This is a genomic window from Bradyrhizobium sp. WSM1743 (assembly GCF_000473065.1).
Classification (GTDB): Bacteria; Pseudomonadota; Alphaproteobacteria; order Rhizobiales; family Xanthobacteraceae; genus Bradyrhizobium.
Map to the genome: position 1 here is coordinate 1 of NZ_AXAZ01000065.1, position 49,245 is coordinate 49,245.

At 64.4% G+C, this 49,245-nt stretch carries 48 protein-coding genes, 1 tRNA gene and 2 pseudogenes; 32 read left to right on the top strand and 19 right to left on the bottom strand.

Annotated elements, in window-relative coordinates:
• A partial coding sequence (locus YU9_RS51200) for a helix-turn-helix domain-containing protein (RefSeq protein WP_036018503.1) occupies positions 1-160 on the bottom strand: 160 nt, incomplete at its 3' end.
• A 513-nt stretch (positions 161-673) separates the two neighbouring features.
• On the opposite strand from YU9_RS51200, the gene YU9_RS49255 reads away from it, so the two are divergent.
• Positions 674-820: a hypothetical protein gene (locus YU9_RS49255; protein ID WP_027576077.1), complete on the top strand. Its 147-nt coding sequence runs from the start codon at positions 674-676 to the stop codon at positions 818-820.
• A gap of 39 nt (positions 821-859) precedes the next feature.
• On the opposite strand, the gene YU9_RS49260 is transcribed toward YU9_RS49255, so the two are convergent.
• The 5 genes and pseudogenes from YU9_RS49260 to YU9_RS0129850 all read right to left on the bottom strand — a co-directional run bounded on the left by YU9_RS49260 (position 860) and on the right by YU9_RS0129850 (position 4,429).
• A complete protein-coding gene (locus YU9_RS49260) occupies positions 860-997 on the bottom strand; it encodes a hypothetical protein (protein ID WP_198028317.1) in 138 nt (45 codons plus the stop codon).
• A gap of 306 nt (positions 998-1,303) precedes the next feature.
• Positions 1,304-1,726 carry a hypothetical protein gene (locus YU9_RS0129835; protein ID WP_027576078.1) on the bottom strand — a complete coding sequence of 141 codons (423 nt, stop codon included), beginning with the start codon at positions 1,724-1,726 and terminating at the stop codon, positions 1,304-1,306.
• A gap of 328 nt (positions 1,727-2,054) precedes the next feature.
• Complete coding sequence (locus YU9_RS0129840; RefSeq protein WP_027576079.1) at positions 2,055-2,960, bottom strand: hypothetical protein; 906 nt, start codon at positions 2,958-2,960, stop codon at positions 2,055-2,057.
• A 271-nt stretch (positions 2,961-3,231) separates the two neighbouring features.
• Positions 3,232-3,671: pseudogene (locus YU9_RS42905) on the bottom strand (nuclear transport factor 2 family protein).
• Positions 3,672-3,982: 311 nt separating this feature from the next.
• Positions 3,983-4,429, bottom strand: a complete 447-nt coding sequence (locus YU9_RS0129850) for a nuclear transport factor 2 family protein (RefSeq protein ID WP_027576080.1) — start codon at positions 4,427-4,429, stop codon at positions 3,983-3,985.
• A 278-nt stretch (positions 4,430-4,707) separates the two neighbouring features.
• Here YU9_RS0129850 and YU9_RS42915 point away from each other — a divergent pair.
• From YU9_RS42915 to YU9_RS0129865, 3 genes and pseudogenes are all read left to right on the top strand, one after another.
• Positions 4,708-4,932 (top strand): annotated as a pseudogene (locus tag YU9_RS42915) (hypothetical protein); the annotation flags it as partial.
• A 97-nt stretch (positions 4,933-5,029) separates the two neighbouring features.
• A complete protein-coding gene (locus tag YU9_RS0129860) occupies positions 5,030-5,209 on the top strand; it encodes a hypothetical protein (protein WP_027576082.1) in 180 nt (59 codons plus the stop codon).
• Between the two features lie 109 nt (positions 5,210-5,318).
• Complete coding sequence (locus YU9_RS0129865) at positions 5,319-5,702, top strand: hypothetical protein (protein ID WP_027576083.1); 384 nt, start codon at positions 5,319-5,321, stop codon at positions 5,700-5,702.
• 92 nt (positions 5,703-5,794) lie between these two features.
• On the opposite strand, the gene uvrB is transcribed toward YU9_RS0129865, so the two are convergent.
• On the bottom strand, positions 5,795-8,692 hold the full coding sequence (uvrB, locus tag YU9_RS42920; RefSeq protein ID WP_051380572.1) for an excinuclease ABC subunit UvrB: 2,898 nt from the start codon (positions 8,690-8,692) through the stop codon (positions 5,795-5,797).
• Between the two features lie 323 nt (positions 8,693-9,015).
• Between uvrB and YU9_RS0129875 the strand changes: the two genes are divergently transcribed.
• Complete coding sequence (locus YU9_RS0129875; RefSeq protein WP_156952206.1) at positions 9,016-10,305, top strand: hypothetical protein; 1,290 nt, start codon at positions 9,016-9,018, stop codon at positions 10,303-10,305.
• 97 nt (positions 10,306-10,402) lie between these two features.
• A complete protein-coding gene (locus YU9_RS44790; RefSeq protein WP_051380573.1) occupies positions 10,403-11,608 on the top strand; it encodes an FRG domain-containing protein in 1,206 nt (401 codons plus the stop codon).
• 40 nt (positions 11,609-11,648) lie between these two features.
• Here the strand turns inward: YU9_RS44790 and YU9_RS0129885 are convergent, their stop codons facing one another.
• The 3 genes from YU9_RS0129885 to YU9_RS0129895 all read right to left on the bottom strand — a co-directional run bounded on the left by YU9_RS0129885 (position 11,649) and on the right by YU9_RS0129895 (position 13,180).
• Positions 11,649-11,873: a hypothetical protein gene (locus YU9_RS0129885; protein WP_027576085.1), complete on the bottom strand. Its 225-nt coding sequence runs from the start codon at positions 11,871-11,873 to the stop codon at positions 11,649-11,651.
• A 55-nt stretch (positions 11,874-11,928) separates the two neighbouring features.
• A complete protein-coding gene (locus YU9_RS0129890) occupies positions 11,929-12,150 on the bottom strand; it encodes a hypothetical protein (RefSeq protein ID WP_027576086.1) in 222 nt (73 codons plus the stop codon).
• A gap of 115 nt (positions 12,151-12,265) precedes the next feature.
• Positions 12,266-13,180 (bottom strand): LysR substrate-binding domain-containing protein, encoded by a 915-nt coding sequence (locus YU9_RS0129895; RefSeq protein WP_027576087.1) that lies wholly within the window; start codon positions 13,178-13,180, stop codon positions 12,266-12,268.
• A 310-nt stretch (positions 13,181-13,490) separates the two neighbouring features.
• On the opposite strand from YU9_RS0129895, the gene YU9_RS0129900 reads away from it, so the two are divergent.
• From YU9_RS0129900 to YU9_RS0129910, 3 genes are all read left to right on the top strand, one after another.
• Positions 13,491-14,270, top strand: a complete 780-nt coding sequence (locus YU9_RS0129900) for a sulfite exporter TauE/SafE family protein (RefSeq protein WP_027576088.1) — start codon at positions 13,491-13,493, stop codon at positions 14,268-14,270.
• A complete protein-coding gene (locus YU9_RS0129905) occupies positions 14,267-14,497 on the top strand; it encodes a hypothetical protein (RefSeq protein ID WP_027576089.1) in 231 nt (76 codons plus the stop codon). The genes YU9_RS0129900 and YU9_RS0129905 overlap by 4 nt, the downstream gene beginning before the upstream one ends.
• A 131-nt stretch (positions 14,498-14,628) precedes the next feature.
• On the top strand, positions 14,629-15,327 hold the full coding sequence (locus YU9_RS0129910) for a glutathione S-transferase family protein (RefSeq protein WP_027576090.1): 699 nt from the start codon (positions 14,629-14,631) through the stop codon (positions 15,325-15,327).
• Between the two features lie 57 nt (positions 15,328-15,384).
• On the opposite strand, the gene YU9_RS50295 is transcribed toward YU9_RS0129910, so the two are convergent.
• On the bottom strand, positions 15,385-15,603 hold the full coding sequence (locus YU9_RS50295; protein ID WP_027576091.1) for a cysteine-rich CWC family protein: 219 nt from the start codon (positions 15,601-15,603) through the stop codon (positions 15,385-15,387).
• 114 nt (positions 15,604-15,717) lie between these two features.
• Between YU9_RS50295 and YU9_RS0129920 the strand changes: the two genes are divergently transcribed.
• From YU9_RS0129920 to YU9_RS0129930, 3 genes are all read left to right on the top strand, one after another.
• The gene (locus tag YU9_RS0129920; protein ID WP_027576092.1) at positions 15,718-17,268 is read left to right on the top strand and encodes a DUF1800 domain-containing protein; all 1,551 of its coding nucleotides are present in this window, start codon (positions 15,718-15,720) and stop codon (positions 17,266-17,268) included.
• Positions 17,269-17,270: 2 nt separating this feature from the next.
• The gene (locus tag YU9_RS0129925) at positions 17,271-18,488 is read left to right on the top strand and encodes a DUF1501 domain-containing protein (protein ID WP_036018511.1); all 1,218 of its coding nucleotides are present in this window, start codon (positions 17,271-17,273) and stop codon (positions 18,486-18,488) included.
• Positions 18,489-18,651: 163 nt separating this feature from the next.
• A complete protein-coding gene (locus tag YU9_RS0129930) occupies positions 18,652-18,975 on the top strand; it encodes an antibiotic biosynthesis monooxygenase (RefSeq protein WP_027576094.1) in 324 nt (107 codons plus the stop codon).
• Between the two features lie 167 nt (positions 18,976-19,142).
• Here the strand turns inward: YU9_RS0129930 and YU9_RS0129935 are convergent, their stop codons facing one another.
• The 5 genes from YU9_RS0129935 to YU9_RS0129955 all read right to left on the bottom strand — a co-directional run bounded on the left by YU9_RS0129935 (position 19,143) and on the right by YU9_RS0129955 (position 22,082).
• Entirely contained in the window at positions 19,143-19,598 is a 456-nt protein-coding gene (locus YU9_RS0129935; protein WP_027576095.1) for a GNAT family N-acetyltransferase, read from the bottom strand.
• A gap of 328 nt (positions 19,599-19,926) precedes the next feature.
• Positions 19,927-20,739: a PAS-domain containing protein gene (locus YU9_RS0129940; RefSeq protein WP_027576096.1), complete on the bottom strand. Its 813-nt coding sequence runs from the start codon at positions 20,737-20,739 to the stop codon at positions 19,927-19,929.
• A gap of 128 nt (positions 20,740-20,867) precedes the next feature.
• Positions 20,868-21,014: a hypothetical protein gene (locus YU9_RS48260; protein WP_198028321.1), complete on the bottom strand. Its 147-nt coding sequence runs from the start codon at positions 21,012-21,014 to the stop codon at positions 20,868-20,870.
• Between the two features lie 86 nt (positions 21,015-21,100).
• Positions 21,101-21,277 carry a hypothetical protein gene (locus tag YU9_RS49265; RefSeq protein ID WP_198028318.1) on the bottom strand — a complete coding sequence of 59 codons (177 nt, stop codon included), beginning with the start codon at positions 21,275-21,277 and terminating at the stop codon, positions 21,101-21,103.
• 154 nt (positions 21,278-21,431) lie between these two features.
• A complete protein-coding gene (locus YU9_RS0129955) occupies positions 21,432-22,082 on the bottom strand; it encodes a glutathione S-transferase family protein (protein ID WP_027576097.1) in 651 nt (216 codons plus the stop codon).
• A 593-nt stretch (positions 22,083-22,675) separates the two neighbouring features.
• Here YU9_RS0129955 and YU9_RS0129960 point away from each other — a divergent pair.
• The 7 genes from YU9_RS0129960 to YU9_RS0129990 all read left to right on the top strand — a co-directional run bounded on the left by YU9_RS0129960 (position 22,676) and on the right by YU9_RS0129990 (position 31,023).
• Entirely contained in the window at positions 22,676-23,878 is a 1,203-nt protein-coding gene (locus tag YU9_RS0129960; RefSeq protein ID WP_027576098.1) for a pyridoxal phosphate-dependent aminotransferase, read from the top strand.
• Positions 23,879-24,254: 376 nt separating this feature from the next.
• Positions 24,255-24,734 carry a DUF992 domain-containing protein gene (locus YU9_RS0129965; protein WP_027576099.1) on the top strand — a complete coding sequence of 160 codons (480 nt, stop codon included), beginning with the start codon at positions 24,255-24,257 and terminating at the stop codon, positions 24,732-24,734.
• A gap of 155 nt (positions 24,735-24,889) precedes the next feature.
• On the top strand, positions 24,890-26,938 hold the full coding sequence (locus YU9_RS0129970) for an elongation factor G (RefSeq protein WP_027576100.1): 2,049 nt from the start codon (positions 24,890-24,892) through the stop codon (positions 26,936-26,938).
• A 367-nt stretch (positions 26,939-27,305) separates the two neighbouring features.
• A complete protein-coding gene (locus tag YU9_RS0129975) occupies positions 27,306-27,578 on the top strand; it encodes a helix-turn-helix domain-containing protein (protein WP_027576101.1) in 273 nt (90 codons plus the stop codon).
• Between the two features lie 112 nt (positions 27,579-27,690).
• A complete protein-coding gene (locus YU9_RS0129980) occupies positions 27,691-29,433 on the top strand; it encodes a SulP family inorganic anion transporter (RefSeq protein ID WP_027576102.1) in 1,743 nt (580 codons plus the stop codon).
• A 66-nt stretch (positions 29,434-29,499) separates the two neighbouring features.
• On the top strand, positions 29,500-30,339 hold the full coding sequence (locus tag YU9_RS0129985) for a shikimate dehydrogenase (RefSeq protein ID WP_027576103.1): 840 nt from the start codon (positions 29,500-29,502) through the stop codon (positions 30,337-30,339).
• Between the two features lie 57 nt (positions 30,340-30,396).
• Positions 30,397-31,023, top strand: coding sequence for a hypothetical protein (locus YU9_RS0129990; protein ID WP_027576104.1), 627 nt, complete (start codon positions 30,397-30,399; stop codon positions 31,021-31,023).
• A 105-nt stretch (positions 31,024-31,128) separates the two neighbouring features.
• On the opposite strand, the gene YU9_RS0129995 is transcribed toward YU9_RS0129990, so the two are convergent.
• The gene (locus YU9_RS0129995; RefSeq protein WP_027576105.1) at positions 31,129-32,265 is read right to left on the bottom strand and encodes an alpha-hydroxy acid oxidase; all 1,137 of its coding nucleotides are present in this window, start codon (positions 32,263-32,265) and stop codon (positions 31,129-31,131) included.
• A gap of 115 nt (positions 32,266-32,380) precedes the next feature.
• Here YU9_RS0129995 and YU9_RS49270 point away from each other — a divergent pair, with 115 nt between their 5' ends.
• The 10 genes from YU9_RS49270 (at position 32,381) to YU9_RS0130045 (ending at position 42,462) form a co-directional block, all read left to right on the top strand.
• Positions 32,381-32,545 carry a hypothetical protein gene (locus tag YU9_RS49270; RefSeq protein WP_198028319.1) on the top strand — a complete coding sequence of 55 codons (165 nt, stop codon included), beginning with the start codon at positions 32,381-32,383 and terminating at the stop codon, positions 32,543-32,545.
• Positions 32,546-32,767: 222 nt separating this feature from the next.
• Positions 32,768-34,111: a phosphoglucosamine mutase gene (glmM, locus tag YU9_RS0130005; protein WP_027576106.1), complete on the top strand. Its 1,344-nt coding sequence runs from the start codon at positions 32,768-32,770 to the stop codon at positions 34,109-34,111.
• Positions 34,112-34,598: 487 nt separating this feature from the next.
• Positions 34,599-35,432, top strand: a complete 834-nt coding sequence (locus YU9_RS0130010) for an outer membrane protein (RefSeq protein ID WP_027576107.1) — start codon at positions 34,599-34,601, stop codon at positions 35,430-35,432.
• A gap of 168 nt (positions 35,433-35,600) precedes the next feature.
• Positions 35,601-36,488, top strand: a complete 888-nt coding sequence (locus YU9_RS0130015) for an outer membrane protein (protein ID WP_027576108.1) — start codon at positions 35,601-35,603, stop codon at positions 36,486-36,488.
• Positions 36,489-36,557: 69 nt separating this feature from the next.
• Positions 36,558-37,148: a glutathione S-transferase family protein gene (locus tag YU9_RS0130020; protein WP_027576109.1), complete on the top strand. Its 591-nt coding sequence runs from the start codon at positions 36,558-36,560 to the stop codon at positions 37,146-37,148.
• Between the two features lie 17 nt (positions 37,149-37,165).
• Entirely contained in the window at positions 37,166-37,630 is a 465-nt protein-coding gene (locus YU9_RS0130025; protein WP_027576110.1) for a GNAT family N-acetyltransferase, read from the top strand.
• 173 nt (positions 37,631-37,803) lie between these two features.
• Positions 37,804-37,995, top strand: coding sequence for a hypothetical protein (locus tag YU9_RS0130030; RefSeq protein ID WP_245266581.1), 192 nt, complete (start codon positions 37,804-37,806; stop codon positions 37,993-37,995).
• A 79-nt stretch (positions 37,996-38,074) separates the two neighbouring features.
• Positions 38,075-39,247, top strand: coding sequence for a phosphoserine transaminase (locus YU9_RS0130035; RefSeq protein ID WP_027576112.1), 1,173 nt, complete (start codon positions 38,075-38,077; stop codon positions 39,245-39,247).
• A 207-nt stretch (positions 39,248-39,454) separates the two neighbouring features.
• Positions 39,455-41,044 carry a phosphoglycerate dehydrogenase gene (gene serA / locus YU9_RS0130040; protein WP_027576113.1) on the top strand — a complete coding sequence of 530 codons (1,590 nt, stop codon included), beginning with the start codon at positions 39,455-39,457 and terminating at the stop codon, positions 41,042-41,044.
• Between the two features lie 245 nt (positions 41,045-41,289).
• Positions 41,290-42,462, top strand: coding sequence for a thiolase family protein (locus tag YU9_RS0130045; protein WP_027576114.1), 1,173 nt, complete (start codon positions 41,290-41,292; stop codon positions 42,460-42,462).
• 288 nt (positions 42,463-42,750) lie between these two features.
• Here the strand turns inward: YU9_RS0130045 and YU9_RS0130050 are convergent, their stop codons facing one another.
• The gene (locus YU9_RS0130050) at positions 42,751-45,972 is read right to left on the bottom strand and encodes a PAS domain-containing sensor histidine kinase (RefSeq protein WP_027576115.1); all 3,222 of its coding nucleotides are present in this window, start codon (positions 45,970-45,972) and stop codon (positions 42,751-42,753) included.
• Between the two features lie 659 nt (positions 45,973-46,631).
• Between YU9_RS0130050 and YU9_RS0130055 the strand changes: the two genes are divergently transcribed.
• The gene (locus YU9_RS0130055; RefSeq protein ID WP_027576116.1) at positions 46,632-47,066 is read left to right on the top strand and encodes a phasin; all 435 of its coding nucleotides are present in this window, start codon (positions 46,632-46,634) and stop codon (positions 47,064-47,066) included.
• Positions 47,067-47,436: 370 nt separating this feature from the next.
• Positions 47,437-47,513, top strand: a tRNA-His gene (locus YU9_RS0130060).
• A 233-nt stretch (positions 47,514-47,746) separates the two neighbouring features.
• Here YU9_RS0130060 and YU9_RS0130065 read toward each other — a convergent pair.
• Complete coding sequence (locus YU9_RS0130065) at positions 47,747-48,622, bottom strand: lipopolysaccharide assembly protein LapB (RefSeq protein WP_027576117.1); 876 nt, start codon at positions 48,620-48,622, stop codon at positions 47,747-47,749.
• 398 nt (positions 48,623-49,020) lie between these two features.
• Here YU9_RS0130065 and YU9_RS46380 point away from each other — a divergent pair.
• Positions 49,021-49,245: helix-turn-helix domain-containing protein (locus tag YU9_RS46380; RefSeq protein ID WP_027572943.1), on the top strand; the 225-nt coding region annotated here is incomplete at its 3' end.

The following is a 49,245-nucleotide window of genomic DNA, read 5'->3' on the forward strand; positions in this document are numbered from 1 at the left end:
CGCCAGGCCCCTCCAACCGGTAGCGATCCAGCCACTTGTAACCGGTCTTGCGACTGATCTCGTAGCGCTCGCAAAGCTCCGTCATCGTCCACAAGCCGGTTCGCTGTTCCGATATGAAGCGTACCCGTTGGTCCATTGCACAGCTCTCTCGCCAAGGCATCGGCTGATCCTCCCAGCCGATAGAGAACTGTCACCCGTCCATCCGGTCTACTGTGTTACCCAATCTATCCGGTTTGGACACATTCTTCCCTTCTCCCCTTGCGGGAGAAGGTGGCATAGGCGGCCTTCGGCCGCCGTTCTCAAGAACGCCGAAGCGAAGCTTCGGCTACGGCGCCGGATGAGGGGTTCTCTCCGCGAACGCGCCTGCCGAGACACACCCCTCACCCAAGCGAGCTTTCGTCCACCTGCGTCGCTGCCCTCTCCCACAAGGGGCGAGGGCGCAGCAATGCGCATCGCGCGCGTTGCTGGATCGTCACGGAGAGGGGAACACTGCCAGATCCAAAAACCGACCAAGTGTTGCCCGCGCGCTATGGACGCGATTTTGGTCGGCTGCCATAAGCCTGCGCAACATGGTTACCGCGAAGCAGTTTGGCGGAACCGGTGAGATGCTAACTAATTATGAACCTGTCGCTGTCTATTTGAAACGAATTGGCAGAGACAGGGGACGAGGACCATGGCTGATCGCGGCGCACTCAAATTCGTTGGATTCATCTTCGCGACCGCGACGCTGGCCGTGATGCTGGTCGCCGGCATGGTGGTGAAGGGCTATGCCGATGGCGCCTACACGCTGGAAGCCTCGACCGTGGAAGCCGCCTGGTAAGGCTTCGTTGATTTTACGGGGCCGGCCTCCGGCCCTGTGTCAGCGGCTATAGACGAACGCCAGCACCGCGATCGCAACCGCCAGCAATCCGACAAAGCGCAGCATGATCGTGCCGAGCTGACTAGGCGCGGGCCGCAGCGATATAGGGTCCGTGTTGTCGGGCCGAATGCTTTCCATGACATGTCCCCTGAGCCCGGCCGTACCTGCACGGGCGCTTGGCATTGGTCGCCGGGGAGGGGCTGGGGGTTCAATTCGGGCGCTGGTCGCGCCACATTCTCCGCTGTCATGCCCCGGCTTGACCGGGGCATCCAGTACGCCGCGGCCTGTCGGTTCTTGCCTCTCCGTCTCGGAGGACTGGATCGCCCGGTCAAGCCGGGCGATGACACCTTCGTTGAGGAGAGTGTGCATCCCTCACACTCCAGAAATCAAAACCGCCGCGCTCCCTTCCGGGAACGCGGCGGCTGGTGATGCGGTGCTTTGCGATCAGCTGTTGCGCAGGCCGTCGGCGGCGCGCTTCCACTGCGCGACGTTGTCGGCGATCATGCGGGTCGACTTCATCGCGGCCTGGCTGAGCTGGGCGTAGCCGGAGATCTCGCGCTGGACGCGCTGGCCTTCGGCGTGCAGCAGGTCGCGCAGGCTCTCGAGCTCGGAGATCAAATTCTCGATCTCGGCGAGCGAGGTGCCGGCGACGCGCTGGATCAGCGAATTGACGTTGTTGACGGTCGCTTCCGCGCTCGGGTCGAGCGGCGGCGCGTCGGTGGTGCTCGACGCCGGACGGCGCAGATAGGCGATATCGTTGCGGACGAAATCGCGGATCCCAGCCTCGACCTCGGTCACGGCGGCAAGGTTGGTGTCGACCGTTTCGGTCTCAGTGGCTTCGATCTTTTCCGGGCGAATGGCGTTCATCGTTGTTCCCCTGTTCGCGTTGAGCGCAGCGCGAGTGTCCCCCGCACGACGACGTCTGTGAGGCAGCCCGCATCAGGGCGTCCGAATTTGACCGTAAATGGGCCGAGATGCGGCAAGGCCGGACCATTCGGGGGTTTTGCCGTGGCGTATGGTTAGGAGAGTGTGAACGGCGGCTAGGACGGCAAACCCATCCCCTCATGGTGGGGAGCGCGCCCCTTCGCGCGCGTCTCGAACCATGAGAGGCCCGGCTCTCGCAGCGGGCCTCGATCCTTCGAGACGCGCTCCTTCGGAGCGCCCGCAGGATGAGGGGAAGGAGTGAAGGCTCGGTCTACCAGCTCTTCTTGAAACCGGCCGTCACGCTCTTGTTGATCGCGCCTTGTGAGGTCTCGCCGACCGAGCCGGAGACGGTGACGTTGTCGAACAGCTTCTGCTCGGCCCCGAACTTGCGCAGCCATTTGTCGTCGGTGGTCGACAGCGTCTGGCCGGCGGTGATGCTGGTGCCGGTGTCGGTGAGGGTGACCTTGGCGGTCTGCTCGGTCTCGTAATTGCGCGTGACGTGGCCGCCGATGCCAGGGACTGCGGTGCTGCCCTGCTGGTTGACGCTGTAGCCGTTTTGCAGCGTCAGCGAGGTGTCGCCCGACAGCGGCACCGATTTGATTAGTGACGCCCCGATCTTGCTGTGCTCGGCGCCGGGATCGACCCGGGCTTCCACCGCGGTCTTGTCCCAGATCGAGCCCGCGCCGGGCGCGGTCGCCGCCGCCCAGGCGCTGCCGGAGGATTGCGGCAGGCTGCCGCCATTGGCGGCCTTCTGCGCCAGCAGCTCGGACATCGTCCGGGGCTCGCTCGCCACCGTCATGTCGGCGCCGACTCGGGTATCCCAGAACGAGAACACGGACTGCTTCACGGTCACCGCCGAGGAGCCGTTTGCATTGGGGTTCGACGACCAGTCCAGGCCCTCCTTGGCGGCGGCCTGGGCACGCTTCTTGGCGGCCATGGGGTCAATGCCGGTGCCGGCATCGACCGCGAGCTGGCTCCAGTCGAGCTTGTCGACATCGATGCCCTTGAGCACGTCGGGGTCGTTGACGTCGGGCGCCTCAGCGGCCTCGGTCTCCGTCTCTTCCGCAGCCGCTGTCGGCGGAATGATTTGCGCCGAGACCGTCAGCACCGAGCCCAAAATGAATACGGCCGCCAGCAATGGCAGCCTGGTCCAGCCAAACCCTGTCGAGAATTCCATCGTCCTGCCCGCGAGCCCCCGGCGCATGCTTTCCGGCAATATAATATATTGGCCGTCCGCAAAGACCATGCGCTATTCCGGCGCTGAAAATGCCGATTTATCGGTGCGGAATTGTGGCGGTTCGCCAGGGGACGCGAACCAACGGGCCGCGCGACAGGCGCGCGCCCGATGACGAGCTCGTGATGCGACGGCATCCGGCGGGGCTGGAGGCCAGGACGTCGCGATCGCCTTGTCATCGGTCCTGACAAGCGGGGGCCCGTTGGCGTCCCCCTCAGCCGACGCTGGTCATCTTCGGCAGATGAATGGCGCGGCCGAGTGCCTGCTCAACCAGGTCGAAGGTGTCGATCAGCACGCGCATGCTGACGAGCTTGCCCGCCCTGAACTGGGCGAATTGCGCCACGCGCAAGCTGATCGGCTTGTTGGAATCCAGGGCCGTCAGCGAATAGCGCAGCATCGAGGCGGCGGAATCGACGCCGAGCATGATGCTCTCGCGGTCGAAGCGGCGGACGTGGAAATTGTCGGCGAGCTGGCGGATGACGTCGAGCACGGCATCCTTGCCCTGGCGCGCGCCGAGGACGGGAACATGTCGATCGGGCCGTAGAGCGCCCACTCGACGTCCTCGTCGATCAGGGCTTCGATATCCCTAAAATGCCGGTCGTTGATCGCGCGGTGCAACGCACGCGAGAAACGCCAGAGGCTGTGCTCTGTCATTTGGGGCAGTCCTGAAGCTGGCTTGCGAAAGAAACGGAAAACAACCCCATGCACAGTCAGGTGCGGGGCTCAACTCGTTTGTATGCGAATAAAATACGGGATTTCGGCCAAAACGCAATTCACGTTTTCGCAATGCACCATTGAACGGGTTTTGTGAGATTTACAATAGAACCCCGTAATCTCCCGGGTCTCGGTGCGCTCTTCACCTCTCCCCGCTTGCGGAGGCGAGGTCGAATTCGATCGCAGATCGAATTCGGGTGAGGGGGTACAGGTCTCACCGCGATCTCAGGGGATGCGGGCGGGACAAAGGATCAATCCGCCCGCGCCCCCGTGATCAGCGGCCCGATCTCCCGCTCCAGCACCTGCTGCACAAGGTCGTAGGAATCGATGATCTCGCGGATCTCCGCCACCAGCCCGCCGCGGAAGCTGTAGAACACCGCCATGTCGAACTGCACGACACGATCGTTGCTGCGCTTCCTGAAGTAAGCGTGCATATAGGTCGCGACCGCCTCGCCCTCGGCGACGATATGCGGCGCCTTGTAGCGAACTTCCGAATAGCGCGACCAGATCGTCTGCCACAGCTCGCGCAACTCGGCCTTGCCGTGGCGCGGCACCATGTGCGGCAGCAGGTCGATCGGCGCGTGGGTGAGGAAGTCGACGTCGTCGGTGCAGCAGGACAGCGCCGTCTCGATATCGCCGCGCGCGAAAGCGTCGAGCAGGTGCAGCACGCGTTGCCTGTTCAGCGATTCAACCGTCATGCTGCTCCCACCCTCGTTGGCAGTGGATTGCAAACGCTACCGCGGGCCTCGCGGGTCCATCAATCCGCAAAAACACAGGGTGCTTGCCGGTTATGACGCGCAGCGCCCAGGCGCGTTCAAGGGCAGCAATGGCCGGTTGCGCACTTGTCTGCGTGCGGGCTTTTGCACCTTGCGATGACGCCGCACGCCTATCTGCGAGGCGCGTCTCGCCAGGGTGCTGGAACCCGGCCCCATCCGCGCTCGTTGAGGGGCCGACATCGCATCCGGAGACATCGATCATGAAATCTCTCGTCGCCATCGCCACTGTGCTGCTCATGTGCAGCGCGACCTCCGCCGTCAACGCCAAGGGCTGCATCAAGGGTGCCATCGTCGGTGGCGTCGCCGGCCACTATGCCGGTCATCACGGCGCGCTAGGCGCCGCCGGGTGCCTCTACGGCCGACACCACGCCAAGGAGCAGGAGAAGCAACGGCAGCAGAGCCAGATCAACGGGCAGGGAAGCTGTAGGGGCACGAAAAACTTCAACCCATGTGCTTCTGTCCGCCATGCCCGGATGGTAAGTTCCAGCCGCAAACGTTGGGGTTGAGTCGGGCGAGGGAAAAATGGCGGTCGGGAAGTTCTTGTGGGGCATCGTCCTCGCAATTCTGTTCCTGTATTTCCTCATTCGTTTCAGAAAAAGCGCAGTCCGCTCGCCGGGCGTCAAGTACAACCGGCTCGGCGTTGTGCTGTCGTTCTCAACGGTCGGCCTGGTCATTTACCTCGTATTCTTCCGTCAGCTCTGACGCCGTCGCCGGTCCGCCTACCGCAGTTTCTCGGCAGGCGTGACCCATCTCACATCAGCTCACGGGCACCGTCACTAACGTCATCCCCATGTCATCAGGGAGATCTGCCATGGCTACCATCGCCGCCAGAAAGTCCCGCCTGCACAACGCGCTCGAAGGCCTCGCGCTGACCGCGATCCTGCAGAGCTTCCCGACCTTCGCCACTGCGGCCTTCCTGCTCAAGCTCGTCGGCAACCACGACCTCGTCGGCGACCCCGGCGTCGCCATCTTCGTCGCCATCGCCTCGCTCGCCCACGCCATGCTCGCGGTGACGCTGGGGCCGAGCTTCCCTGGCTTGTTCAAGACCGTCTATGAGCCAAAGTTCTTCGAGGCCCATCTGTCGCTGTCCGACAAGATCACGGCATGGCGCACCCAGCCGGTCGCCTCGCTCCAGCTCGTCACCATCGTGCTTCTGCTGTCGGTAATGGCCGTGGTGACGGCGAGCGTGGGGTGAAAGGAAAATCTCTTCCTCGTCATTCCGGGGCGCCGCAAAGCGGCGAGCCCGGAATCCATAACCACGAAGGGCAGGATGAAGCGTTGCAGTCCCTACCTCTTCTTCCACCCCCCGCGCCTTCCCGGCGCGCCGCCCGTCGACTTCGGTGCAGGCCCGAACTCCGGCCCCGACTGCCGTGAGTCCGTCGGCTGGATGATCCGGCTGGTGCTGCCGAACGGCTTTGACGGCAGCGCGCGGCTCTCGCGATACGGCAGCGATTCCGGGCCGTGCATCTCGTCGAGATGCGGCTTGTGCACGCGGGAGCCCTTGCCGCCGCCGGCCTTGAGCGCCGTTGCGGCGCTCTTGTTCTTCATCGCGCTGACGGGGAGGTTGGCGGCGTCGCCGTACTTCTTCGTGCCGGCATAGGCGCCGGCCCTGCTCTGCACCGCGCGCTGCTTGGCGGTGGGGTCGTCCACCACGGCGAGCTCGGTGGCGCGCAGGCGCTTGACCTCGTCGCGCAGGCGCGCGGCTTCCTCGAAGTTCAGATCGGCGGCGGCCTCGCGCATCCTTGTTTCGAGATCGGCGAGCACGGCTTCAAAGTTGTGGCCGATCGAGATGACGTCGTCGGTCATGTCGTGGCCGCCGACCTCGACCAGCACGTGGTCGCGCTCGTAGACCGAGTTGAGGATGTCGCCGATCTGCTTCTTGACGCTCTCCGGCGTGATGCCGTTGGCGGTGTTGTACTCGACCTGCTTCTCGCGGCGGCGGTTGGTCTCGGCGATGGCGCGCTCCATCGATCCCGTCATCTGGTCGGCATAGAGGATTACCTTGCCGTCGACGTTGCGCGCGGCGCGGCCGATGGTCTGGATCAGCGAAGTCTCGCTGCGCAGAAAGCCTTCCTTGTCGGCATCCAAAATTGCGACCAGCGCGCATTCGGGGATGTCGAGGCCTTCGCGCAGGAGGTTGATGCCGACCAGCGCGTCGAACGCGCCCAAGCGCAAGTCGCGGATGATCTCGATGCGCTCGATGGTGTCGATATCGCTGTGCATGTAGCGGACGCGAATGCCCTGCTCATGCAGATATTCGGTGAGGTCCTCAGCCATGCGCTTGGTCAGCACCGTGATCAGTGAGCGATAGCCGGCTTGCGCGGTGGCGCGGACCTCGCCGACGAGATCGTCCACTTGCGTGCGGGCCGGGCGAATATCAACGGGAGGATCAATAAGTCCGGTGGGGCGAATGACCTGCTCGACGAACACGCCGCCGCTCTCGTTCAGCTCCCAGCCGCTCGGCGTCGCCGACACGGCGATGGTCTGCGGTCGCATCATGTCCCACTCCTCGAAGCGGAGCGGGCGGTTGTCCATGCAGGAGGGCAGGCGGAAGCCGTATTCGGCCAGCGTCGCCTTGCGGCGGAAGTCGCCGCGGAACATGGCGCCGATCTGCGGGATGGTGACGTGGCTCTCGTCGGCGAAGATCAGCGCGTTATCGGGCACGTATTCGAACAGCGTCGGCGGCGGCTCGCCGGGCCGGCGCCCGGTCAGATAACGCGAATAGTTCTCGATGCCGGCGCAGCTTCCCGTCGCCTCCATCATCTCGAGGTCGAAGGTGGTGCGCTGCTCCAGCCGCTGCGCTTCAAGGAGGCGCCCCTGATTATTGAGCTGATCGAGCCGCTGCTTCAATTCGAACTTGATCGACTTGATCGCCTGCACCAACGTCGGGCGCGGCGTCACATAGTGCGAGTTGGCGTACATCTTGATGAATTCGAGCTCGTCCTGCTTGTGGCCGGTGAGCGGATCGAACTCCTCGATAGTCTCGATGGTGTCGCCGAACAGGTTCACGCGCCAGGCGCGGTCCTCATAGTGCGCCGGAAAGATATCGATGACGTCGCCGCGCACGCGAAACGTGCCGCGGGTGAAATCGGCCTGGGTGCGCTTGTACTGCAGCGCGACGAGGTCCGCGATGAGCTGGCGCTGGTCGATGCGCTCGCCCTTCTTCAGCGCGAACGTCATCGCCGTGTAGGTCTCGACCGAGCCGATACCGTAGATGCAGGACACCGAGGCGACGATGATGACGTCATCGCGCTCCAGCAGCGCGCGCGTCGCCGAATGGCGCATGCGGTCGATCTGCTCGTTGATGGACGAGTCCTTCTCGATGTACGTGTCCGTCCGAGGCACATACGCTTCCGGCTGGTAGTAGTCGTAGTACGAGACGAAATACTCGACCGCGTTGTCCGGAAAGAAATTCTTGAACTCGCCATAGAGCTGGGCGGCCAGCGTCTTGTTCGGCGCCAAGATCAGCGCCGGGCGCTGTGTCGCCTCGATCACCTTGGCCATGGTGTAGGTCTTGCCCGAGCCGGTGACGCCGAGCAGCACCTGCGAACGGTCGTTGCGGTTGACGCCCTCGACCAGCTCGGCGATCGCCGTCGGCTGGTCGCCTTTGGGTTCATAGGACGACTTGATCTCGAAGCGGACGCCGCCTTCGGACTTTTCCGGGCGCGGCGGCCGGTGCGGCGTCCACACCTTCATGGAGCCGTCGTCCTTGCGGAACTCCGGGCGGCCCTCGCGGATCAGCGATTCCAGTGCGTCGGCGGTCGCCTTGACGCCGAGCGCCTCCATCTTGGAACGCGGCGGACGCGCCAGCGCCTCGGCATCGTCCTCCTCGGTCGGCAGTCCGAGCTGCCGCGCCAGTTCCGGATCGAGTGTCGGGATCGTGGCCGCGGTGCCGTAATTGGCCTGCGGTGCCTCCTCCAGTCCTGCCGGGCGGTCGCTGGGGAAGTCCTTCGGCGTCGAAGCGCGCGCGCGATGCGCCGCAGCCTCGCCGCCGGCGCGACGGTCGCGCGAATTGTCCGGCGGTGGCTGCAGCCCAGTGCCCGATCCAAGCCCGGCATCGCCGCGATTGATCGCGGGATTGAGCAATTCGGCCAGCGCCGGCCCGATCGGCTGCACGTCGGGCCGATGTGCTTTGGATTTGGGGGATTTGCCGGATTTTTCGGGAGATGCAGGTTTCTTCGCCATGGGGCGAATATGGGACGAGTCCGCCCCGCGATAAAGGGCGAATGCCCGTTGCTATGCAGGCTGCTGACAGCAGGTTGGCAGCACTGACGGAGGGCGGTTCGACCGGGTCGGGGCAGCACGCCGCCCCGTCCGAAGCGCTCGGGGCGCGAACTCCGGGTGGCGCGGTGAAGCTTGCGCAAGTGAGACTCGCACGTCTTCGTGCCGAGCTTCATCTTGTGGGCGCGGTTGCCAAACGAAACATCTCATGATTGTATGAGTGCGGAACCTTTGGGGGAAGGGTCGCCATGCCGCTCATTGAAGCCGCGCTCGCTTTCGCGATCACCATGCTCGCTCTGTCGCTGGTCTGCTCGTCGCTGGTCGAGGTCGTGCATCGCACCTTGAAGCTGCGGGAGCGCGGCCTTCAGTACATGCTGGGCCAGCTGTTCGATCAGGTTCTTTCGAAATATCTGGCTCCCCTGGCAGCATCGAAGCTCGCTGACCAGGCCTATCTCACGAAACTGGCCGGTCTGAAGAAGATACAGGTGGCAGACGTCACACCCATGCATGTGATGGACACCTTGCGGAGCGCCTTCATCGAGCGGATGACGGCCAACCGTGTCCCGGTCGGGTTGCCCCCGGACCCAACTCTGGTGTCGAAGCCGCCCGAGAACGCAACGAAGCCGTCGCTTCGCCTCGGCAATCTATGGGGCGGCCGTCGAGTGACCGAGCTGTCGCTCGTCGACTTCATGGAGCGCCTCGGCAGCGCTGAGGTTGGGATGGAGATCAAGGCCAATGTGGACGCCGCGGCCACGGCGGCGGGTGCAAGCGCGGCCGACGCCGTCGATGTCGTGCTGAAGGACATCGCTCAGAAGTTTGAAGGCTTCGGCAAGGATGCCGGCGTCTATTTCCAGGGTCGCGCACGCATGATGTCGGTCGCGATCGCGATCGTGCTCGCCTTCGTCGTGCATGTCGACGCAGTCGATTTGTTCAAGACCTATCTGCGGGATCCAAATGCGCGGGCGAAGGTCATCGAGCAGGCGCAGGCCGTAACCGCGCAATATAAAGCGAGCGCTGACGCTGCTCAGGCATTGGCAAATCTTGCCAATGAGAAAGTCACGCCGCCGCCGGACGCGAAGGAGCAGGTTGAGCAACTGAAAAGGACCTGGAACGACGCGCTGAGCCATGTCACGACGACCGCCACGCAGTTCTCCGACCTCGGTGTACCGCTGGGCTGGACGCCCGAACGGATCAAAGACGCGGGCATGTATATTCTTGTCTGGAGTTGCCTCAACAAGGAAACCAAGGAGAGCGAAGGGTTTGGGAAACTCATGCATGCCTGCGCCGCCGACGACCCGGGTTACAAGGGTGCGCAAGGCACGCAGTACAAGGATATCTGGTTCGGGGTGCCGACCGTCCCACGCGCCTGGATTTACTTGATCCTGGGCGGTCTGCTGATCGGACTGGGTTCGCCATTCTGGTACGACGTCGTCGTCAACTTGACCAATTTGCGCGGTGCGACACGGGCACCGACGACGCCCCCCGTACAGGCTGCGGCGCCGAACGACAGGCCTCAGCCGAGCACACCTGTCGGCGCCTTTCAGGTCTCCAACAAGGCAGCGCAATTGGCGCGATGAAGGACGCGGAGCGGGGCTGTTGCCGCGCGTCCGGACGTCCAAGACCGTCTACGGCATTTGCAGTGTGATTTTACATTGATGTTTTCAGGAGAAGCTGATGGCACGGCAAGCCAAGGCTCGTGTTTCGAGCGAGCAGACCGACAAGCTTACGCACGAGCTGGTTGACAAGCGCCCTTGGGACCGGCGGCGCGTTCGGAGCTGGAACGAGTTCCAGAATCACATCGAGCGCTATCTGGACGGCAACTACCTCTTTCGTGGCGTTGCCTCGGTGCGGTTTCCTCTCGTGACCTCCGTGGGCCGCCAACGCGAGGGCTACGAATATTCGGAGGCGCGCGAGCAGGCCTTGTTCAACCAATTCAAGCGCGAAGCGTTGCCGTTCCTGCCGGTCCGGCCCGCCAGCAACTGGGAGTGGCTTGCACTTGCACAACATCATGGTGTGCCGACGCGTCTGCTGGATTGGTCGGAATCACCCTCCGTGTCGTTGTTCTTCGCCGTGTGGGGAAATGACGAAGAAGATGCCGGCCTCTATATCATCCGCCGGCCGGAGGAAGTTAAGCCCGGCGACCTCGAACAACAATCTCCCTTCGGCGTGACGGACGTTGCTTTCTTTTATCCGGGTTACGTCACACCGCGTCTGGTATCGCAGCGTGGGCTCTTCACCGTTCATCCGAAGCCCGATCAACCCTACCAAAGCGAGGACATGCAGCAGATCGTGATTGGCAAGGAGTGCAAGGCCGATTTCCGCAGAAAGCTGGACGCGAGCGGCGTCCATCATGCGGCGATCATGGCTGACCTCGACGGATTGTCGAGGCGTCTGATAGCTATTCAGAGTTATCGAGCGACTGCACTGTTGCCCGAGGCGCCGGTCGTGAGCTCCTCGGCTGGCACGGCGCGCGCTGGCACGCTCGCCAAGAGCAAAGCAAGGGTCGGCGCGATGTCGCCGAGTCCCCGGATCAATCCGAGAGATCCGCAAAAAGGCCAATGGGGCGGAAAGAGCACGAATAATGGTTGGAGAGTTACCGCGCGCGTCGCTGAAAGCGACACCGACTGGTTCAGGATTACCCTGACGGTGTCCGCGGTCCGCAGCGAGCACAAGGTGCTTTCAGGCGACGTCGTATTCCATCTTCACGATTCATTCGCGCAGTCCGTGTGCAGAGAGCCCGCCCGCAACGGCAAGGCTGTTCTGAAGCTCTGGGCGTACGGCGCCTTCACCGTCGGGATATTGATCGAGCATGATGGGACGATGCTGGAGATCGATCTTACTGAGGTACAAGGCGCGCCGGAGCTGTTTCGCGAGCGTTGACCTTAGAAAGTAACCTGCCTGTGCGGTTGCCTGGACCGCCTCATGCCGGCAGCGGCCCCTCGTCGTTCCCGGCCGTGACATCCGGCTCGAGGATGTCGAGATGGATGCCGCCGCAATCGGTGCAGCGCATGGTCCAGTACTCGCATCCGGCGCGGCCGCCGATCACGCGGAGCACCGCGAGATCGCCGTCGCATTCCGGGCAGTTGGACAGCACCGCGCGGGCGTAGATCCGCGGCCGCGCTGCGTTGATTTCGATGATGGACATGACCGGTTTTCCCCTTGCGCCGCCCTGTCTCTGGTCCGCCCGCGGACCCGTTGGTCTATTCGTCGCTGTCGGCCCGCCGGCGGAAGCGATCGATGTGGTGCTTGGCATCGGCAATCGCGGCATCGCGATCGGGCCAGGCGAAGCCGACTTCCATGGCAGGAAACAGCACGCCGTCGATGGCCACCGGGCTGAAATCGGCACGCCGGATTCGCGCGTGCCACAGCCCCTTGCCAGCTTCGAAGGATTCGATGTCAAAGCCGTCGTAAAGGGTCGTCATAGTGTAGGTCCCACGTTTCTTTTCGGAGGGTCAGGGGACCACGTTTGCGGATTCTGGGATGTGAAGCCGTTCACACGTGGTCGGCTTTTTTGCCCCAGGGCTTATCGAAGAGGCTTCAGGTCCGCGCCGCGGTGCGGCCGATCCGCCGCGGGCGGGCGGCGGGTTCCGACGCCGCCCGCATGATCCAGCGGCGGAAGGCGGCAAAGTCGCGCTGTTCGGTCTGAAAGCTGCGATAGAGCAGGTACCAGCGCATGCCCTTGGGCACCGAGAGGTCGAATGGCGCCACCAGCCGGCCGGCAGCGAGATCGTCGTCGATATAGGGGCGGATGCCCATGGCGATGCCGAGCCCGTCGGCGGCGGCCTGGAGCGCTTGGCCGTAGAACTGGAACTCGGGCCCACGCGCGTTGATCCGCGCAGCGCCTGCGGCCTTCAGCCAGATTGGCCAGTCCTCGGGTGAGTGCGCGACGCGGATCAGGCTTGGTCCCTTCAAATCGGCCGGACGCTTCAGGCCGCCCGCGAGGCGGGGCACGCAGACGGGGGTGAGATCGCCGGCGAACAGCGGCTCGGCGACGAGGCCGGGCCAGTCGCCGGTGCCGAGCTTGATGCCGCAGCTCCAGTCCTCGCCGAACGGCACCGCGGCGCCGCCGGTGGTGAAGCGCACCTCGATGTCGGGCTCCTCGCTGCGAAACTCCGACAGGCGCGGGATCAGCCAGCGCATCGCAAAGGTGTGGCCGACACCGATGGTGAGCACGCGCACGCTGGCAGGTGCCGTCACCTGTGCGGTGAGGCTCGCCAGCGCATCGAAGATCGGGGTCAGTCCGCCCTGATAGGCGCGGCCGGCCTGCGTCAGCACCAGGCGGTTGGCCTTGCGCTCGAACAGCGCGACGCCGAGCCGCTCCTCCAGCAGGTGCACCATGCGGCTGACGGCGGCCGCCGAAACGCTCAGCTCCAGCCCGGCCGCAGCAAAGCTGCCGGTCCGCGCCGCCGCCTCGAACGCCTTGATGCCGTTGAGAAACAACAGCCGCCGCAAATGATCCACCCTCAGGAAAGCTGATGCCAGGGCAAGATAACTCAGTTTGCGAAGGGGGAGCAAGCGAGGCAGAAGAATGAGAGTAATTTCAAGTTGATTTACCGGGAGGCGCCGCTGCCTTCGCCTCTCCCCGCCTGCGGGGAGAGGCCGGATTGCATCGAAGATGCAATCCGGGTGAGGGGGACTCTCCGCGAGTCCAACTATCACCGTGATTGCGGACGCGGCCCCTCACCCCACCCTCTCCCCGTAACAACGGGGCGAGGGAGTGAAGCAGTTTGCGTCCCTCACTCGCCTATCAGGAGATACCCTCGTGACGCCCATCATGATCGCTGCCCTCGGTTTGCTGATGGTCGCCACCGCGTTCCTGTCGGGGCTGTTCGGCATGGCGGGCGGGCTGATCCTGATCGGCGTGCTGCTGGCCCTGATGCCGCTGCCGACCGCCATGGTGCTGCATGCGATCACGCAGATGGCCTCGAACGGCTGGCGCGCGTTCCTGTGGCGGGCGCATATCCGCTGGCGGCCGGTCGCGAACTATATGGTCGGCGCCGCCGTCGCGCTCGCCGCCTGGTCGCTCACCCGCTACGTGCCGGACAAGCCGACGGCGCTGCTGTTACTCGGTATCACCCCGTTCATGGCGCGGCTCTTGCCCGCGAACATCAAGGCGGATCCGGACCGGCTCTGGCAGGGCACGGTCTATGGCACGATCTGCATGGGGCTGATGCTGATGACCGGCGTCTCCGGCCCACTGCTCGACACCTTCTTCCTCGGCGGCGATTTCGGCCGGCGCGAGAAGGTGGCGACGAAAGCGATGTGCCAGCTCGTCAGCCATTTCACCAAGCTGGTCTATTTCGGCAGCATCATCGATCAGGCGGCGAGCCTCGATCCCGTGCTCGCCGGCGTCGCGATTGCCGCCTCGATGCTCGGCACCACGCTGGCGCGGCGCATCCTGGAAGCGATGACCGACCAGCAGTTCATCGCCTGGTCCAACAAGCTGATCACCACCATTGCCTGCTACTACATCGCCCATGGCGGCTGGCTGTTGCTTCGTGCGCCGGTTCTGGCCGCCTTCGACAAGGGAGGTTTGCAATGAGCGAGGCTGCCGATCCGCTGGTGCTGGACTTCGTCGAATGGGTGGCCCGCGAGCCGCGCGCCTATGCCGAGGTGATCGCAACCTGGAAGACCTCGTGCCCGCGCCTCACCATCTGGGAGGACGCCGCCGACCGCGGCTACGTCGCCCGCGAGACGGTTGCCGGCCTCGGGCTGGTGATCGCGGTAACCAAGGACGGCGAGAGGCTGCTGCGCACCAACGGGCGGTGACTTTCACGACTGCTTCCACATCGTCATTGCGAGCGTAAGCGAAGCAATCCAGAATGTCTTTCGCGGCAGCAGTCTGGATTGCTTCGTCGCAAGAGCTCCTCGCAATGACGGAGCGTGTGGAGACAGCTTGCATGTCACTCAGATTGTTCGAACTCGTCGGCACCGATCCCTCGCGTCCCTTCAGCCCGTATTGCTGGCGCACGCGGATGGCCCTGGCGCATAAGGGACTATCGGCGGAATCGCTGCCCTGGCGCTTCACCGAGAAGAGCGTGCTTGCCCCGCACGGCTCGGAGAAGGTCCCGGTGCTGTTGCACGATGACAAGCCCGTGGTCGATTCCTGGACCATCGCGACCTATCTCGAAGACAATTTCCCGGATCGCCCGTCGCTGTTCGGCGGCGAGGGCGGCCGCGCGATGGCGCGCATGATCAATGCCTTCGGCGACATCGCCATCGTCGGCGGCATCTTTCCGCTCATCATCGCCGATATCCCGAAGAATTTGGCTGAGGTCGATGCCGCGTATTTCCGCAAGTCCCGCGAGGCGCGCTTCGGCGGCAAGTCTCTCGAGGAGATCATGGCGAGCCGCGATGCCGGCGTAATCGCGTTCCGCAAGTCGCTGGAGGTGATGCGCCAGACGTTGAAGACGCAACCCTTCATCGGCGGGGATGCGCCGAACTACGCCGACTACATCGTGTTCGGCGGTTTCCAATGGGCGCGCGTCGTCAGTCCGTTCAAGCTGCTCGAATCGGATGATCCGGTCTATGCCTGGCGCGAAAAACTGCTGAATGCGTTCGACGGCATGGCGCGCAAATCGCCGGGGTATGAAGTGTAACCTTCGGCCCGGATGGAGCGAAGTGCAATCCGGGAATCTTGCCCAGCGATTCCCGGATTACGCTTGCGCTCCATCCGGGCTACGCGCGGCCTCTGCCGCCGCCTTCCGCAAGCACTCCTGGCACAAACAATCCTGCCCCTCAATCGGCATCGGCAGCCGTGCCGTCTCCTCCGCGCACCAGCAATTGCCCGAGAGCTCGCAGCCGAACTCGGTGCCGCAGCGGGAGCAGGCCAGGCGGCGTGGTTCCTGCAACGCGGATTCTTTCGGATTTGTCATGATTTACGCCGAAGCTTCGCCGTCATTTTCATGTCGGGTTCATCTGTCGCTGCGGTATATTACGCGCCGCGCCCGTATCAGGAAAGCGGCTCCCAACGCGCGAAGGACAGACCGATGGCCCGCGATTCGCAAGCCGCCCTTATCGCGCTCAACCGCTTCGGCTTCGGCGCCCGCGGCGGTGCATCGGGCGATCTCATCAACGCAGCATCCGATCCGCGCGGCTTCGTGAAGGCGGAGCTCGCGCGTCCCAACGGCGTGCTGCTAGAAGCGCCGGGCCTGCAATCGACGCCGCAGCTCGGCCAGGCCGTGTTTGCCTATCAGGACCAGGTCAAGCAGGCGCGTGAGGCCGCCAAGGCCGCCGCGCCCGCCGAAACGCCGGCACAACCGCCTGCCGATCAGAAGCCCGCCCTGCGCCGCAATCTCTCGCTGAACGCAGCGGCGGAGATCACCGGCCAGATGGCCGATGCCAAGCCCGCTGATGCGCCGGTCAGGCCCGAGACCATGCAGCCGAACGCCGCGCCGCCTGCCGCAAAGCCCGCGCCGCAGCCGCTCAACGTGATCCAGAAAACCTTTCGCGCCGAGGTGCTGGCGCGCCTGCAGCGCGCGACACTGGTCGACTGCGGCCTCACCGAGCGGCTCGTCGTGTTCTGGTCCAACCATTTCTGCATCTCCGCCAGCAAGGGCGAGCTGGCGCGGATCTGGGCCGGCGCGTTCGAGCGCGAGGCGATCAGGCCGCACGTGCTCGGGCGTTTCGCCGACATGCTGAGGGCGGTCGAGCAGCATCCGGCGATGCTGTTCTTCCTGGACAACCAGCAATCGCTGGGGCCGGATTCGCGGGCGGGCCAAAACCGCAAGCGCGGGCTCAACGAAAATCTCGCGCGCGAGATCATGGAGCTGCATACGCTCGGCGTCGGCGGCGGCTATACACAAGGCGACGTCACCTCGCTCGCACGCATCATCACCGGCTGGACGTTTGCCGGAAGGCAGGGGCAGTTGGGGGTCCCCGGCTCCTTCGTCTTCAACGTCAATGCGCATCAGCCCGGGCCGCAAGTCCTGCTCGGCAAGACCTACGAGGCCACCGGGCTCGCGCAGGGCGAAGCCGCGCTCGCCGACCTCGCGCGACATCCGTCGACCGCGAATTTCATCGCCACCAAATTCGTCCGTCACTTCGTCGCAGATGATCCGCCGCCGGCGCTCGTTGCGCGGCTGCGCGACGTCTTCGTCAGGACCGACGGCGATCTCAAGGCGATGGCGACCACGCTCGTCGATTCCGACGAGGCTTGGCGCGCGCCGCTCACCAAGCTGCGCTCGCCTTACGATTTCCTGGTCGCGAGCGGCCGTCTGCTCGCGCGCGTGCCGGACGATCCCGGGGTATATCTCAACAGTCTCAACCTGCTCGGCCAGCCGCTATGGTCACCGCCGGGCCCCAACGGCTTCCCCGACACCAGCGCCGCCTGGGCCGCGCCTGAAGGCATCAAGCTCAGGCTCGACATCGCGGCGCAGATCGGCGCGCGCCTCGGCAACAACATCGATCCGCTCGACCTGCTGGAGTTCGCCGCGGCCGACGCGGCATCGATCGAAACGCGTCGCACCATCGAGCGCGCGGAGTCCCGACCGCAGGCGCTGGCGCTGCTGTTGATGTCGCCGGAAATGCAGAGGAGATGATGATGATCGACTGCGTCGAGAACCGGCTCCTCACGTCGCGCCGTAGCCTCCTGCTCGGCGGCGCCTCCTTTGCAGCCTGGGCTTACCTGCCGAAATTCGCCCACGCGGCCGACGGGCGCGATCCGCGATTGATCGTGGTGATCCTGCGCGGCGCGCTGGACGGGCTCTCGACCGTCGCGCCGATCGGCGATCCTGATTACGCCGGCCTGCACGGATCGATCGCGCTCACCGCGGATGGTCCGCATCCCGCGATCATGCTCGACTCGTTCTTCGCATTGCATCCGGCGATGCCGGAGTTTGCGCGCATCTACAGGGATGGGCATGCCGCGGTGATCCATGCGGTGGCGACGCCCTATCGCGACCGCTCGCATTTCGACGGTCAGGACGTGCTCGAAAGCGGCTATGCCGGTCCCGGCCGCGTGCAGTCCGGTTGGCTCAACCGCGCGCTGGAAGCGCTGCCGCGCGGTGAGCGGGTGTCGAGCGGTCTTGCGGTCGGCCCGACCACGCCGCTGGTGCTGCGTGGCAATGCACCGACCGTCGGCTGGGCGCCGGTGGCGCTGCCGCAGGCGGATGACGACACCGCGATGCGGCTCGTCGAGCTTTATCGCCACCGCGATCCCGCACTGGCGATGGCGCTGTCGCAAGGCCTTCAGCTCGACAAGCTCGCTGCCGGCGACGACATGAAGGCGACGCGCGGCAACGCCGTCGCACAGATGCGCCAAGTGGCGCGCGGCGCCGCCAAGCTGATGGCGGCCGATGACGGTCCGCGCATCGCCGCGCTCGCCTTCGACGGCTGGGACACGCATGCCAATGAGGGCGGCCCTGTGGGGCGTCTCGCCTTCCTGCTCGGCGGGCTCGATGGCGCGCTCGCCGAATTCGAAAGCGGCTTGGGCAATCGCTGGCGCGACACCGTCGTGGTCGTCGCCACCGAGTTCGGCCGCACCGCGCGCATCAACGGCACCGACGGCACCGATCACGGCACGGCTACGGTCGCACTGCTCGCCGGCGGCGCCGTGAAAGGCGGCCGCGTCATCTCAGATTGGCCGGGCCTCAAGCTAGCGAACTTGTACGAGGGCCGCGACCTCAAGCCGACCACGGACTTGCGCTCCGTGATCAAAGGCGTGCTGCAGGACCAGTTCGGCTTGTCCGATCGCGTGCTCGCGGAGACGGTGTTTCCGGACAGCGCGGCCGTGAAGCCAGTGAAGGGGCTGGTCGTTTAAGCCGTCATTCCGGGGCGCGCGAAAGCGCGAACTATGATGCGCAATTGCGCATCTGAGAATCCATTCATCCACGGGTTTTGCCGCAAAAAGGATTCCGGGCCCGCGCCTTGCGGCGCGTCCCGGAATGACGACATGATGAGCCGAACACCAGGAGACCTCCCGCATGTACATCGCCATGAACCGCTTCCGCGTCGCCAAGGGCTCCGAGTCTGCCTTCGAGCAGGTCTGGCTCACGCGCGACACCCATCTCGACAAGGTGCCCGGCTTCATCGAATTCCATCTGCTGCGCGGGCCGGAAGCCGAGGACCACACGCTATATGCTTCGCATACCGTGTGGGCGAACCACGCAGCCTTCGAGGCCTGGACCAAGTCGGAGGCGTTTCGCGCGGCGCATCACCGGGCGGGCGACAACAAGCCGCTTTATCTCGGCCATCCCCAGTTCGAAGGTTTTGAGGTGATGCAGACCGTGGGGCGCGGCGCGAAGTGACGCTGCCGCAAAAAAATGCGGCCCCTGTCAGACGCGGCGACTGACGGGGACCGCTTGGGGCGCTTGATCGGTGACGGGGGCCTGACCAGACGCAAGGCCAGCGTAACCTTGCTATGTAACGCGCGGGTGACAGGTGGAGTTATCCACAGGGCTCCAGCGCGCCGGATTCAGAAGATCTTGCGATAGACGATGAAGCCGGATCGCTCCGCGATCTTGTCGTACAGGCGCTGCGCCGTGAGATTGGTCTCATGCGTCTGCCAGTAGACGCGCGGCGATCCCGCCAGTTTTGCCCGCTCATAGACGCCATGGATCAGCGCCGAGCCGACACCCTTGCCGCGCGCGGCCTCGAGCGTGAACAGGTCCTGCAGATAGCAGGACGGCTCGATCGCGGTGGTGCTGCGATGAAACAGATAATGCGTCAGCCCGAGCAAGCGGCCGCCGTCCTCGGCGACCAGCGCGTGCATCGGCTCATAGGCATCGAAGAAGCGCTGCCACGTCATGCGCGTGATCTCGGGCGCGAGCGCGGTCGGGCCGGAGCGACCGTAAAATGCGTTGTAGCCGTCCCACAGCGGCAGCCATTGATCGTAGTCCTGCTTGGTGACGGCGCGAATGATGAGGGACATGTGAGAATTCCACGATCAGTGAAGGATCCTTCATACGTGATGAAGGGCGAGGCGATCAATTGTCTCAACAGTTGGATCGATATGCAGTCATGGCAACAGTGTGCCCATACCCCTCACCGGATCGCGCCGAACGATGCTTCGTATCGCCGGAGCGATCCGACCTCTCTCCGTAGAAGAGCGGGGAGAGGTTAAGACGCGCAGCATGCGATGTCCTGAGTGAGGGACGCACCGCTCTCTCACTCCCTCGTCCCGTTCTTACGGCGAGAGGGTGGCGTGAGGGGCTGCTTCCGCAAGCACCGGCACACGATGAGCGCACGGCGCAGTCGCATCACTCCGCGATGCGCAGATACCGGATCAGCCCGCGGTTTCCGGGGTCGCGCAGCGAACGATAGTAGTCGGCGCGCGAGGGCGCATCGGTGTGGCGCACGAGGTCGGTCACCGGGGTGTAGCTCAGCATCCGCCCGCCGTCGGGCAGCGCGGTGCAGACGAAGCGCAGCACCTCGCCGTTGCGCAATTTGATGTTGATCGGCGTGGCATCGCCGACCCGCACCATCTCCATGCGCTGCGCGATGAAGGTGCCGAGCTCGTCCTCGGGCAGCTCGAACGCGCCGGTGTCGCGGCCATGATACATCAGTGCGATGAAGGGCGGCTTGCCGTCGGCGACCTCGTCCGGTACCGCAAAATAATCGCGGAACGCGCGGTTGATGAATTCGGCCCGGGTCTCGGCATCGAGCAGCACGATGCCGATATCGACTTGGTCGAGCGCGGCCGACAGCCGCGCGGCCGTGGCGTGGCTCCGGCGCTCGGCTGCGAACGTGCCGAGCAGCCGCTCGCGCATCAGGCCGGTGATGCCGGCGGTGCCGGCAGCCGTGATGGCCAGGAGGCCGAGCCGGACCAGATCGGCGGGGCCATAGCCGGATACGCCGTGGTGGTGGAGGAAGAACAGCGCCGTGCCGATCACCGCGACAACCGCGGTCGTCATGGCGGAGGCGAGACCTGCGAGCGCGCCGGCGAGAGCCACGATACAGACGAACAGCGGCGCGGGCGAGGGCGTGGGGATAACGCGGTCGAAAAGCATTGCCAGCAGCAGGGCTGCTGCCGTCAGCGCCGGACCGGAGATCGCACGCCATCCGAACCGCATGGACCAGTCTCCCTCCTCCAGAACGAGGCAACGCCGCCACACTGACTGATTGTTGCGCGACGACGATGCGATTTCGCGCGGCGTGCTTAAGGTGCGCTTGCGTGCAAGCGGAGGGTTTTCGGATGATTTTAGACCATGTGCGCGTGCTTGACGCGCTGTTGCAGCGTCGGCGCATTCAGCGTCGACGTCCCCGCGCCCTTGCGCGTGCCGACGATGATCAGCAGCGATGCCGCGACCAGGATGGCCGCAGTCAGGGTGATTGCAACGACTATCACAGGTGATTTCATCGACGTCCTGTCGCAATGCCGGTCGGCGCTGGGCCACGCGGCGCCCTGAAGGCTGGTCCAGGATGAAACGGGAATCAGACCGGCAGGCCCATCGCCATGGTCGCCTTGGTCGACAGCACCGTCAGGGTGACGATCAGGCACAGCGAGAGCGCGGCGACGGCGAGCGAGGCCGCAACCGCATGGGTGAGCCGGGAAGACGCAACGGTAGCGGATGGGCTCTGAAAGCCTGCCGTGCCGGACGTCCGCATCATGGTCTAAATCCTTCAACACGCGAGCGAATCACCCGCGATTTCCAGAAATTCACAGTTTCAACCGGCAATATTGCGGCGGCGATCGCGCTGAAAGTGGCGGGATTGCGGCAAGGATGGCCCTTATGCCCGTTATTCGCGGGAGCGGGTGGCGCCGTCAGGCGCCCGCCGCGATGCTGGCGGGGTCGTCGATGTCGGCCGGGCGCCATTCCATCGTCACGAAGCCGGGCGTGGCTTCGACGCGCTTCAGCCAGTCCCGGATCGCCGGGAAGGTCGACAGATCGAAGTCGCAGCGGTCGGCGAGATGGGTGTAGCCGTACAGCGCGATGTCGGCGACCGTGAGCTGGCGCGCGGCGAAATAGGCGCAGGTCTTGAGATGGTTCTCCATCACCTGGAGCGCGCCATAGCCGCGCTCCATCCAGTCCTCCAGCGAATGGGTCTGGAGGTCGCGGCCCCCCTTGACCAGCGACAGCCAGAAATAGGCCGCGCCGATGTTCGGCTCGAGCGCGTGCTGCTCGAAGAACATCCATTGCAACGCCTCGGCGCGGTCGATGCGGTTCTCCGGTGCGAGCGGCGTGCCAACGGCAAGGTACCAGAGGATGGCATTGGACTCGGCGAGATAGCGGTCCTCACCGACTTCGAGCAGCGGCACCTGCCCCGAGGGGTTCTTGCTCAGAAAGTCCGGCGTGCGGCTCTCGCCGCGCAGAATGTCCACCTCCACCGCTTCGTAAGGCAGGTTGAGCAGCGCCAGCGCAAGGCGGACCTTGTAGCTGTTGCCCGAGCGTTGCATCGAATAGAGCTTGTACATTCTGGGGTTCGAATCCGAGGACAAGAAGACGCGGCGCTCGTTGCCCCGCGAGGCGGCTAAACAATGATGCCGATGCGAATCCGCCGCAAGAGCCAGCCAATAGAAAAACTCGAAAACCCTACCGCACTGCAATGCTGCGGAAGATCATTTCCGCGCGACGATGCAATTCAGTTCACGCTTGCGTCAACGCCGGGAGATACTCTGTCGTGCATTGGTGTAAACAGCGTAGCGATTAGGGCGCTCTCACGAAATCAGTATGCCGTCATTCCCGGGCATTGTCCCGGGCATCCACGTTCTTCGCGCCGTGTGGCAAGACGTGGATGGCCGGGACAAGCCCGGCCATGACGGTGCAAAACCTCCCCACGCGCAGGCAAAATTGCTCCGAGGACAGGCCTTGCCGGATATGAGGAATTTGAGCGGCAAAGTTGCGGAATATTACGGGAGATCGCACCTCAAGCCGCTCGAAATTCGTAAACTTTTCCGGGATCGGGCCGAAGTTTCTTGCGGCGCAGCGGCACACGTCTTAGGGTGACGCATTCCCACAATCATAGTCGTGAGGCGAAAGGCTTCACGACGCTCGCCAGGAGATGATGATGTCCTTCCTTGCCGCTGCGCTCGACCGTGTGAAGCCGTCCGCGACCATCGCGGTCACGGATAAAGCACGCGCGCTGAAAGCGGCGGGGCGCAACGTCATTGGCCTCGGCGCCGGCGAGCCCGATTTCGACACGCCCGCCAACATCAAGCTGGCGGCGATCCGCGCCATCGAGGCCGGCAAGACCAAGTACACCGCGGTCGACGGCATCCCTGAGCTGAAGGAAGCCATCATCGCCAAGTTTCAGCGCGAGAACGGCGTTTCCTACAAGCCGAACCAGATCATCGTCGGCACCGGCGGCAAGCAGGTGCTCTACAACGCGCTGATGGCGACCATCAATCCGGGCGACGAGGTGATCATTCCCGCACCGTACTGGGTCAGCTACCCCGAAATGGTCGCGCTGGCCGGTGGTGAGCCGGTGCCGGTGGTCTGCCCCGCCGGAACCGGTTTCAAGCTGCAGGCGGAGGCGCTTGAGCGTGCGATCACGCCGAAGACCAAATGGGTCATCCTGTGCTCGCCGTCGAACCCGACGGGAGCCGCCTACACGAAGTCGGAACTGAAGGCGCTCACCGACGTGCTGATGAAGCATCCGGATGTCTGGGTGATGACCGACGACATGTACGAGCACCTCGTCTATGACGACTTCCAGTTCACCACCGTTGCGCAGGTCGAGCCCGGCCTCTACGACCGCACGCTCACCGTGAACGGCGTCTCCAAGGCCTATTGCATGACTGGCTGGCGTATCGGCTATGCCGGCGGTCCGGCGCATCTCATCAAGGCGATGGCGACGATCCAGTCGCAGTCGACCTCGAATCCGTGCTCGATCGCGCAGTGGGCTTCGGTCGAGGCGCTGAACGGTCCGCAGGAGTTCATTCCGGCCAACAACAAGGTGTTCAAGGAGCGCCGCGACCTCGTCGTCTCCATGCTCAACCAGGCTAGCGGCATCGAGTGCCCGCGTCCCGAGGGCGCGTTCTACGTCTATCCGTCCTGCGCCGGCACCATCGGCAAGAAAGCGCCGTCGGGCAACGTGATCTCGAACGACGAGCAGTTCGTCACCGAGCTCTTGGAGACCGAAGGCGTCGCCGTGGTGCAGGGTTCGGCCTTCGGCCTCGGCCCGGCCTTCCGTATCTCCTACGCGACCAAGACCTCGGACCTCGAAGACGCCTGCAAGCGCATCCAGCGCTTCTGCGGCAATCTGCGTTAGGCTTGTCGCGACAGTGCAAAATTGAAAAGGCCCGCTTCGTGCGGGCCTTTTTGTTCGTGTTTCGATAGGCGGAGTCGAATGGACTTTTGCTCTGGTCGGCGTTGTGCCCGGCCCCTCACCCGGATCACATCTGCGATGTGATCCGACCTCTCCCCGCGGAAGGGCGGGGAGAGGTTGAATAGTGCCGTGAGGGGCGCAGGCTCTCTCACTCCCTCGCCCCGTTCTTACGGGGAGAGGGTGGGTGAGGGGCCTCTCTCCGCGAATTCGATTCCAGATGCGTCCGATCTGGCACCGCCAGCACTCTTGTGGCATAGACAATCGCGCGGCGTGTGCCGCGTCCTTCCTGCTCGCATCAAACTCATCGCCGGAGACATTCATGCGCCGTTCGCTCCTCCTCGCCGGGCTCGCCGTCGCCAGCCTCGTTGCCTCTAGCGTCAGCGGCAGCGCGCAGCAGCGGATGGCGCGGGTCGGCGTGCTCGAATGCCGCGGCGGCGCCAGTGTCGGCTTTATCGTGGGATCGGTGACGCATCTCGGCTGCGTGCTGCGCGCCGACGGCTTGCCCGACGACCGCTACGTCGCGACCATCCGTAAAGTCGGTCTCGACATCGGCATCACCCAGGAGACGGCTTTGGCTTGGGGCGTGTTCGCGCCGGTCGACCGGCTCGGCCCGGGCGATCTCTCCGGCAATTACGCGGGCGCGCAGGGCAGCGCCTCGGTCGGCGTTGGCCTTGGCGGCAACGTGCTGGTCGGCGGCTCCAACAATTCAATCGCGCTCCAGCCGCTCAGCGTGCAGGGCCAGGTCGGCCTCAACATCGCCGCCGGCCTCGAAAGCCTGGAACTCCGTCCGGGCCGCTAACACTTTTGCGTGTGATCGCGCCGCGCGAAGCGGCGCGATTTTGCCGACGACGCACCGCAGCGACGTTTGATGCTTGCCAAATCTCAGGGAGGGGCAGAGCATCAACGGTTGCCGACCCAATCATGGGCCGAGCTCCACACCAAGGAGGCGGCGAAATGGGACAAGACGTCAGAAGTCCCCGAGGTCCACGGTGCATAGCGCTGGTGGGCCCTTTCCAAAGCGGTAAAACCACACTTCTCGAAGCAATTTTGGCGCGAACGGGCGCAATCCCGCGCGCCGGCAGCGTCGATGCCGGAACTTCCGTCGGCGACGCCACGCCAGAGGCCCGTCAACACAAGATGACGGTCGGGCTGACTGCCGCGACCACGAGTTTCATGGGCGACAGCTACACCTTCCTCGATTGTCCCGGTTCCGTCGAGTTTGCCCACGACATGCGCGCCGCGCTTCCTGCGGTCGACGCTGCAATCGTGGTCTGTGAGGCCGACGAGAAGAAGCTGCCGCAGCTTCAGATCATCCTGCGCGAGCTGGAGGAGCTGAAGATCCCGCGTTTCCTGTTCCTCAACAAGATCGACCGCGCCAGCCAGCGCATCCGCGAGACCCTCGCGATGCTGCAGCCCGCCTCGCGTGTGCCGCTGGTGCTGCGCCAGATTCCGATCTGGAAGGGCGAGCTGATCGAGGGCTTCGTCGATCTCGCGCTGGAGCGCGCCTTCATCTATCGCGAGCACAAGGCCTCCGAGGTGGTCGCGCTCGAGGGCGGCGATCTCGATCGCGAGAAGGAAGCCCGCTTCTCGATGCTCGAGAAGCTCGCCGACCACGACGATGCGCTGATGGAGCAATTGCTCGAGGATATCCAGCCGCCGCGCGATGCCGTGTTCGACGATCTCGCCCGCGAATTGCGCGAGGGACTGATTTGTCCGGTGCTGCTGGGCGCAGCCGCGCGTGAGAACGGCGTGTTGCGCCTGATGAAGGCGTTGCGTCACGAGGCGCCCGGTGTCGCGGAGACGGCAAAACGTCTCGGCGTTGCCGAGACCAAGGACGCACTCGGCTACGTCTTCAAGACGCTGCATTCGCAGCATGGCGGAAAGCTGTCGCTGACGCGGCTGCTCGCCGGCCATCTCGACGACGGTGCCACGCTGCAATCCTCATCCGGCGGTGGAGGGCGCATCTCCGGCATCCTCGCCGTCAACGGCGCCTATGACACCAAACGTGCCTCCGCCGATGCCGGCGACACCGTGGCGCTCGCCAAGCTCGATCCGATCAAGACTGGCGACACGGTATCGAACGGCAAGACGCCGCCCGCGGCATTGATTGCAATCGAGCCGACGCCGCCGGTGCTTGCGATCTCGATCGCGGCAACCGATCGCAAGGACGACGTCAAGCTCGGCCAGGCGATGACACGGCTGCACGAGGAGGATCCGTCGCTGGTCGTCGTGCAGAACGCCAAGACCCACGACACCGTGCTGTGGGGGCAGGGCGAGATGCATCTGCGCGTCGCCGGCGAGCGGCTACGCGATCGCTTCGGCGTCAAGGTCACCTCGCATCCGCCCGCGATCGGCTATCAGGAGACCATCCGCAAGCCGATCACCCAGCGCGGACGTCACAAAAAGCAGTCCGGCGGCCATGGCCAGTTCGGCGATGTCGTGCTCGACATCAGGCCGTTGCCGCGCGGCGACGGCTTCAAGTTCGCCGAGACGGTGGTGGGTGGCGCGGTGCCGCGCAACTACATCCCGGCGGTGGAGGAAGGCGTCATCGATGGGCTGGCGCGCGGCCCGCTCGGCTTTCCCGTCACCGACGTGCAGGTGACGCTGACCGACGGCTCCTATCATAGCGTCGATAGCTCCGATCTCGCCTTCCGCACGGCAGCGCGGGTTGGGCTCAACGAAGGCTTGCCGCAATGCCAGCCGGTGCTGCTGGAGCCGATCCACGTGGTCGAGATCGTCTGTCCGACCGATGCCACCGCCAAGATCAACGCGATCCTGTCGGCGCGGCGCGGCCAGATCCTCGGCTTCGACACCCGCGACGGCTGGAGCGGCTGGGACTGCGTCCGTGCCATGATGCCGGAAGCCGAGATCGGCGAACTGATCGTGGAGCTGCGCTCGGCCACCGCCGGCGCTGGCAGCTTCACCCGCCAGTTCGACCATATGGCCGAGGTCACCGGCCGCGCCGCCGACCAGATCATAGCCGCGCATCAGCACGCGGCGTGAGTCTGTCTCTCGCGCGGTGAGGGACGCGCTCTCTCGCACCCTCTCTCTCCCCGCCCTTCGCGGGGAGAGAGGGTGGGGTGAGGGGCTGTTTCGGGGTGCGGTGAAAGTTGGACTCTCGCGCTCTCCTCCCACTGTCATTGCGAGCGAAGCGAAGCAATCCAGAATCCCTCCATGGAAAGGCTCTGGATTTGCTTCGCTCGCAAAGACGGTGTGGATGCGGACTTACTTCAAGCCGACGTAGGGATTCGCAGAAGCACTCCGGCGGAACGGCGCGAGGTTAGGGACTTGCGTCCACCCCAATTGATGTATCATACATCATTGTATATGTTCTAGATATCATATATAAGATCTCATACGTGAGGCCAAGGTGATCACGTCGTTCCAGATGCGGGCAGCCCGCGCGCTGCTCGGCATTGACCAGAAAACCCTGGCCGAACTCGCCGGCGTGTCGTTGCCGACCATCCAGCGGATGGAGGCCTCCACCGGCAATGTTCGTGGCGTGGTCGAGACCCTGATCAAGGTGGTCGAGGCGTTCGACCGGGCCGGCGTCGAGCTGATCGGCGAGCACGCCCGCAGCGACAGCGGCGGGCGTGGCGTTCGCCTGAAGGAGCCGGGGCCGCCGCGCCGGGTCGGAGCATGATCGCGCGTTGATCGTGCCCCGGGATCAAGATGGTTAGCGCATCGTCGCACCTCGACAACACGGGACGCACGATGCTTCGGAGCGTTGTGGGGGCAGCGGAGCGCTTTGCTGAATGAGCATCACAAGTGATCAGGCCAGTCGGCTGCACCAGCTGCGTCAGCCGACCTTTGCCGAACTGTATTTGCCAAAGCTCGTCACGGTCTGGCGTGAGGGCTACGGCCTCGCGGATTTCCGCGCCGACGTCTTCGCCGGCCTGACGGTTGCGATCGTCGCGCTGCCGCTGTCGATGGCGATCGCGATCGCCTCGGGCGTGACGCCGGACCGCGGCCTCTACACGGCTGTCGCCGGCGGCTTCATCGCCTCCCTGCTCGGCGGCAGCCGGTTCCAGATCGGCGGACCTGCCGGTGCGTTCATCGTCCTGGTCGCAGCGACCGCAGAGCGTCACGGCGTCGATGGTGTCATCCTCGCCACCATGATGGCGGGCCTGTTTCTGATCGCTGCGGGCCTGCTCAGGGTCGGCACCTACATCAAGTTCATTCCCTATCCGGTGACGGTCGGCTTCACCGCCGGCATCGCCGTGATCATCTTCGCCAGCCAGCTCCGCGATCTCTCAGGCATCACCCTCGCGGGGAGGGAGCCCAGCGAGTTCGTGCCAAAGCTCCTCGCGCTCGCCGGCGGCCTCAGCACCATCAATCCGTCCGCCGTCGCAGTCGCCATCGTCAGCATCGCCATCATCGCCGGCTTGCGCCGCTGGCGGCCGTCCTGGCCCGGCATTCTGATCGCGGCCGTGTTTGCGGCGGTCGCAAGTAGCGTGCTGTCGCTCCCGGTCGAGACCATCGGCTCGCGCTTCGGCGGCATTCCGCGCGAATTGCCCTCGCCGGCGCTGCCCGCGTTCTCGTTGGAGAAGGCCCGGGCCGTGCTGCCGGATGCGATCGCCTTCGCGCTGCTGGCCGCCATCGAATCGCTGCTGTCGGCGGTGGTCGCCGACGGCATGACCGGCCGTCGTCACCGCTCCAACTGCGAACTGGTGGCGCAAGGCGCGGCCAATATCGGCTCGGCGCTGTTCGGCGGCATCTGCGTCACGGGCCTGATCGCGCGCACCGCCACCAACATCCGCGCCGGCGCGCACGGACCGATGGCGGGCATGCTGCATTCGGTGTTCCTGCTGCTGTTCATGCTGATCGCAGCCCCACTCGCCAGCTACATTCCGCTGGCCGCGCTCGCCTCGGTGCTGGTCGTGGTGGCCTGGACCATGGCGGAGAAGCAGGAGTTCGCCACGCTCTTGCGCTCATCCTGGGGCGATGCCGTGGTGCTGCTCGCGACCTTCCTGCTCACGATCTTCCGCGATCTCACCGAAGGCATCCTGGTCGGCTTCGCGCTCGGCGCGGTGCTGTTCATCCATCGCATGGCGGAGATGACCGGCATCGAGGAACGCACGCGGCTGGTGGCTGCCGATCGCCCCGACGACGGCAACGGCGATCGCGTTCCCTACGATTCCGCGCTTGCGGTCGATCGCGACGTGCTGGTCTATCGCATCACCGGTGCGTTCTTCTTCGGCGCGGCCTCGGCGATCGGCGGCGTGCTCGACGGCGTCGCCGACCGGCGCAAGGCCTTCGTGGTCGACTTCGCCGCCGTGCCGTTCCTGGATTCGACCGCGGCCAATGTGCTCGGCCGGGTCGCGGCCAAGGCGCACCGCCAGGGCATCAGGCTGTTCATCACGGGGGCCTCGCCCGCGGTCCGCCGCGCGCTGCTCACCCATGGCGTGACGCCGCCGCGCGCACGCTATCGCCAAAGCCTCGAGCGCGCCATCGCCGACATCAAGGGCCGAGCCGCCGACGAAGCCGCTGCGAGCTGACGGGGCGCGCTTGACAGAGCGGGCGCGACGCGAAATGGATCGCCTCGGAAACGACCCGAGGGAAAGATGACCGCGCCAAGAACTCCCGCAGCCTGTCTGATCGGATGGCCGGCGGCGCATTCGCGCTCGCCGCTGATTCATCATTACTGGCTGCGCACGCTCGGAATCGAGGGCGGCTACGTCATCGAGGCGGTTCCGCCTGAGGACCTGCGCGACTTCGTGCTGCGCCTGTCGCTGCGCGGCTTCGTCGGTGCCAATGTCACCATCCCGCACAAGGAAGCCGTGCTGGCGCTGTCGACGCCCGATGCGCGCGCCAAGGCCGTCGGTGCCGCCAACACGCTGTGGTTCGCGGACGGCGAGCTGCGCGCGACCAACACCGATGTCGAGGGCTTCATCAACAATCTCGACGTCAGCGCGCCCGGGTGGGGCGCGGCCGAGGAGGCGCTGGTGCTGGGTGCCGGCGGCTCCGCGCGCGCGGTCGTGTTCGGCCTGCTCGAACGCGGCATCACGTGCGTGCATGTTGCCAATCGCACCGTCGCGCGGGCCGAGACGCTGGCAAGGCAGTTCGGGCCGAACGTGCATGCGCTGCCGTGGGACGCGATGGGCGACGTGCTGCCGCGCGCAAGACTGCTCGTGAACACGACCTCGCTCGGCATGCACGGTCAGCCTTCACTCGATGTTGATGTTGCACGCCTGCCGCAAGCGGCTGTTGTCGCCGACCTCGTCTATGTTCCCTTGGTGACGCCGCTGCTGGCCGCAGCGACGGCGCGAGGCCTGAAGACCGCCGACGGGCTCGGCATGCTGCTGCATCAGGCGGTGCGCGGCTTCGAGCTGTGGTTCGGCCGGCGGCCCGAGGTCACGGCCGAGCTGCGCGCATTGGTCGAGGCCGATCTCACGAAGACTTGAGAGAATAGCGCGCGGCTCTTCGGAGTTCTCCATCCGTGGGGACAATCGGAGACCGTCATGACTGTTCAACGTGCAACTTTCACACGTCCACTGATCGCCGTCGCGATGGTGGCCGTCTCGACTTACTGCGCCTTCGCCCAAAAGGCGCCGGTGCCGACGCGCGTGCGCGGCACCATCGAAAACGTCAATGGCGACACCATGCAGGTGAAGGCGCGCAGCGGTGAGGAGATCAGGCTTCACCTCGCCTCCGACGTGAACGTATCGGAGATTACCAAGATTTCACTCGCCGACATCAAGCCGGGTTCGTTCATCGGCGCGACCACGGTGCCGGGACCGGACGGCAGCCAGAACGCCGTCGAGGTGCACGTGTTTCCGGAAGAGATGCGCGGCACCGGCGAGGGCTCGCGGCCCTGGGACCTCAAGCCCAACTCCAGCATGACCAATGCGACGGTGGCCGAGAGCGTGGTCGGCAATGACGGTCATACGCTGCTGGTCAAGTACAAGGACGGCGAGAAGAAGGTGTTCGTCGCCGACAACACGCCGGTGGTGACCTTCGTGCCCGGCGACAAGTCCGACCTGAAGGCCGGCGCCAAGGTCATCGCCTTCATGAAGCAATTGCCGGACGGCTCGTTCGAGGCCAACCGCGTCAGCGTCGGCCGCGACGGCCTGACGCCGCCGATGTGAGGGCGGGATACCGTCTCAACAATCTCAAGTATCGTCCCGGATCGGCGCGCGCCTGGGGGCGCGCTTGTCCGGGACGACGGCTGTGACTGACGTGCCGGTTACGCCTCACACCGCGATGACATGATCGTCGATCTCGTCGATCCGGTTGACGCCGCACAGGCCCATGGTCGTGAGCAGCTCCTTCTGGATGATGTCGATCGCCTTGGCGACGCCGGCCTGGCCGCCGGCCCCTAAGCCATAGGCATAGGCGCGGCCGATCATGCAGGACTTTGCGCCGAGCGCGAGTGCGCGCATCACGTCCTGGCCGGAGCGGATGCCGCCGTCGAACATGATCTCCATCTTGTCACCGACCGCATCCGCGATCTCGGGCAGCACCTCGATCGAGGACGGCGCGCCGTCGAGCTGGCGGCCGCCATGGTTGGAGACGACGAGGGCCTGCGCGCCGGTCTTGGCGGCTTCCTCGGCGTCCTCGACGTCGAGGATGCCCTTGATGATGAGCTTGCCCGGCCAGATGCTGCGGACCCACTCGACGTCCTTCCAGTTCAAGGAGGTGTCGAACTGCGAGGCGGTCCATTCGGCGAGGCGGTTGAGATCCTCGGTGTTCTTGACGTGACCTGCGATGTTGCCGAAGGTGCGGCGCTTGCCCTGGAGCACGCCGGAGACCCAGGCCGGCTTGCTGGCGAAATCCAGCAGCTTCGACAGCGACCATTCGGGCGGCACCGTCATGCCGTTCTTGATGTCGGCATGGCGCTGGCCGATCACCTGCAGGTCGACGGTCAGCACCAGCGCGCTGCACTTCGCGGCGATGGCGCGCTGGATCAATTCCTTGATAAAGCCGCGGTCCTTCATGACGTAGAGCTGGAACCAGAACGGCTTCTCGACATTGGCGGCGATATCCTCGATCGAGCAGATCGACATCGTCGACTGCGTGAACGGGATACCGGCGGCCTGCGCAGCGCGGCAGGCGTAGATTTCGCCGTCGCCATGCTGCATGCCGAGCAGGCCGACCGGCGCGAGGATCAGCGGCATGGTCGAGGGCTCGCCGAGGATCGTGGTCGAGGTGTCGCGCTTGGAGACGTCGACCAGGATGCGCTGGCGGAACTTGATCGCCTGCATGTCCTCGCGGTTGGCGCGCAGCGTTTCCTCGGCATAGGAGCCGCGGTCGCAATAATCGAAGAACGCCTTCGGCACGCGGCGCTTATGCAGCGTGCGAAGATCGTCGATACAGGTGATGTGCTTCATGAACGTTTCCCCGGCCCGTCTCACGTGGAAGTCTTGCGTCGGAAGATTTAGGGGTCATCTAGCATGGTTGGATGCACAGCCAAATCGTTTGCAGAACGTTTTGTAGGAGGGCGCCATGAAGAGGCCGCACGCTCCGACGCCGGAAGAGATCAAGGAAAAGCATGATCTCGAGGAGGCGCTGGAAGAGGGACTGGAAGAGACCTTTCCGGGCTCCGATCCGGTCAATGTCACCCAGCCGGCACCGAGCCGCGAGGACGGCCATGTGAAGCGCTCCGGGTAGCGCGGGTTCCCTCCTTGGGGCGGCGTCCGGCGGGAAATAAAGTGTTAACAAGACGTTATTGAGCCGGCCTGCGCCCGGGTTCCGTAACGATTCATCATATTTTTTGAAGCCAAGTTAGCTGCGTTGGCATTATAAGATCCTCAGCACATCAGGGATGCAGGGCCCGCTCGGGCACCTCGTGGTTGTAGAGGGGAGCCCCTGGTTGTTGCCTTGGGGGACGATATGAGCCGCAAATATTTCGGGACGGACGGGATCCGGGGCCGCGCCAACGGGCTGATCACGCCGGAGCTCGCGCTCAAGGTCGGCCAGGCCGCAGGCCTTGCGTTTCAGCGTGGTGACCACCGCCACCGGGTCGTGATCGGCAAGGACACCCGTCTGTCCGGCTACATGATCGAATACGCAATGGTCGCAGGCTTCACCTCGGTCGGCATGGACGTGCTGCTGGTCGGCCCGATGCCGACGCCGGCAGTCGCGATGCTGACGAAGTCGATGCGTGCCGATCTCGGCGTGATGATCTCGGCTTCGCACAATCTGTTCGAGGACAACGGCATCAAGCTGTTCGGCCCGCAGGGCTTCAAGCTTTCCGACGACGTCGAGCGGCAGATCGAGCAGCTGCTCGACGAATCTCTCGACAAGCGGCTGGCGCAGAGCGCGAGCCTCGGCCGCGCCCGCCGTATCGACGGCGTGCATGACCGCTACATCGAATTCGCCAAGCGCACGCTGCCGCGCGATCTCTCGCTCGAGGGCCTGCGCGTCGTGATCGATTGCGCCAATGGCGCCGCCTACAAGGTGGTGCCCGAAGCGCTGTGGGAGCTGGGCGCCGACGTGGTGCCGATCGGCGTCGAGCCGGACGGCTTCAACATCAACAAGGAGTGCGGCTCGACCTCGCCGGAAGCGCTGTCGAAGAAGGTGCGCGAGATGCGCGCCGACATCGGCATCGCGCTGGATGGCGATGCGGATCGCGTCATCCTGGTCGACGAGCGCGGCCACATCGTCGACGGCGACCAATTGCTCGCGGTGATCGCGCAGAGCTGGAAGGAAGACGGACGCCTCTCGCGTCCCGGCATCGTCGCCACCGTGATGTCCAATCTCGGCCTCGAACGCTTCCTGCAAGGGCAGGGGCTCGAGCTCGTGCGCACGCCGGTCGGCGACCGCTACGTGCTCGAGCAGATGCTGAGCGGCGGCTACAATCTCGGCGGCGAGCAGTCCGGCCACATCATCCTGTCCGACTACGCCACCACCGGCGACGGTTTCGTTGCGGCCCTGCAGGTGCTGGCCGTGGTGCAGAAGCTGCGCCGGCCCGTGTCCGAGGTCTGTCACCGCTTTGATCCGCTGCCGCAGATTCTCAAGAACGTCCGTCACAAGGGCGGCAAGCCGCTCGATGATTCCGACGTCAAGTCGGCGATCTCCGACGGCGAGAAGCGCCTCAACGGCCACGGCCGTCTCCTGATCCGCTCCTCCGGCACCGAGCCCGTGATCCGCGTCATGGGCGAAGGCGAAGACCGCATTCTCGTCGAGGATATCGTCGACACCATCGTGCTGGCGCTGGGACAAGCGGCGGCTTGAGCTTTTCTTACCCTCCCCTGGAGGGTCGATCGCGCGAAGCGCGAGCGGGGTGGGGTGATCTCTCCTCTCGGGCAGTATCGCGCGCGGAAAGACCGTCACCCCACCCCGTCTCACATTTCGCTGCGCTCAATGTGAGCCGACCCTCCCCCCTCCAGGGGAGGGTAAGGGACGAGAGGGCTACATCGTGCTCGCCGGCATCAGCTTCTCGCACTGCCTCTTCCTGCCGGAACTGCCACGGCACGTGCATTAACGCACCCGCACTTGCCGCACTGCGGCTTCACACATCGTTAGGAAATGCGGCGAAGTCGTCGGATTTGGCGCGGCATTTCTGCAACGCCGGCGGGGCGCGCACGTGTGGGTAGAGAAAAAATCAACCTTAAAAATTAGGGTTAAGTGGCGCTTAAACATTTGCTGCCATCGTCCGGTCGTGAGTTTCCAGAACGTGGGGCGTCTGCATTTTGCCTCACCGGCCATAAGGACGAAGCCAATGCGTAGCATTAAGTCTCTCCTTGCCGCGGGTGCGGCAACCCTGATCTCGTCGATGGCGTTCGCCGCCGATATGCCGATCGCCGCGCCCCCTCCCATGTACGCGCCGCCGGCTCCGCCCGCCGATTTCGGTGGCTGGTATCTGCGTGGCGACATCGGCATGACCAACCAGAGCGCCAAGCGCATCGAGAGCAACCTGCCGGCTGGGTTCACGAAGACGACCGAGGGCCTCGGCTTCGACTCGTCCCCGCTGTTCGATCTTGGCGTCGGCTATCGCTTCAACAACTGGTTTCGCGCCGACGTGATCGGCCAGTACCGGGGCAAAGCCAATCTGCACGGCAGCGACAACGTCGTCGGCCCCGGCTTCGTCGGCGTCAACAACTACAGCGGCAGCAAGTCCGAGTGGGTCGTGATGGCCAACGCCTATGTCGACCTCGGCACCTGGTGGTGCATCACGCCGTTCATCGGTGCTGGTGTCGGCGGCTCCTACAACAAGATCAGCGGCTTCCGTGACGACGGCGTGTCCTACAACCCGCTGCTCAACAACAGCGTCGCCTACTTCGCCGATAATGGAAAGTGGAACTTCGCCTGGGCCGCTCACGCCGGTCTCGCCTACAAGGTCAATCCCGGGTTCACCGTCGAACTGGCCTACAGCTACATGAACCTCGGCGACGCGGCGCCAGGCAATTTCCGCTTGTTCGACAACAGCGCCTCCGGCCCAACCTCGATCAAGATCAAGGAGCTCACCTCGCACGACGTCAAGCTCGGCGTGCGCTGGGATCTCAACAGCCCGCCTGCCTACATGCCGCCGCCGCCGCTGGTCACCAAGGGCTGATCGGCAAGCTGATCGGTTAGGACTTCTTAACGGCGCGGGATCATCCCGCGCCGTTTTGCTTTGCGGATTTTTCATGGCCCGACCGTGACGAAAGCGGCTGCCGCAACCATTGGTTAAGGTTAACAGGCGATGATCATCGCAACAGTTCGAGTCCGATGGAGCGTGGTGATGCGTAGGCTGGTGTTGGCAGCGGCGATGTTGGGGACGATGTCTGTCGCGCAAGCGGCCGACATGCCGGACCTGCCCGTGCTGCGCGGCGGCTTCACCGATGGTCTGTCGAAGACGAGCCGTAATTGGGACGGCTTCTACGCCGGCGGCCACTTCGGCTACACGACCGACTCATCCGATTTCGGCCAGAGCGTGGTCGGCCTGACTAACTACATCTTTCGTGACAGCGTGCTTCAGCAGCCGACCTCGACGTGGTCGCTCCTCAGCAAGAACACAGCGCAGAGCACGAACTTCGGCGGCTTCGTTGGTCGCAACTGGCAATGGTACGACGCCGTGCTCGGTCTCGAAGGTACCTACACCTATTTCAACAATCTCAAGACCGCGTCGACTGGCTCCAACGCTCTCGACATCATCAATCCGCCTGGCGACACCGTGCCCCCGGGTGCCTACAACCATTGGAACGTGACTCTGACCGGGGCCGCCACGGCTAGGGTCAAGGATATGGTCACGTTGCGTGGGCGCATGGGCTGGGATGGCGGTGACTTCATGCCGTACATCTTCGGCGGCGCTGCCATTGGCCGCATGGATGTTTCCCGTACGGTGTCCAGCAACGTAACGCTGCGTACCGATACGACGACGACCGATCTATTCGGCAACACCGTAATCGTGCCGGGAACGACAAATCCCGTTCCAGCCCAGTCGCAGACGCAGGGTCAGCATAAGACCAACGCCTTCGTAGCCGGCTGGACCGCCGGCATCGGACTCGAATACTGCCTGTGGGGCGGCTTGTTCGCCCGAGTCGAATACGAGTACGTGCAGTTTTCGCCCGTCATGAACACCTCGGTGTCGCTGAATAACGCGCATGTCGGACTTGGCTACAAGTTTTGAGCCTGCCTTGTCTGGTTGACAACTTTCCCGCCTCCTGATGCTCTGTCGCCCGAAAGTGGGGCGGCAGCGATGAAGATCTACGGCGATAGCAATTCCGGCAATTGTCTGAAGGTGAAGTGGGTCTGCGACAAGCTCGCGCTGCCCTACCAGTGGATCGAGATCGACACACGCAAGGGCGAGACGCGCACGCCGCAATTCCTGAAGATGAACGGCGCCGGCCAGGTGCCAACCGTCGCATTCGACGACGGCCGCGCGCTGGCACAGTCCAACGCCATCATCCGCTATCTCGCCCGCGACAGTGTCCTCATTCCGCGTGGTGCCTTCGCCGCGGCGAAGATGGACGAATGGCTGTTCTGGGAACAGTACAGCCACGAGCCCTATATCGCGGTGTGCCGTTTCCTCATCGTCTATCTCGGCAAGGATGCCTCCGAGCTCGATCCTGAAAAGGTCAAGCGCGGCTATGCGGCGCTCGACCGCATGGAGCAGCATCTCTCCGCCACCCACTTCTTCGCCGGCGATGAGGTTTCGCTCGCCGACGTCTCGCTGCTCGCCTATACCCGCCTCGCGCATGAAGGCGGCTTCGATCTCCGCCGCCATGCGTCCGTCCGCCGCTGGATCGGCGAAGTCGAAGCGTCTCTCGGCCTTTCGCCGGTGCGCTGAGTCCGGAGTTGTCTGACATGAACGCCGAAGCCGTCTTCATCCGTCCCGCGCGCCGCGAGGACGTCGCCGCGATCGTTGCGATGCTCGCCGACGATCATCTCGGCCGCGGGCGCGAGCGCGTGGAGGATCCGTTGCCTGCCTCCTACTACGACGCATTCGCGCGGGTCGAGCGCGATTCGAATCTTACGCTCGTGGTCGCCGAGAGCGCGGGCAGGGTGGTCGGCTGCCTGCAACTTGCGATCCTGCCGGGCATCAGCTCGCAAGGCGGCGTGCGCGGCCTGCTCGAGGACGTGCGCGTTGCCTCCGATTGTCGCAGCCGCGGCATCGGCGAGCAGCTGGTGCAATGGGCGGTGACAGAAGCAAAGGCGCGCGGCTGCAATCTCGTCGAACTGCTCACGCATCAGACGCGAATCGATGCACAGCGTTTCTATAAGCGGCTCGGATTTGCCGCGAGCCATGTGGGCATGACTGTCCGCTTTTGAGGCAGTATCTCGCAAGCGTTGCGCGATCAGCAAATTCGGATCGCGCATTCGTTCATCTTAAGAGCTGATAAACTACCCGTCCGTCGTTCATGTTGAACCGGGAACGAACGGTGCTACGGCAGCTTCTGGCGCCGAGCTCGGTCGGTTCGGGGATTTCGATGACAAGCTATTCCATGATCAAGGTCGGCAACGATTACGTCGTGCAGGCCAATGACAAATGCATTTTGAAGGTCCGCAGCCGTCGCAGGGCCGCGCAATTGATCAGCGATGCCACGGACTTGCTGAATGCGCTCGCCGTCGTCGAATCCCCAAATACCGTACCCGAGACGCCATCACTGGCGCGTGAGGCCCCGGAACTTCCTTGACTGCCCTTCTCGATTCCCGTATCAGCCGCGGCGGGACACCTCCCCCCAACGGGAGGCTTACTATCTGGAAGGGTAGAATATGACTGTAGCGAAGCCCGCTTCGCGGCCGACCGTGCCGCATTTCTCCTCCGGCCCCTGCGCCAAGCGCCCCGGTTGGAACGCCCAAAATCTCAAGGACGCAGCGCTCGGCCGTTCGCATCGCGCGAAGATCGGCAAGACCAAGCTCAAGCTCGCGATTGACCTGACGCGCGAAGTGCTCGAGGTGCCGGCCGATTACCGCATCGGCATCGTGCCGGCCTCCGATACCGGCGCGGTCGAGATGGCGCTGTGGTCGCTGCTCGGGGCGCGCCCCGTCACCACGCTCGCCTGGGAATCCTTCGGCGAGGGCTGGGTCAGCGACATCGTCAAGGAATTGAAGCTCAAGGACGTCACCAAGCTCAATGCGGCTTACGGTGAGATTCCCGATCTGTCGAAGGTGGACCCTGCGAGCGACGTCGTCTTCACCTGGAACGGCACCACCTCGGGCGTGCGCGTGCCGAATGCCGACTGGATCAGCGCGAGCCGCGAAGGCCTGACCATCTGCGACGCCACGTCCGCTGCATTCGCGCAAGCTCTCGATTGGGCCAAGCTCGACGTCGTCACCTTCTCCTGGCAGAAGGCGCTCGGCGGCGAGGCCGCGCACGGTATGCTGATCCTGTCGCCGCGTGCGGTGGAGCGGCTCGAGACCTACAAGCCGGCCTGGCCGCTGCCGAAAATCTTCCGCATGACCAAGGGCGGCAAGCTCAACGAAGGCATCTTCGTCGGCGAGACCATCAACACGCCGTCGATGCTCTGCGTCGAGGACTATCTCGACGCGCTGAACTGGGCCAAGTCGATCGGCGGCCTCAAGGCGCTGATCGCGCGCGCCGACGCCAACACCAAGGTGCTCGCCGACTGGAAGGCGAAGACGCCCTGGATCGACTTCCTTGCCAAGGACGCTTCGATCCGCTCCAACACCTCGGTGTGCCTGAAGTTCACCGATCCCGCGATCACCTCGCTCTCCGACGGCGCGCAAGCCGAGTTCAGCAAGAAGCTGGTCGCGCTGGTTGAGAAGGAAGGCGCCGGCTACGACTTCGCTTACTACCGCGACGCGCCGGCGGGCTTGCGCATCTGGTGCGGCGCCACCGTCGAGGCCAAGGACGTCGAGCTGCTGACGCAGTGGATCGACTGGGCCTTTGCCGAGACCAAGGCGCAGCTCGCAACGGCGGCGTAGTTGTTTTTCGCCTCTCCCCGTTCTTACGGGGAGAGGCCGGATTGCGCAGAAATCCGGGTGAGGGGCTCTCTCCACGAGCACTTCGCCTGTGGCTGCCCCTCACCCCAACCCTCTCCCCGTAACGACGGGGAGAAGGAGAGAAACAGCATCAATCTTTTCCCGTCGATCGCCGTCCCTTGTTTTCAGGGAAGGTAGAGGATCATCCCCATGACCAAACCCAAAGTTCTCATTTCCGACGCGCTCTCGCCCGCTGCCGTGCAGATCTTCAAAGACCGCGGCATCGAGGTCGATTTCCAGCCCAACCTCGGCAAGGACAAGGACAAGCTGGCCGAGATCATCGGCAATTACGACGGCCTTGCGATCCGCTCGGCGACGAAAGCAACCGCCAAGATCCTCGACAAGGCGACCAGGCTGAAGGTGATCGGCCGCGCCGGCATCGGCGTCGACAATGTCGAGATTCCCGCCGCCACGGCCAAGGGCATCATCGTGATGAACACGCCGTTCGGCAATTCGATCACGACCGCCGAGCACGCCATCACCCTGATGCTGGCGCTGGCCCGCGAGATCCCGCAGGCGGATGCCTCGACCCAGGCCGGCAAGTGGGAGAAGAACCGCTTCATGGGCGTCGAGATCACCGGCAAGGTGCTCGGTGTCGTCGGTTGCGGCAACATCGGTTCGATCGTCGCCGATCGCGCGCTCGGCCTGCGCATGAAGGTGATCGCGTTCGATCCGTTCCTGTCGCCGGAGCGCGCCAAGGATATCGGCGTCGAGAAGGTCGAGCTCGACGATCTCCTGAAGCGCTCCGATTTCATCACGCTGCATACGCCGCTCACCGAGAAGACCAGGAACATCATTGACGCATCCGCGATCGCCAAGATGAAGAAGGGCGTGCGCCTGATCAACTGCGCCCGCGGCGGCCTCGTCGACGAGCGGGCGGTGGTCGATGCGCTCAACTCCAAGCACATGGCGGGCGCCGCCTTCGACGTCTTCGTCGAGGAGCCCGCGACGTCCAACGTGCTGTTCGGCCATCCCAACGTGATCTGCACGCCGCATCTCGGCGCCTCCACCACCGAAGCGCAGGAGAACGTCGCGCTCCAGGTCGCCGAGCAGATGTCGGATTATTTGCTCACCGGCGCGATCTCGAACGCGGTCAACTTCCCCTCCATCACCGCGGAAGAGGCGCCGAAGCTGAAGCCGTTCATCGCGCTGGCCGAGAAGCTCGGCTCGTTCGCCGGCCAGCTCACTGAATCTGGCATCCTCAAGGTCGAGATCACCTATGAGGGCCATGTCGCCGAGATGAAGATCAAGGCGATCACCTCCGCGGTGCTGTCGGGCCTGCTGCGGCCGATGCTGGGCGAGGTCAACGTGGTGTCCGCGCCGGTCGTCGCCAAGGAGCGCGGCATGGTGGTGGACGAGATCGTGCGTGCCGCCCAGAGCGACTATGAGAGCCTGATCACCGTCACCGTCGCGACTGAACGCCAGGAGCGGTCGGTCTCCGGCACCGTCTATCACGACGGCAAGCCGCGCCTCGTCGACGTCAAGGGCATCCGCGTCGACGCCGAGTTCGGCAAGTCGATGATCTACGTCACCAACGAGGACAAGCCGGGCTTCATCGGCAAGTTCGCGGGCCTTCTGGGTGACGCCAAGATCAACATCGCCACCTTCCATCTCGGCCGCGTCGCGCCCGGCAGCGATGCCATTGCGCTGGTCGAGGTCGACGGTATGGTTCCGGCCGACGTGCTCGCCAAGGTGCAGGCCCTGCCGCAGGTCAAGCAGGCCAAGGCGCTGACGTTCTAGCACACCGTCATTCCGGGGCGATGCGAAGCATCGAACCCGGACTCTCGAGGTTCCGGGTTCGGCTCTGCGAGCCACCCCGGAATGACGGTCATCATATCATATATTCCGACCCGCGGAACAACGCCGCCTCCATCACCGGAGGCGGCGTTTTTATTTTCCCCACGCCTGTCAAACTGTGTACCAATGGCGCCCAGAACGCTTCGTATCCATGCTCCGTTCAAAATCGTTCGACAAGGGAGAAAACAATGCGTGAAGCCGTCATCGTTTCCTATGCGCGCACGGGCCTCGCCAAATCCGGCCGCGGCGGGTTCAACATCACGCCGCCGATGTCGCTCGCGGCCCACGCCATCAAGCATGCTGTGAGCCGCGCCGGCGTCGACAAGGACTATGTCGAGGACTGCTATCTCGGCAATTGCGCCCATGGCGCGCCGAACATCGGCCGCCAGGCGGCGCTGCTCGCGGGCCTGCCGAAGACCACGGCCGGCGTCTCGGTCAACCGCTTCTGCTCCTCTGGCCTGCAGACCATCGCGATGGCCGCGAACTCGATCCGCTCCGACGGGGCCGACTGCATCGTTGCCGGCGGCGTCGAGAGCATCTCGATTCCGGGCGGCGGCTCGCCGAAGGAATCGATCGATCCGGAGCTGCTCAAGGTCGCCCCCGATATCTTCATGGCGATGATCGACACCGCCGATATCGTCGCCGAGCGCTACAAGCTCAGCCGCGAATACCAGGACGAGTTCTCGCTGGAATCGCAGCGCCGCATGGCCGCGGCCCAGCAGGCCGGCAAGTTCAAGGACGAGATCGTCCCGATGAAGACCAAGATGAAAGTGGTCGACAAGCAGACCAAGGCCGAGTCGATCGTCGACTACGTCGTCGATCGCGACGAATGCAATCGGCCCGACACCACGATGGAAGGATTGGCAAAACTCGAGCCGGTCAAGGGTCCCGGCAAGTTCGTCACCGCCGGCAATGCCAGCCAGCTCTCGGACGGCGCCGCCGCCGTGGTGCTGATGGAGGCCAAGGACGCCGAGAAGCGCGGCCTCAAGCCGCTCGGCCGCTTCGTCGCCTGGGCCACCGCGGGCTGCGAGCCCGACGAGATGGGCATCGGCCCGGTGTTCGCGATCCCGAAGCTCTTGAAGCGCACCGGCCTCAAGATCGACGACATCGATCTCTGGGAGCTCAACGAGGCCTTCGCCAGCCAGTGCCTGTATTGCCGCGACAAGCTCGAGATCGATCCCGCCAAGTACAACGTCAACGGCGGCTCGATCGCGATCGGCCATCCCTTCGGCATGACCGGCGCCCGTCTCACCGGCCATCTGCTGCAGGAAGGCGCGCGGCGCAAGGCCAAGTGGGGCGTGGTGACGATGTGCATCGGCGGCGGCCAGGGCGGCGCCGGCCTGTTCGAGATCTACAGCTGATCCGAAACCGTTACTGTCATTTGAAGACAGGCAAGCACGGCGCGTCATCGGCGCCGTGCTTTTTTATTGACTGTGCGTGTGCATCTCACCGTGCATAAGATTTGCAACGGGTGTCGACGCAGCAGCCATTCCCGACGGCGCCAAGGCCGAGCTGCGCCAGAAGCTCGCCGACTATCAGCGCGACTTCTCCGCCTGGATGGAGACCGCGCTGAAGCTGGCGACTGAATTGAAGGCGATGTCCGAAGCCTTCGCAAGCGGGAGAGGGAGCGCACCGGTTTCGCGGCAGCCTCACGCCTTCGCAAGCGCCGGCGCGAACACCACCTCGATCAGCGTGCCATTCCCCGCGCTCTTGATGTTGAACCGGGCGCGGTTGGCTTCGACCAGCGCCTTCGTCAGCGACAGGCTCAGCGCCGAGCTGTCGGCGGCATCGCCAGGCGGCGGGGTGCGGAACGGCTCCATCGCGGCGGCGACCTCGCGCTCGGTGAGGCCGTGGCCGGTGTCGCGGATGCGAAGCGCGATCTCGCCGCGGTCGGTCAGCGCGGTGGAGACGATGACCTGGCCGCCGGCGCTGGCAAGCCGGATCGAGTTCGAGATCAGATTCACAGTGATCTGCCGCATCGCGCGCGCATCGACGCTCACCTGCGGCAGCGCATGGGCAAGCGAGGTGCGGATGATGATGCGCTCGCGGTTGGCCTGCGGCTGCATCACCGTCACGCAGGCCTCGACGAGATCGTTGAGGTTGAGGTTGGCAAAATTCAGATCGAGCTTGCCGGTCTCGATCCGCGACAGCTCCAGCAAATCGTCGATGATGGCGATGACGCGCTCGCCGGAAGCGCGGATGTCCTTCATGTATTCGCCGTAGCGCTCGTTGCCGAGCGCGCCGAAGCGCTCCGAGATCATCACCTCGGCAAAGCCGATGATGGCGTTGAGCGGCGTGCGGATCTCGTGGCTGATCCGCGCCAGCATGTCGGCCTTGGCATTGGCCGCGCCGTCGACGAGGCGGCGGGCCTGCGTCAATTCGCTCTCGCCCTTCTTCGCGTGGGAGAGATCGCGGAACACGGCGAAGAAGTTCGGGCCGTCGGGCCGGGTACGGCCCATGATCATCGCGAGCGGAATGACGCCGCCCTTCTTCTCGCGGCCCAGCACCTCGCGGCCGTGGTCGAGCAGGCTCGAGATGTCCTGGCTCTTCAGGCTTTCGAGATAATCGGCGACGATCTGCTGGCTCTCGGGCGCGAACAGCGTCATCAGGTTCTGCTCGAGCAGCGCCTCGCCGTCATAGCCGAACAGCGCCTCGGCGCTGCGGTTGCAGGCGTGGAGGTTGCCTTCGGCATCGAACATGACGATGCCCTCGGCCGTGGTGTCGAGGATGGCGGCGAGATCCTCCGCCTCGGCTTCGCCGGCCGCGGGCTCGGGTTCGTAGGGGATGGGCTCCGCGACAACGGACTCGGCAACCACGCTCTCCGCGATGACAGGCGCTGCGGCGATCGGTGCCGCCTGCGGCAGCGCGCAGATCAGCGCATGCGCGCTCTCGCCGTCCCAGTCGATCGTGTGCAGATGCGCTTCGCTCGTTGCAAGCGGCGCTTCGCCATTGGCGACCGTCGCGCTGATCGTGACCGGCGTGCCGGCTTGCGACGTGCTGCTGGCCGACGACACGCCCGGCTCGACATAGAGCGCATCCAGCCCGCCGGCATTCTCCAGCGCGCTCACGCTGGCATAGCCCATGCGCGCGAGGAAGGCGGGGTTGGCGTAGAGCAGGCGGTCGAGCCGATAGATCAGGATGCCCGTCGGCAAGAGGTCGAGCAGCGTGCGGTCGCGTGCGCTGGCGCCGCGCGCCGGCGGCGCGGGCTCGGTCAGCCATTCGGCCGCAGCCTGCGGCGGCTCGGGCTCCGGCGGTTCGGCCGAGATCTCCGCCGGATGCTCGGCCGCGTCAGTCGCGATGGTCTCGCGCTCGCGTTCGAGCCGCTCGGACAATTGCCGGGCGAGTTCGTTGAACGCGCTGTTCTCGACCGGCGTCAGCGTCGGGGGGCGCGTATCGCCGGGCGAGCGGAACGGCACGACATTGGGAGGCGTTTCCACGGGCGTGTCCAGTTCGGTTGGGTGTGAAGTCGCGTCGCTGGTGGGCTGTGGCAGTTCAGGCTCGGCTGTTGGCTCGGGCTCGGGTGGCTCGATCGGCGGAGGCGATGCGGCTGCTTCGGGCTCCGCTTCGGAGGTGGCCTCGGGTTTCGCCTCCGGCTGCGGCTCCCGCTCGGCGATGTCAGCGGAGAGGTCCTGCTGCGCCGGCGGCGCGAGCAGCTCGAAGCGCCTGAGCGCCTCGAGCCGGTTGAGGGCATCGAGATCGCGGCAGACGCCAAATCCCCTGAAGCCGGCAAAGTTGCGCACCTGATCGTAGACCGGCAGGCCGGCAAGCTCGACCGGAAGGTGCTCGCCGCCATCGGCGGGCCAGTTCACGGTGATGCCGGCCCAGGTGTCGTGGCTGTCCAGCGCCTGTGCGACCCGCCCGTCCGGATCGAGCGAGAACTCTTCGGCGATCTCGCGCCAGGGGCGGCCGAAGCCGGTGGCCGTGCGCGGGCCGATCAGGCGGATGAACTCGTCGGAGAGAAGCACAAAGCGGCCCTCTGCATCCAACTGCCAGAGGAAGCGCAGCGGATGCTGACGCGGTGCGGGCGGCTCTTGCTGGCCCGAGGACTCTTGGCCCGACGACCCCTGGCTCGACGGCGGCTCGACCATGCGGACAGTGATCGGCGCAGCCTGCGGCGACACAAGGGCTGAGCAGCAGTTTTCAACCGGAGTTTTGGCCGCGGCGTCACTGGTCTGGTCGGGCACCGGTCCTTGGGCAGCCTTCACGGGCGCCTCGTGCGCGGCGCCGGGCTCGATCAGCGCGACCAGGCCGACATCGGCACCCGCGCCGACCCGCTGCAGCACCATCTGGCCGATGCCGATCGGCGTCGCGGCGCGGCCGGTTGCCAGCGCATCGCTGCGGGCCCGGTCGAGACCGGCCTCAAACAGATCGCGGAAGCCGAGCAGGGAGCGGGCGGCCTCGCTGGCCCCGACGAACAGTCCGTCCGCCGCGAACGCCGCCATCGGCACCTTGGCGCCCGCAACGAGCCGATGCAGCCGCTCGACCAGCGGCATCGAGCGCAGCGTCGGGTCCATCGCGATGATGAGCACAGCATGGCCGCCATCGGCAAAATCGAGCCGCGCGCAGGCGCAGGTCATCAGCGTGCCGAGCCGGGCGCCGAAGCCGCGCAGCCGTTCGAGCCGCACCGCGCCGTTCGCCGGCAGCTGGCGGGCGAGCCTGGCGACCTGGCGGCGATGGCTGTCGGCGGGGCCGAACACCTTGTCCGCAAGGCCAGCGCTATTCGCCGCGCCGAACAACTTTGCGCCGACCGGATTGGCCCACAGCACGCGCGCGCCGTCGATCGACCACAGCCAAGCGGGCAGAGGAGAGGTCGCATGCACGGCCAGCCGCGGATCGCCCACCCCTCGCAACTGGAAATCCGAACGCGTCATCAGGCCGGCTTGTCACTCACGCATCAGGTGTGGCGGCTGCCGGGAATGGCAGCCTTAAGAAAGGGTTAGTATCGCCCGGAAGGCGCGGGCAGGTCCACGGCCGCAAGCCCGGAAGGGCGCCCTTAAGCGGCGATAACCTTAATGTGCCCAAGCCCGCAAGCCGCGCCGATGTTGCATCCAAGGGATTTGGGGGGCGGCGGGTCAGGCCGGCCTGACGAGTTAGACTCAGCTAGCAGCCCCGACAAAAGCGCGCTCCCTCCCCCGCTTGCGGGGGAGGGTTGGGGAGAGGGTGTATCGACAACGAAGACTCCCCCAGAGGAAAGAACCCTCACCCGGATCGCTTTCGCGATCCGACCTCTCCCGCAAGCGGGAGAGGTGAAGAGCCGCCTAACCAACGCACTTCATTACCTCAACCCCCGGTTCCCCACCCTGGGAACTTCATCCTCCCCGCGATAAAAATTTCGCGGCGCACCGTCCTGGCGCATTGCGATGCACAATGTTGACATGATGGGCAGCCATAGTGTTGGCGCTGGGCGAGCCATCTCGTTTGTTTCGCGTTTCCAGTCTTTCGTTCCCGCTCAATCCAGGGTCCACAATCGGGGCCGGCGGGCGCGCCAGAAGGCTCACTCCATTTTTTACAATTAGCGTGAGGGACAACCATGACAGGTGCGACTGATCCGTTTTCTGCCTCGATCATTCCGTTCGAGGTTCCCGAGCAGATGCGTGCGTTCGCCGAGAAGGGCGTGTCGCAGGCCCGCGAGAACTACGCCAAGTTCAAGGACGCCGCCGAGACCCACAACGGCACCGTCGAGGCCGTGTTCACCTCGGCCTCCAAGGGCGCGAGCGAGTACACCGCCAAGCTGGTCGAGTTCATGAAGGCCAATTCCAGCGCCCAGCTCGACTTCGCCCAGCAGCTGTTCGGCGCCAAGTCGCCGACGGAAGCGATGGAGCTGTGGACCGGCCACGCCCGCAAGCAGCTCGAGACCTTCCAGTCACAGGCCAAGGAGCTGGTCGAGCTCACCCAGCGCGTCGCCAATGAGACCGCCGAGCCGATCAAGGCGAGTGCCTCGAAGTACTACCCGCCCGCCGCCTGAGCGGCGAGGCCGGTTTGAGCTAAGAAACCCGGGCCGAAAGGCCCGGGTTTTTTCTTTGCCTCTCCCGCGCTTGTCCCGCCGAAGCCTTGACGAAGGCGGATGCGGGAGAGGCCGGCGCCCGGGCGATGCGAAGCATCGTCGGGCGACGGGTGAGGGCTCTCTCCCCACGGGGAATCTCCCGTAGTCGGGAGAGACAGCCCCTTATCGTCGCCATCAAGCCCGATTTCATCGCACTGAAAGTGATTTCCGCTGGTTTTTCGCCCCTCTGCGGCCTTGCCAAAAACCCCCGTTGCACCTAGTTTCCGCCCCGTCCAGCCCCCTCGGCACCGGCCCTTACCTGAGGGCGTCCCAAGGCGCGGCTCGCCAGGATGCAGTTGTAGCTCAGTTGGTTAGAGCGCCTGTCTGTGGAACAGGAGGTCGGTGGTTCGAGCCCACCCAACTGTACCAGTGCTGCGAGCAAATCCCACATCGTCCAGAACCGCTCAGACCGCACGCGAGTGGTTAAGGTCGCTCAGGTATTTGGAGCAGGAACGCGTATCTCAATCGTTCGCGAAAGCTTCCCATTGCCTGCTCAGATCGGCGGAACGGTCATCCATTAGCTGCCCCTTAAGCTATGTTTGTGCCGCACTTCCACTCAAGCAACTAATTAATAGCTCGGATGATGTCGCCATCATCGATTCTCAGCGCACCTTCAGCTTGCCGACTTGCTCCGCCGCCCAGCTGTCGTCTGGTCGCAGAGTCAATATGCGCTCGTAGTCCTCCAAGGAACGCTTTCGGACACCGAGCTTTTGGAGCGCAAATGCACGAGCTCGCAGCCCGCTCAGATCGTTGGGAAGAAGCTCAAGCCCCTTATCTAGATGGGATACGGCGGTTGCAAATTCGCCTGCCCTCATCTTCGCAAAACCCAAGCCAAGGTAAACTCGACCTCGATCATTCGGAGTAAGTGTGTGGCCGCCGGCAAGCACACTCTCGAAATCCAGCTGAGAACCTCGATAATTTTTTTGGACTAGATAGGCTTCACCGCGCCAGAGATGGGCCGTCGCGTGGTCGGGGGCAACCGATAATGCCCTTGTGTAGGCTTTTATCGCCTCCTCGTAATTTCCACGATCAGACTCCACCCGACCGAGGCCATAGGCAAAAATTGGTGATTTTGCATCGAGCGCCTCGCCTTTTGCAAAATCGGCGATGGCATCGTCATAGCGATGCTGACGCAAATAGAGAAAGCCGCGAGAAGCGTATAGAGCGGGATCGACCGGTTCGATGGCGATGGCGCTTGACCAATCTACGACAGCGCGATCGGTCTGGCCGATACGCTCATATAGGTACGCCCTTTGATTAAGGATATTGCGACGTTCTGCATTAGAGATTGAATCGTCACTGATTGCCGTCGAAAGAAGTTCAATTGCGCGATCAAAAGCGCCGGCGCGTTCCGCATGTTTGACCTCTGTGTGAATCCGAGAGTCAGCGTCGGCAGGTGCTCCGCTACAAGTGAATGCCATGGCCGCTATGGCAGCCCATATTGCCACGAGTTTTTGCATGTTCTTCCGCCGATACATGCGATTTCCCAATACACAGCGAATGCAGCCGACGCGCTGCAAATCCGCCGCGATCTTAGTTCTACATTAGCAAGAGCCCGATTGAGCCAATTTCAAAAGGCTACTTAATGATGGCGGGCCAAGCAGCGAAACCAATGTCCTTGCTTGCCAATCTTAGTGAGAACAACAACGGAGCTGAGTAGTGCGGCCCCAGGCCATCTCGCTCGTAATACGAGCGTGAGGCAACCACACAACTACAAACATTTCAAGTGGCGCTTAGGAATATAGCTTAAGCGCCGGAGCTTCTTTGTTCAGGACCGGTTTGCAACGTCTCCGCGACGGATTACGGTGACAGTGCTGGACTGCACCCCTGAAGTGAGACACGATAATTACAGTGACAGGCATTTCGAGGATGACCTGTGGCAGGACCAGGAAAGAAGCGTCAGTTTCCGACGGCTTACAAATTGAAGGCGATCAAGCGGGTTGAGCGGGGCGAAGGCGTCCTTCCTGTGGCCCGCGAGCTTGGGATATCCCGCAAGATTCTTCATGACTGGATCAAAGCCTGGAACGCCGATGGGCCGGACGGTTTGAACCGGAAGCCCGGACCCAAACCTGGCCCCCGCAAGCTCAAGCCGCTAGCAACG

Coding starts and splice junctions, on each gene's coding strand:
- YU9_RS49255 (WP_027576077.1), top strand. CDS start 674: ATGGCTGATCGCGGCGCACTCAAATTCGTTGGATTCATCTTCGCGACC.
- YU9_RS49260 (WP_198028317.1), bottom strand. CDS start 997: ATGGAAAGCATTCGGCCCGACAACACGGACCCTATATCGCTGCGGCCC.
- YU9_RS0129835 (WP_027576078.1), bottom strand. CDS start 1,726: ATGAACGCCATTCGCCCGGAAAAGATCGAAGCCACTGAGACCGAAACG.
- YU9_RS0129840 (WP_027576079.1), bottom strand. CDS start 2,960: ATGGAATTCTCGACAGGGTTTGGCTGGACCAGGCTGCCATTGCTGGCG.
- YU9_RS0129850 (WP_027576080.1), bottom strand. CDS start 4,429: ATGACGGTTGAATCGCTGAACAGGCAACGCGTGCTGCACCTGCTCGAC.
- YU9_RS0129860 (WP_027576082.1), top strand. CDS start 5,030: ATGGCGGTCGGGAAGTTCTTGTGGGGCATCGTCCTCGCAATTCTGTTC.
- YU9_RS0129865 (WP_027576083.1), top strand. CDS start 5,319: ATGGCTACCATCGCCGCCAGAAAGTCCCGCCTGCACAACGCGCTCGAA.
- uvrB (WP_051380572.1), bottom strand. CDS start 8,692: ATGGCGAAGAAACCTGCATCTCCCGAAAAATCCGGCAAATCCCCCAAA.
- YU9_RS0129875 (WP_156952206.1), top strand. CDS start 9,016: ATGCTCGCTCTGTCGCTGGTCTGCTCGTCGCTGGTCGAGGTCGTGCAT.
- YU9_RS44790 (WP_051380573.1), top strand. CDS start 10,403: ATGGCACGGCAAGCCAAGGCTCGTGTTTCGAGCGAGCAGACCGACAAG.
- YU9_RS0129885 (WP_027576085.1), bottom strand. CDS start 11,873: ATGTCCATCATCGAAATCAACGCAGCGCGGCCGCGGATCTACGCCCGC.
- YU9_RS0129890 (WP_027576086.1), bottom strand. CDS start 12,150: ATGACGACCCTTTACGACGGCTTTGACATCGAATCCTTCGAAGCTGGC.
- YU9_RS0129905 (WP_027576089.1), top strand. CDS start 14,267: ATGAGCGAGGCTGCCGATCCGCTGGTGCTGGACTTCGTCGAATGGGTG.
- YU9_RS0129910 (WP_027576090.1), top strand. CDS start 14,629: ATGTCACTCAGATTGTTCGAACTCGTCGGCACCGATCCCTCGCGTCCC.
- YU9_RS50295 (WP_027576091.1), bottom strand. CDS start 15,603: ATGACAAATCCGAAAGAATCCGCGTTGCAGGAACCACGCCGCCTGGCC.
- YU9_RS0129920 (WP_027576092.1), top strand. CDS start 15,718: ATGGCCCGCGATTCGCAAGCCGCCCTTATCGCGCTCAACCGCTTCGGC.
- YU9_RS0129925 (WP_036018511.1), top strand. CDS start 17,271: ATGATCGACTGCGTCGAGAACCGGCTCCTCACGTCGCGCCGTAGCCTC.
- YU9_RS0129930 (WP_027576094.1), top strand. CDS start 18,652: ATGTACATCGCCATGAACCGCTTCCGCGTCGCCAAGGGCTCCGAGTCT.
- YU9_RS0129935 (WP_027576095.1), bottom strand. CDS start 19,598: ATGTCCCTCATCATTCGCGCCGTCACCAAGCAGGACTACGATCAATGG.
- YU9_RS0129940 (WP_027576096.1), bottom strand. CDS start 20,739: ATGCGGTTCGGATGGCGTGCGATCTCCGGTCCGGCGCTGACGGCAGCA.
- YU9_RS49265 (WP_198028318.1), bottom strand. CDS start 21,277: ATGATGCGGACGTCCGGCACGGCAGGCTTTCAGAGCCCATCCGCTACC.
- YU9_RS0129955 (WP_027576097.1), bottom strand. CDS start 22,082: ATGTACAAGCTCTATTCGATGCAACGCTCGGGCAACAGCTACAAGGTC.
- YU9_RS0129960 (WP_027576098.1), top strand. CDS start 22,676: ATGTCCTTCCTTGCCGCTGCGCTCGACCGTGTGAAGCCGTCCGCGACC.
- YU9_RS0129965 (WP_027576099.1), top strand. CDS start 24,255: ATGCGCCGTTCGCTCCTCCTCGCCGGGCTCGCCGTCGCCAGCCTCGTT.
- YU9_RS0129970 (WP_027576100.1), top strand. CDS start 24,890: ATGGGACAAGACGTCAGAAGTCCCCGAGGTCCACGGTGCATAGCGCTG.
- YU9_RS0129980 (WP_027576102.1), top strand. CDS start 27,691: ATGAGCATCACAAGTGATCAGGCCAGTCGGCTGCACCAGCTGCGTCAG.
- YU9_RS0129985 (WP_027576103.1), top strand. CDS start 29,500: ATGACCGCGCCAAGAACTCCCGCAGCCTGTCTGATCGGATGGCCGGCG.
- YU9_RS0129990 (WP_027576104.1), top strand. CDS start 30,397: ATGACTGTTCAACGTGCAACTTTCACACGTCCACTGATCGCCGTCGCG.
- YU9_RS0129995 (WP_027576105.1), bottom strand. CDS start 32,265: ATGAAGCACATCACCTGTATCGACGATCTTCGCACGCTGCATAAGCGC.
- YU9_RS49270 (WP_198028319.1), top strand. CDS start 32,381: ATGAAGAGGCCGCACGCTCCGACGCCGGAAGAGATCAAGGAAAAGCAT.
- glmM (WP_027576106.1), top strand. CDS start 32,768: ATGAGCCGCAAATATTTCGGGACGGACGGGATCCGGGGCCGCGCCAAC.
- YU9_RS0130010 (WP_027576107.1), top strand. CDS start 34,599: ATGCGTAGCATTAAGTCTCTCCTTGCCGCGGGTGCGGCAACCCTGATC.
- YU9_RS0130015 (WP_027576108.1), top strand. CDS start 35,601: ATGCGTAGGCTGGTGTTGGCAGCGGCGATGTTGGGGACGATGTCTGTC.
- YU9_RS0130020 (WP_027576109.1), top strand. CDS start 36,558: ATGAAGATCTACGGCGATAGCAATTCCGGCAATTGTCTGAAGGTGAAG.
- YU9_RS0130025 (WP_027576110.1), top strand. CDS start 37,166: ATGAACGCCGAAGCCGTCTTCATCCGTCCCGCGCGCCGCGAGGACGTC.
- YU9_RS0130030 (WP_245266581.1), top strand. CDS start 37,804: ATGATCAAGGTCGGCAACGATTACGTCGTGCAGGCCAATGACAAATGC.
- YU9_RS0130035 (WP_027576112.1), top strand. CDS start 38,075: ATGACTGTAGCGAAGCCCGCTTCGCGGCCGACCGTGCCGCATTTCTCC.
- serA (WP_027576113.1), top strand. CDS start 39,455: ATGACCAAACCCAAAGTTCTCATTTCCGACGCGCTCTCGCCCGCTGCC.
- YU9_RS0130045 (WP_027576114.1), top strand. CDS start 41,290: ATGCGTGAAGCCGTCATCGTTTCCTATGCGCGCACGGGCCTCGCCAAA.
- YU9_RS0130050 (WP_027576115.1), bottom strand. CDS start 45,972: ATGACGCGTTCGGATTTCCAGTTGCGAGGGGTGGGCGATCCGCGGCTG.
- YU9_RS0130055 (WP_027576116.1), top strand. CDS start 46,632: ATGACAGGTGCGACTGATCCGTTTTCTGCCTCGATCATTCCGTTCGAG.
- YU9_RS0130065 (WP_027576117.1), bottom strand. CDS start 48,622: ATGTATCGGCGGAAGAACATGCAAAAACTCGTGGCAATATGGGCTGCC.